Below are 57,671 nucleotides of genomic sequence, written 5' to 3'. Positions count from 1 at the left end.
GCTGTTATACCAGTCATCGGTAACGGCAATGCTTTTTTTGCTTCCGGTATTATACAGTTTGATCACATCAAACCGCCGGGCTTTCCCCGGTTCGGTATAAGCGATCCATTTGCTGTCGGGCGCCCAGGTATAATCTGTTATTTCCCTGTTATCGGAATGTGTAATAATTGTTTTCCTGGCAGTAGCTACGTCAATATAATACAGATCCTGTTCGCGGTCGGCAAGTAAGATCAGCTTGCTATCGGGGCTCCATACCGGGTAAAATTTATAGCTGCCGCCGCCATTGGTTAACTGGCGGGCACTATCCGTTCCATCCTGTTTTTGTATGTACAGTTCATCTTCTCCTGTTTTGTCGCTAATGAAGCTTATCCATTTACCATCGGGGCTCCAGTCAACATTCCGGTCGTTCGCTCCGCTGCTACGGGTAAGATTGCGGGTAACGCCATTTTTTCCCGGCACGGTAAATACATCGCCCCTGCCGCTGAATACGGCCCTTTTACCATCGGGCGATAAGCTGTAGCTGTTCATGAATTTTGAAGCGTCTACCTGTTTGTTGCGGCTCCACGACAGGTCTTCCGCAAGGATAATATCCAGCTTTTCCGTTTTGCCGTTGTTCAGATCGTAGAGATAAATATACCCGCCATTTTCAAATGCGATCGCGTCATTGCCTAACGAAGGAAACTTACAATCGTATTCGGTGAAGCTGGTTATCTTTTTAGTTTGCCTGGATTGCGTATCATATTCAAAGAGGTTCATGGTACGGTCGCGGTCGCTGAAAAAATAGATCCTGTTTTTGTAATACATCGGGAAAATGTCTTGGGCCGGATTGTTGGTTATATTTTCCGTTGCCGCTGTTTTGGTATCGTATATCCATATATCATCTGCCATGCCGCCCTTATAATATTTCCAGGTCCTGAATTCACGGAATACCCTGTTCATGGCAAGCTTACTGCCATCTTCATTGTACGAGCACCAGCCTGCCACGGAAAAAGGGAGCGCTTCGCTTAAATCGCCCGATAGGGGCGCTTTGTATAGTTTACCTTTAAACGGATTGAAAGAAGTACCGCGGCTGCGGTAAATAACAGATTTGTCATCCGGCGTCCAGCCCATTACAATATTGTTGGGACCCATCCGGTCGGCAATATCATCACGGTTAAGCGTAGCCGTATAAGTAATGCGCTTAGGCTCTCCGCCCGTGGCGGGAATAACAAACACTTCGGTATTGCCATCATATTGACCGGTAAAAGCAATTTGTTTACCGTCATGACTAAAACGGGGAAAGGTTTCATACCCCGGATGGCTGGTGATCTTTCTTGCCGTACCACCACTGCGGGCAACAGTATACAAATCACCTGCATAGGAAAATACTACCTGGTTTCCGTTTACGGAAGGGAAACGCAGAAGCCGGGCTTCCTGTGCATATAGAAAATTACAGGCAATAAACAGGCATGATGTGATCAGCAGGGCTCTTCTCATAATATACGATTGATATTATGAAATTAAGCAATAATGTTGTTCGGTAAGAAGTGTAACATTGTAATAACGAAAGCGGATATTAGTGTTTCGTGAAAAGTGAGAGGATAAAAGTGAAAGAGGTCTTCGACTCTCACGTCTCACCTTTCTCGACTCACTATTCACTTTTCACGTTTGACACAGCACTAATATAACTCGTTATTTTTTCCTGTCGCTCACCACAAGATTATACCTGATGTAGAACTGAAAGGCCTGGTTGCGCGCCTGCGTGGGAGGTAATATGTTATTAACGCGGAGGTCAACAAAATTGTTCAATGCCTGGTTGTAGCGGAAGCCGAACATAAAGCGATCATAATAGTAATTGGCGTCAAAGAGGTAACGCCATTCGGACCCATTGATTTTTGACGATAAAGAATCATCTTTTAGCTTGATGGTTTCTGAACGCAGAAGGGTATTATTGGACGAACGTTGTTCCCTGTCGGCCAGCCCGCTGTTGAATGACGAAAACTGTAATCCGCTGCCTAAATAAAAATTCTTAACCGGGCTGTAATAAAAGCTTACCGGCATATTAAAATAATACAATTTGCGCAGGTAAATATTTTCTGTATAGCCTGCATTACCCGAAGGAACAGCTAGTTCTTTATGCGATAATAAAAGGGAAGGAGTGGCTTGTGGTGTATTAAACTGGAACTCGCTCAGCAGGTATATCCTGTTGGTTACATGCAATTGCAGGTAAGGCGAAGGAATATAATCTGTTATGATATTTTTGCCCGTGGCAGAATTGTAATTATACGTTTGTTGAGAAGCAATAGCAATATTCTGGTAAGGCGCTATGCCTGCTGCAAACCAGCGGTCAGAAGTTTCACCCCAAAAGGAATGGTAGGTCCGGTACGATCTGGACAATTCCTTTTCTTCCTTTCTTTCCTGCCGTTTCATTTCACGCAGCAGGGCTTTTCTTTTGGCGCTCACATCGGGTAAGGTGGAAACGTAGGCAGGCACAATTAATATACCCGTTTTGTTACTGCCTGCAGATTCAGTAATATTTTTGCGGTTGCTGTAAGCTGAATTTTCTGTATGAACTGCATTATACCCGGCTATTACAAATAGTTTTTCAGCAATATTGCTTTTCTCATCAGTGATAAATACAGATGCGGGCAGTTCATTACCCGGTTCAACAGTGTGCTCCGTAATCAGGGGGGTGTTTTGCGGATTTTCTTTAGTTGCGGGAACTGTGTTAAGCTGCGCTACCCTGCCTGGTTCACTATTTTGTTTTGAACCGGCATCAATCCCTACTTTGTTTTTGAACGTATGTTTATGTGAAATTGAGGGAAACGGGTTGCCGCCGATTGATTTTGTGGGATTGTTATTATGAATGGTTGTATTGTTATTTACTACTGCTCCGGCTATTTCGTCAATGTTTTTTTTATCTGCCCTGTCTGGCGTTTGTTGTGAAGCAATGCTATGATCAATCGTATTTGCAGATGCTGATGGAAGAAGTTCAGTATTGCCCGGCGCTACAATTTCATTATCACCTGCCGTTGTATGAATAATCACCCATATGCCAACCGAAAGCATAACAATAAGGCCGCCCAGCCACCATTTACCGCTACCTCCTTTTCCATCTTTTTCAGACAAGGGCATTTCCCGGTCGAGTTTTGCCTTCATTTGCTGCCATGACATTTCCTCGCCGGGCAACGGCAAATGTTGCAGCTTTTCCGCAATTAGTTTTTCGTATGGTAGTTTCCGGTTCAATAGACTGCGTCTAAGGTTTTTAATAATTTCCGCATCAGCCGTCTTGCTTCGCTCAGGTGCCATTTGCTGGTACCTTCGCTAATGCCCATCATTATGCCTACCTCCTTATGTGTAAAACCTTCTATTATATATAAATTAAAAACGGTTTGGGTGGCAGGTGGCAGTTTTCTTACCAGGAAAAGCAATTCCTGCGCATTTAATTTATTAACCGCTTCGCTGTCAACGTAGGGCTCCGTAGCCTGGTCTATTTCCACCTGCCTGCTGTGTTTCACATTTTGCCTTATAAAATCTATCGCGCTATAAATCATAATGCTTCTTATCCAGGTGTATAAGCTGGCTTTTAGCGGATCGAAGCGGTGTATATTTTTATACACTTTCAAAAAACCATTATGCAATACTTCCATCGCATCGTTTTCATTATGCGTATAGCGCATGCAAAGCGACATCATAGCTACGTAGAACTGTTTATATAAACGTTCCTGTGCCCTACGGTCGTTATCAATGCATCCGTTAATAAGGTCAATATCTGCAGGGGTACTGCTCAATGCTATTGCTGATTTTATGGATTCCTGCCACAATGATGCCCTGCTTTCAGGCATATTTTGTTTCAATGGGTAAGATAAAAACATTATTCCTTATACCATTGCACATTGACCTGTTTTTAAACGATTATAACACTATTTAAACATGCGATAGCTGCAGTAATATATACGGTTAAAGCGGAGGAGAGGGTTGGGGGAGGGATGTGGGAGATTTGAAAATGAGGTAATTTGAAAATGGGAGCAGGGTTATGGGATGGTTACAAGTTCCAGGTTGCAGGGGCGGCGGTCGGTACGCGACGAAGGAGCGTCAGACCGCAAGCGGGAATTATTTTATCCCCGGAATTAAATTTGAGGAAAAGAACTGACCTGGGAAGGGGTTAAACAAAAAGCTAAGAATGAAAATAAATACATATTCATTGACGCCTATACTACCTGGTGTGGCCCCTGTAAATACATGCCTAAATATATTTTCCCGCAAAAGGAAGCAGGCGATTTTTTAATGAAAATTTCATAAGCATTGCATTACAAATTGATACTACGCAATACACAAAATGATCTGCTTTCAACTCAAAATATTTCTCTGATTGAAGGATTAACTATTTAGGAGATGTGGAAGAAATAGATGAGGTATATTCTTTTAGCTGAAGTGGAAGAACCTACCGTCTGGGTTTATGCTTAATGCCGTCCCTCTCCACAATGGGGAGAGGGAAAGAGGGTGAGGTCACTCCTCATAATACACCCTTAGCACTCTTTGCGAAATACCCGTCATTATTTCGTAAGGAATGGTTTGTGCCCACTGCGCTAACTGGGTAATAGAGAGCCCTTTCCCAAAAACAATAACATCATCCCCTTCACGTGCGCCCGGTATATCTGTTATATCAATCATCGTCATATCCATAGCGATATTGCCTGTAACCGGGGCCAGCTTACCATTTACCAGTACACTGCCGGCGCCGTTGCTTAAATTACGGCGGTACCCGTCGGCATAACCGATACGGATAGTGGCAATAATGCTGTCTCTTTGCAGTGTGCCCTTTCGGGTATATCCTACCGTTTCACCGGCTTTTATTTTTTTTATTTGAGCAATGGTTGTTTTTAATGTGGCGGCTTCCCTTAGCTCAAGGGTGTCGGACGCGCTGCTGTTTATGCCATATAAGCCGATGCCAAGCCGTACCATATCAAAGTGCAGTTGGGGATGCCGGATGATGGCCGCCGAATTGGCAATATGACGGATAAAAGGATAAGCTAATGCCTGCTGTAATATGGAGCAGGCTTGTATGTATTGCCCGGCCTGTTGCCGGGTAAAAGCGTCTAACGCGGAGTCTTCGCTGCCTGCAAGATGACTGAATACAGATTGTACGGCGAAGAGATTATGATCAGCAAGCGCTTTAGCCAGGGCAGTTATTTCGCTGGGTTCGAAACCAAGGCGGTGCATGCCCGTATCTATCTTTATATGCACAGGGTAGTTTTGTAATCCCTGCTCCTGCAGGAAATTACGGAAAGAAGATAATACGTTAAATGAAAAAATTTCCGGCTCAAGGTTGTTTTCTGTTATGGCGTGATAGCTGCTTTCTTCCGGGTTCATTACCATAATGGGCAGGCTGATGCCCGACTTTCGCAATTCCACCCCTTCATCGGCATAAGCAACCGCCAGGTAATCTACTTTATGAAACTGCAGCATATTAGCTATTTCATAGCTGCCGCTGCCATATGAAAAGGCTTTCACCATAGCCATTATTTTGGTGGATGGCTGCAGCAGTTGCTGGTATTGCTTAAGATTATGTACAATGGCGGTAAGGTTTACTTCTAATACAGTTTGATGCGCTTTTTGTTCCAGCAGGGCGCTGATGCGTTCCAGCGCAAATTTTCTTGCGCCTTTTATGAGTATGGTTTCATCATGAAACCGCGTGCCGTGAAGATGGGTTATAAAATCTTCAGTTGAATTATAAAAGGAGGTTTCGGCTACAGCCTGCTCAAACTTGTTTTTGTATTCTTGAAGATGCGCACCTATACCAATAAAGCGATTGATATTTTTATGTTGCAGGGCAAGCGCAATTTCACTGTATAATTTTGCGGGATCCTTTGTTTCCGCGAAATCGGAAAGGATCACCGTGCGTTTCCGGTGCTGGTGCTGCTGCTCCAAAAAATCAAGGGCGATACGTAAGGAGCTGGTGTCGGCAATATAGCTATCGTTGATAACAGAACAATTGTTAATGCCTTTTTTCATCTCAAGCCGCATCTCCACCGGTTTGAGCAGTCCGGTATGTTCCGTTATGGTTTCACGGCTATACCCCATGGTCAGCAACACGCTGCCGCAGGTAATAGCATTTTCTACAGCCGCGTTGTCTGTAAAGGGGATGCGGATAATAAGTGGTAAGTGGTAAGTGGTGAGTGGTAAGTTGAGAGAGGTGAGAGGTGAGCTGACTGCAGCTTCCCGGTTCACTTCAAGACGGATGGTTGTATGCGCCTCCTCTTTTTTTATATTAACTACCCTGATAGCACAATGCGCCTGCTTTCCCCAAAATAAACAGGGGATACCCGATGCTTCAACGGCTTCAACAATCAGCGGGTCGTCTCCATTAGCAATCATCCGGTTTACACCGGTAAACAATAAGAGCTTTTCCCTTATTTTTTGCTGCTGATCTTTAAAGTTTTCACTATGGGCATCACCCATATGTGTAAGCACGCCAATAGTGGGTTGAATGATTTTTTGCAATGCCTCCATTTCCCCGGGTTGGGAAATGCCGGCTTCAAATATGCCGAGCGTGTGCACCAGGTTCATTTGCCAAACGCTTAGTGGTACGCCTGTTTGCGAGTTATAGCTTTTAGGACTTCGAACAATCTGATAATCTTTTTCAAGCAACTGGTTCAGCCATTCTTTTACGATGGTTTTTCCATTGCTGCCGGTGATGCCCACCACAGGTATGCCGAACTGTGAGCGGTGAAATGCAACGAGTGTTTGTAAAGCGGCTAATACATTAACTACGCGGATGAAATTAGCATTGGGGTAATCCTTTGTTTCAAATGAAAGATCAGCAACAAAATTTTTAATTCCCCTTGCATATAATTCCGGAATGAAAAGATGCCCGTTCCGCCTTGGCCCGGGTAAAGCGAAAAATAAGGAACTGGCTGCATGCACTACTCTACGGCTGTCTGTAAGCAGGTAGTCAATAACAGTACCGCTGTCTCCACCCGACTGCAGTTGCGCGTGCACGATAGCCGAAATTTTTTCAATAGTATAATTGCCCATTATGAAGCAATGGTTTTACAGGTCTGTTGTTTGTTGCGGCATTTTCCGGTTATGATAAACAGAATATAAAATGGAAGCCGCCAGGCATATAACGATCACCGCCAGCGAAATGTATATGGAAATATGAATATCAAAAAATTCAATCAGCATTTTAATGCCAATGAATATCAATACCACGGCAATGCCCTGCTGCAGGAAGTCAAATTTGTTTACCGCGCCTTTCAGCAAAAAAAACAGGGCTCGTAAACCCAGAATCGCGAAGATATTGGAAGAATAGATCACCAGCACATCATCCGGTGAGAAAGGAATATCGGCCCGTTCACGTACAATGGAAACTACGGTAGGGATAGAATCTAATGCAAAAACAATATCAATGGCGGCCAACATAAATACAACAACGGAAAGTATGGTAAAATATACTTTCCCGTTACGGGTAATAACATATTTTCCACGGGGTTCCACAGTGGTGAGCCGCAGGTATTTTCTTAAGAGCCGGTATAGCTTTGATTCTCTTGGATTGAATTCTTCCTCGTTTTTTTTAAAGAATAGCTTGTAGCCGGTATACACCAGGAAAATACCAAAAATATAGAGTATCCAGTGAAACCGCTCTATCAGCCCGATACCAATGGCTATAAAAATGATCCTGAAAACGATAGCAAGCAGTATGCCGATCAGTAGGGCCCTGGCCGTGTCGGAGTCTGCTATTTTAAAGGAGCTGAAAATGAGGATGAATACAAAGATATTGTCAATGCTAAGTGATTTTTCCATCAGGTAAGCGGTTAAAAATTTGGTAGCCACTTTTGAACCGTCTTCAAAGAAAAGAAATACACAAAAAGCAAGAGAGATCGCCACCCAGAAAATGCTTTGATAAAAAGCGCTTCTCATGGTTATATGCGAATTTTTTTTACTGAACAAACCGAAATCAAAAATCAGCGCAATCAAAAGCACTATCCCGAAAGTGAGATAAGAAATTTCTGTGGGTGTCATTAACGTGTAATATTTTATTCAAAGATAAGGGGCTATTTCTGATGGGTGGTAAATTGTTGACGTTTCAGGGTGCAGGGTGCAGGGTGCAGGTTACAGGTTACAGGGTGCAGGGTGCAGGGTGCAGGGTGCAGGTTACAGGGTGTCTTTATTTTTCTTTACCTTCAAACCAAAAGATCGTTCATGCCAAAATACATTCTTGCTTTAGACCAGGGCACTACCAGTTCCCGTGCCATTATATTCGACCATAGCGGTTCGGTTATTTCAGTAGCGCAAAAAGAGTTCAAACAAATATTTCCCCGTCCGGGCTGGGTGGAGCATGACCCCAATGAAATATGGAGCACACAGTTAGGTGTAGCGGCAGAAGCCATCAGTAAAGCAGGACTAACAACGGAAAACATAGCGGCTATCGGTATAACCAATCAAAGGGAAACTACCGTGGTATGGGAAAGAGCCACCGGCAAACCCATATACAATGCCATCGTATGGCAGGACAGGCGTACCGCAGCTTTTTGCGATGAATTAAAAGCCAAAGGAACCGATAAATTGATCAAAGAAAAAACAGGACTGATCTTAGACGCGTATTTTTCGGCAACCAAAGTAAAGTGGATATTAGATAATGTGGAAGGCGCAAGAGAAAAAGGAGCGAAAGGAGAACTTTGCTTCGGTACCATGGATACCTGGCTGATATGGAATCTTACCAAAGGACAAATACATGCAACCGATGTATCCAATGCTTCGCGTACTATGCTCCTTAACATCCATACCCTTCAATGGGATGGGGAGTTGGAAAAGATATTTGACGTGCCCGGCAACATGCTTCCCCAGGTAAAAAGCAGCAGCGAAGTATACGGAGAAACGCAGAATATATTAACGGCGCATAAAATACCCATTGCAGGTATCGCCGGCGACCAGCAGTCGGCGCTGTTTGGACAAATGTGCACGCAGCCCGGCATGGTAAAAAACACGTATGGCACAGGATGCTTTATGCTCATGAACACAGGCGAAAAAGCAGTGCCTTCTCAAAATAATTTACTTACCACCGTAGCCTGGAAGGTAAACGGCATTACCCAGTATGCATTGGAAGGGAGCGTGTTTATTGCCGGCGCCGTGGTGCAGTGGCTGCGCGATGGACTGGAGATCATTAAGTCTTCCGGCGAGGTAGAGCCTCTCGCATTAAAAGTAGCCAACAGCGATGGCGTATATGTAGTTCCGGCTTTTGCAGGATTGGGCGCCCCACACTGGAACCAGCATGCCAGGGGTACGATAGTGGGCATGACAAGGGGAACTACCTCCGCGCATTTAGCCCGGGCGGCCATCGAAAGCATTGCCTATCAAACCATGGATGTGCTGAAAGCAATGGAAGCGGATTCGGGCATTGCCATTAAGGAGTTGCGGGTAGATGGCGGCGCAACAGCTAATAATTTACTCATGCAGTTCCAGAGCGATATGCTGAATACAAAAGTTATTCGCCCGCGCATTATTGAAACCACCGCGCTGGGCGCCGCTTACCTGGCCGGACTGGCAGTAGGGTACTGGAAGGATATGGAAGAAATTCAAAAGCAATGGCAGGTAGACAGGACTTTTGATCCAGGTATGAAAGAAGAGGAGAGAGACCAATTATCGAAAGGGTGGCAAAGAGCGGTGAGAGCCGCGAAGGTGTGGGCGGAAGAATGAGGTGAATGTGAAAATTTGAAAATGTGGGAAATGTGAATAGTGAATGGTGGGTATGTTCCCTGCATGGATTTTGTAATAACTTTGAAATCAACTTGTTTATTTTTCATCATAATCTTTGATTTTGCAAGCTTTTAAAACATTAACAGGATTGATTAACTGTAGTTCCTGATCGCTCACCATTGACCACTGACTATTGACCACTCACTACTCACAACTATGCAAAGAGGCGAATTGATTAACAGGCTGGATACGGAAACGGAATGGGACATTATTATCATAGGCGGCGGCGCTACAGGTTTAGGCGCTGCCGCGGATGCTTCCTCACGCGGATATAAAACCCTGTTGCTTGAACGTTTTGATTTTGCCAAAGGCACTTCCAGCAGGGCTACCAAATTAGTGCATGGCGGCGTTCGGTACCTGGCGCAGGGTAATATTAAGCTGGTAATGGAAGCGCTGCATGAAAGGGGACTGCTGTTAAAAAATGCGCCACATCTTACCCGCACTCAGCCTTTTATACTACCCGCTTATTCATGGTGGCAAAAATGGTATTATGGCATCGGGTTAAAAATATACGACTTCATGTCGGGAAAGTTAAGCATTGGCAAAACCCGCATCATATCTTCTAAAACGATCTTACAATATGCACCCGCAATAGTGCAAACCGGGCTAAGCGGGGGTATATTATATTATGATGGCCAGTTCGATGATGCCCGCCTGGCATTAAACCTGGCGCAAACGGTAGTGGAGCAGGGTGGTGTGGTATTGAATTATATGGAGGTGTTTGACGTGCGTAAAGAAAATGGAAAGAGTAAAGGCGTATATGCGGAGGATACTCTCACCGGGAGGGAATACGAAATAAAAAGCAAAACGGTGATCAATGCAACGGGGGTATTTACAGATGACGTTTTACAGATGGATGATGATATGCAGCACAATATCGTATCTCCCTCACAAGGGATACACTTGGTGGTAGATAAAAAATTTTTTCCCGGCAGCCATGCCATGATGATACCCAAAACGGATGATGGCAGGGTATTGTTTGCTGTGCCCTGGCATAATAAGGTAATTATTGGCACTACCGACACACCCGTAGCGGAAGCCTCATTTGAGCCCCGTCCACTGGAAGCCGAAATTGAGTTTATTTTCAGGAATGTAAACCGTTACCTGAGTTCAGGCATTACAAGAGCGGATGTAAAGGCGGTATTCGCAGGCTTACGTCCGCTGGTGAAAGCGCCCGGACAAAAAAACACAGCGCTCATGCCCCGCGATCATACCATAATTGTGTCGAAGAGTAACCTGGTTACCATTACCGGTGGCAAATGGACCACCTACCGTAAAATGGCCAAAGAAGCGGTGGATAATGCGCTGTTTGTGGGCAAGCTGGAACGTAAATCCTGTGTAACGGAATCATTGCACATACACGGCTGGTGTAAAACGGTAAACCCTGATGATCCGCTGCATTATTACGGTGCGGATGCTGAAGCTATAAAAAGGCTGGCGGAACAAAATACGGCATGGGGAGAGAGGCTACATGAAGCTTTTCCATATATCAAAGCGCAGGTAATATGGGCGGTACGCAACGAAATGGCTATAACGGTAGAAGATGTATTAGCCAGGAGAATAAGAATGCTTTTTTTAGATGCGCATGCCGCACTGCAGGCCGCCCCCGAAGTAGCAAGGCTCATGGCGGAAGAGCTGGGTAAAGATGAAGCCTGGCAGCAGGATCAGCTAAAAGATTTTACTGCATTGGCGGAGGGGTATTTGCTGGGAAGGTGAAAAATGTGAAAATGTGAGAAATGTGAAAATTTGAAAATGAGGGAGACTTTGGATTTCCGGCTTACCTTTTAGATTTGGAATTTGAAATTTATTTGGTTCTTGTTATTTGTTTTTTGGTGCTTTGTATTTGCTTCGGATTTGTCTTTTGCTGTTTGTTACTTTTTTTGCGGAAAAAAAGTAACCAAAAAAGCCGCCCGAAATCAATATACAGCACGATTTCGGGAAGGAGCTTCGATGAAGCTTTAATACTACTGTGAATTCAATTTCATTTCGCTGCTGCTTTCTCATTTTTCAGTAGCATGCGGAATAGCTATTTTACTTGAGAGCAGAGATTGGATCCGGCTATAGCACTCCCTCTTTCACCGCTCACCTTTCTTCCCTTTCGGATGTCGGACTTGCCTTTTGGATTTGGAATTTATTTGGTTCTTGTTATTTGTTTTTTGGTGCTTTGTATTTCCTTGGGATTTCGAATTCCCGGCTTCGGATTTTTTATTTAAGTTTTATCCGCCCGGGCGGACAGGTTTGTCTTTTGTGATTTGGTTCTTGATGCTTTCTCCTGCAGCATAACAAACCGGTTCATGCCTTACCGGGAAATTACAGGAGTTGGCAATAAAACATTTTTTGTGTGCTGCTGCATGCAATGCATTTATGTTTTCAGCATTACCATCATAATTTTTTACCCAAACCTTTGGATGCAGCACTACTGCTGTAAACCGGCCGCCGCCGTCCGCATCTTCCTGCATAAAACCCGTGGCCTGATCTTCATAAGCCGTTACCACAATACCCTGTGCAGAACAAATATGCAAAAACCACAGCATGTGGCAGGAAGACAGGGATGCTACCAATAATTCTTCGGGATTATATCTTGAACTGTCGCCGCGGAAATGCGGATCAGATGAGGCGGGGATAGCGGGTTTGTTTTCTACGGAAATTGTATGGCTGCGTTCATAGGAAGTATATGCACGGGTTCCTTCACCTGTGTTGCCAGTCCATACCAGTTGGGTATGATATTGGTGTGCTTTTAACATATAGCATTTGTTAAACGATGAATAAATGTATACCCAAAATTAAAAACCTGGTAAACGAAAGGCGCTTACCAGGTTAAGTATGATGAATGTACTAAAATCAAATGGCTACAGCGCCTTCCACCAGCACGGCTACTTTATTGTTCAGCACTTCGGCAAACCCGCCGTTGATATTATACAAAATGGTTGTGCCTGCTTTATCTTTCAGCACTTTTATTTTACCGCTTCCCAAAGCGCTTACTAACGGTGCATGTTTATCTAATATCTCAAATGAACCGGTAATGCCGGGCAGTTGTATACCATACACTTCTCCGCTAAATAATTTACGCTCAGGCGTTAATATTTCTAATTCCATCGTATAATATTTTGAGCTTACCCTTTAGCGGCGGCTATTAATTTTTTACCTTTTTCTATCGCATCTTCTATAGTACCTACGAGGTTAAAAGCCGCTTCGGGATATTCATCCACTTCACCATCCATGATCATGTTAAACCCGCGGATGGTATCTTCAATGCTAACAAATACGCCTTTTAACCCGGTAAACTGTTCTGCCACATGAAATGGCTGCGACAGGAAACGCTGTACTTTACGTGCACGGAATACCGTCATTTTATCTTCCTCGCTCAGCTCATCCATACCCAGGATATTAATGATATCCTGCAATTCTTTATAGCGCTGTAAAATGAGCTTTACCCTGTTGGCGCAGTCATAGTGTGCGTTGCCTACGATTTTAGCAGACAAAATCCTTGAGCTGGAGTCTAACGGATCCACAGCGGGGTAAATACCAAGGTCGGCTATTTTACGGCTTAGTACCGTGGTAGCGTCAAGATGCGCAAAGGTAGTAGCCGGAGCCGGATCGGTAAGGTCATCCGCAGGCACATATACCGCCTGTACGGAAGTGATGGAACCATTTTTGGTGGAGGTGATGCGTTCCTGCATGATACCCATTTCGGTAGCCAGCGTAGGCTGGTAACCGGCGGCAGAAGGCATACGTCCTAACAGGGCAGACACTTCAGAGCCAGCCTGTGTAAAACGGAAGATATTATCCACGAAGAAAAGAATATCCCTTCCCTGCCCTTTACCATCGCCATCGCGGTAGTATTCTGCTACGGTTAGCCCGCTTAAGGCCACACGTGCACGTGCTCCGGGAGGTTCATTCATTTGTCCGAATACGAAAGTAGCTTTGGATTCTTTCAATGCTTCCATATCCACTTTACTCAAATCCCAACCGCCATTTTCCATACTGTGCTTAAACTCCTCACCATAGTTCATGATGCCGGCTTCGATCATTTCGCGCAACAGGTCATTTCCTTCGCGCGTACGCTCACCCACACCGGCGAATACGGAAATACCGCCATATCCTTTAGCAATATTATTAATAAGTTCCTGGATCAATACGGTTTTACCCACACCGGCGCCACCAAACAAACCAATTTTACCTCCCTTGGCATAAGGCTCAATAAGGTCAATTACTTTGATACCCGTAAACAGTACTTCGGTAGCTACGCTCAGGTTTTCAAAGGCAGGCGGCTTGGCATGTATAGAACGGCCGTTGGTTTTATCTACCTGTGGAAGCCCGTCAATAGCATCGCCGGTTACATTAAACAGGCGGCCTTTAATATCTTCTCCAACAGGCATGGCAATGGCTCTTCCGGTATCTACTACTTCCATTCCGCGAACCAGCCCGTCTGTACCGTCCATGGCAATGGTACGCACACTGTCTTCTCCAAGGTGCTGCTGCACTTCTAATACCAGTGTTTCACCGTTTTCGCGTTTCAATTCCAGGGCATGATAAATTTCGGGCAGTTGACCGTTAAATTGCACGTCTATTACGGCGCCAATGATCTGTTTGATTTTACCCTTGATAGGCATATATTAAATTATTTTAAGGTATGTTAGGTCAAATGTGCGGCAAAGGTAAGGTGCCGGCTATTATTGTCCAATTAGAAAAGGGAGTATTTTAAAAAATGAGCGGAAAGAGGGATCTGTATGCTCAAAATAATTTTTCGCCACAAAGCCACGAGGGCACGAAGAAAACAAACTCCAAAACCCGGACTTTGTGTCTCGTAGCATAAAACTTCGCCACAAAGCCCCGCCTGAACGGGACGCCTGCCCATGCCGGTATGGACGGGGCAGGAACAAGGGCACGACTAAAATAAAACCTGAAGACCTGAAACTGTGTCTTAGTGGCATAGCATCTAAACGGAACTTGTTCCAAAATTTCACCACCGCCGGGTGTTGTCACCAGCGGGATAACCAATTCTGCTTTAAGGCAATCCCTGGATCTTTCTTTTCATATCATTACCAGATCAAATATCATCTCTTGTTGTTGGTGAAGCCGGCACGCATTGCCCATCTCACGAACACCCAACAACGGCGGAAACCTGAGGACCTGAAACTGTGTCTTCGTGGCAAACCATCACCGCCATATTGCAATTGATATGACTATATTTGTTCCGGAAGAAAACAATAATATCATGAACCAGTATGTAACCGATTTTATAAGCCTTCTTGATCATAGCAGCAATATCATTCTTAACATGACGCCTGAAGAGGCATCTGCCGCAATTGTATCAGGAGATCCCGCAGCCGTACGTAAAATTGACGGACAGTTTGCCATAGTGGAAAAAGTAGGGCAGCAGGTATTTATGGCACGTTCAATAGGCCGCCCCATGCGCTATTTCCTTGCCAAGCAAACTTCAGGGCCATTGCTTATTGTAGCCGAACGCATGGATGAGATTTATGAATACCTTAAGCAAAAAGGGCTGCATAAACAATTTCATCCTTCCTATACCAGGATGGTTCCTGCACATTTTGTAGTAAGGCTTGAAGTTATCGGTTGCCCGGATCCCAACCCTGTTTACACGCGGTTTTTTGAACCCAAAAGAAATACGCTTCCAACAGATGTTGATGCCATCGGCAAAAAATACATTGAAACCTTATCCAATGAATGTCAGAAATGGCTTTTGTCTGTTCCCAAAGAAGCGCCTGTGGGTGTTTTGTTCTCCGGGGGTATTGACAGCGGTTCCGTTTTTTTAGTGCTGTATCATTTAATGCTGAAGCTGGGGATGTCGCCGCAGCGGTTAAAAGCCTTTACGCTTTCCGTAAACGGCGGCGCCGATGCCGACCAGGCGCATACATTTATGGATCAACTGGGCTTATCTCTTTTTCTTGAGGTTATTGATGTGCCTTTATCGGCCGTTAACTATAGGGATGCCATCGAAGTTATTGAAGATTATAAAACGCTTGATCTTGAATCTGCAACGATGTCGCTGGCGCTTTGCAGGCAGATACGGCAATTGTATCCCAACTGGGAATACCTGGCAGATGGAGAGGGCGGTGACGAAAACCTGAAAGACTATCCCATAGAGGCGAACCCCGAACTTACCATACGCAGCGTGCTGAATAATACGATGCTTTACCAGGAGGGATGGGGCGTAGATAAAATAAAACATTCCCTTACCTATTCCGGTGGGCAGAGTCGCGGACATGTGCGCACCTACGCGCCCGCGAGGAAATATGGATTCAATGGATTTAGCCCTTATGCTTTACCTAATGTGATTGAGGTAGCGGAAGGTATTCCCTTTATAGCGCTCACCAACTGGAACGAGGAAACCTTATATGCATTAAAGGGCGAAGTGGTAAGCCGCGGTATAAAAGCGGTAACGGGTTTTGATATGCCTGTTTTTGAAAAGCGAAGATTCCAGGCCGGCGCGGTACCGCCGGATGCCTTTTCCGGGATTTTTGCCAATAATGAAAAAGAATACAGAACCTATTTCCATTCGCTGTATGCATGATGGTTACAACAGCCGCACTATAACTGAGCTTCGCCCTCCTAAAAACAGGTTAAACCCGTTTGTTCCCTATCATTTTTTGCATGAGCAGGAACCCGGTTTACCGGGTAGCATCGAAACCGTAAATACCATCTTTCTTACCAGCAAAGAATGTGCTTTTAAGTGCCTGATGTGTGATTTGTGGAAGCATACGATTGATGAACCCGTACCGGCAGGCGCCATTGTGCAGCAAATTGATCATGCTTTGGAAAGATTGCCAAAGGCCGATGTGATCAAACTGTACAACAACGGAAACTTTTTTGACACAAAAGCTGTTTCTCCTGAAGATTACCCGGCAATATCCGGCCGGCTTACGGATTATAAAAGAGTGATCGTAGAAAATCATCCCAAACTCTGTAATCATTCCTGTGTTGAATTTAACAACCTGCTTAACGGGAAGCTGGAAATAGCAATGGGGCTGGAAACGATCCATCCCGGATCGCTGCCGAAACTGAATAAACAAATTACACCGGAGGATTTTAAAAAAGCAACTGCATTTTTAAAGCAGCATGATATTGATGTAAGGGCCTTTGTACTTTTAAATCCTCCTTATATTACCGATGCCGGTGAAAATGTGGCATGGACACTTAAAACCATACAGTTTGCTTTCAACTGTGGAGCAATACGGTGTGCGGTTATTCCGGTACGGCCCGGGAACGGTGTAATGGAGCTATTGTGGAAAAACAATGATTACACACCGCCTTCTCTGGCTATGCTGGAAGCCGTTCTTGAAAAAGCGCTGCTGATGCAACGGGGACAGGTGTTTGCAGATACCTGGGATATCGGCTTTTTATCAGAATGCCCCCATTGTTTTGATGAAAGAAAAAGACGCTTAGAAACCATGAACCTCAGCCAGCAGGTTGAAGATAACATACCCTGTACCTGTAACATTAAATATGAGTAATCATTACGATATTGTAATTGCCGGCTCCGGCTTTACCGGTGCTATTACCGCTCTTGCTTTACACAACTGCGGATTGACCGTTTGTTTAATTGAAAAGGGAAAGCATCCGCGTTTTGCGATTGGTGAATCTTCAACTCCTGTGGCGGATATGATATTACGTTCTCTTTCCGCGCAATATGATCTGCCCTGGTTATATGATTTTTCGAGATATGGTAGCTGGCAACAATCGCATCCCGAAATTGTGTGTGGTATTAAAAGAGGCTTTAGTTATTTTAAGCATCATCCCGGGAAGCCGTTTTCAACAGACGCCGGGCACTCCAATGAGCTGCTTGTTGCAGCAAGTGAAAATGATATCATGTCTGACACCAACTGGTTGCGTGCAGATTTTGATGCTTTTTTAGTCAGCAAGGTTAAAGCATATCATATAGATTATCTCGATTGTACCGAGATCACTTCAGCAACAAGAAGCAACAGGCAATGGCTGTTTAATATAAACGGGCCGGGAAAAATACCATCCATTCGTTCTTCTTTTTTTATAGATGCAACGGGCAGCGGGCTGCTGGCAGATAAATTATTTTCGGTAAAATCATCTGCAGAAAATTTTCTTACCAATTCATTTGCCGTATTCTCTCATTTTGAGCATCTCCCCAGATGGACAACGCTTCTTCAGGAAAGCAATATTCCAATGCAGGATTATCCTTACGATCCCGATGATTCCGCATTGCACCATGTGCTGGATGAAGGATGGGTTTGGGCACTTCGTTTTAACAATAACCGCACGAGCTGGGGATTTGCATTGAATGGTAATGATGCTTCATTTCAAAAAATGAATACATTGGAGATATGGAACAGAATGAGGAATACGTATCCCGATATAGATCATATACTCAAAAGGGGGTCTTTATCGCCACAGCCGGGGCGCATTATACAAACGGGAAGGCTTCAGCGAAAGCTGGAAAAATGTTTTGGCGATGGCTGGCTGGCCATGCCGCATACCATTGGATTTGTAGATCCGCTTTTCAGCACAGGTATAGCCTATTCCCTGGCCGGCATTGAACGGATCGTACAGATGCTTAGTGAAAACAGGAACTTTGATGAACGCTTATATGATCAGTTGAAGGAATATGAGCATATTACTTTTGAAGAGCTTAAGCTCATTGATATGCTTGTGGCCGGATGCTACAAAACCATGAAACACTTCCCGCTTTTCACCGCCTGGTCTATGCTGTATTTCACTTTTACCATTTTGTATGAGCAACGCCGGTTGAAGCACCAGCCTGTTACCTATTTTCTTGAAGCCGGCAACCATGAAGTACAAAAGATAGTACAAACAACATATAAGGACCTGCTGAAGTTAACTGCACAAAGAACCATCTCAACCAAAGATGCAGATCAATTTACCAACACGGTAAGAGAAAGGATAGCGCCTTTTAATACAGCGGGACTGTTAGATCTGTTGTCGAAAAACATGTATTACCATACTGTAGCCGTATTGTGATATCACTTATGGGCTTTCTTTCCCTTTACCTCTCTTCGGCTTCAGCGCATTTTTAAAATCATCGGTGTTTATTAACCGGGTATTGTATTGCTGCCGGTACAGGTTATACTTCGCATCTGCAGGATATTTTACATTACCGCTGTAAGGATAGGCAGGCATATTATGAAAAGGCAGCGGTTCAACCGTTTGCCCGTGGGCGGTATTCAAATCACCATCCTTTACCCATCCTTCGCTGTAAATAAGGAAGTCGCGTTTCCATCCCTGCGGCAACACCGGCAAACGGGCTGCATCAAAATCAATCGTTATCTCATCGCCCGAGTTGGCAATAACATACGCGTCATCTGCCTCCTGCAACAGCGGCAGCACATCTCCGTAGCGGGTGTAATATCCTGTAAGGTCTCTCCATTGCTGTCCCCCGGTAGTATTATAATAATCAAACCAGTGCGGGCCAAAAGGTCCGCCTTTTCTATAGGAAGCGGAGAAGCCCCTGTAAGCAAGATGCGCGCCTGTCATGGCAAGATCATGCATATGTACCGGGGCTTTCGATAAACGGTTCGAAAAGAATACCTCATCCCAGTAAATCTGCATATTGGTGCGTATTCTTACTTTCCTGTTGCCCGGGGTAAGAAACCTGCCCGAAAGGTTAACGATCACCATTTTATCTTTCCCCATCGGGAAACCAATATTTGCTATAACGGTTTGCCATTCTCCATTTTTGTTCATTACCTCCAGCGCCGGAGGCTTGCTTTTGTACAATGCCGACTGGGTCATTGCCGTATTGATACTGGCATCTGCGGGGAAAGTCCATCCCCGCAAAAACAGGTAAAGACTGTTGCCCACCGCTTTATCGCCCAAATCGAGGATCAGATCATGATCATCGGCAAGCCCCTGGTATTTACCCATACCAAAGTTGGAGATGTATTCGAAATCGTATGATTTAATTTTGGGCAGCACATCATTGCCATTGCCATCGAATGCAGTAACCGGCAAATGTTTCTCTTCTACCCCATACAATTGCTTACCGGGAAAAGGTGGCGCAACAAAACGTTCATCTGCAAACACATCAACCGAATCGGGATGATCTACCGCCACCAGGGCAGCCTTATCAAAATAAACCGTTTCCCACAGCTCTTCGGTTATCTTGATAGAATATTTATTGTTCTTTGGCTTCAGCTTTTCACCCGGAATAAGCAAATATTCTTTCGAAGCATCGCTGAAGGCATAAGTTGTATCTTTTCCGTTTACCGCCAAAGGCATCCCCAGAGCGCTTCTCCACATCATATCCTTTAAAAATGTATACTTCTCTCCATCCCAGGTAAATAAAAACGGGCAGGATCCTTTTAGCTTCTCTTCTTCCAATGTTCTTTGCCAGCGTGACGGGTCGCTAATCAGTTGTGGTGTTCCATTGGGCCAAATGATACGAACAACATCAAGCGAATCCTGCATCCCCACACCAAAATTGATCAATGTGCGTTTAACCGTTTTGGTTTGATAAAGATCGCCAGCCTTTAGCTCTACCTGTGCCCCTATACCAAACCTGTTGTTTTTATTATTGCCATAGGAAAGTCCTGTTAACTGTACCTGCATATAATGATTGAGACTACCTCCGTCATTCCTCATTAAGCAGATCCCGGAAGGCCCCGATATAAAAACATCATCATCGCCATCTAAGTTAAAGTCGGCAATTTCTATCTTATGCCCCCCGGTAAATGTTTGCGGAAGCAGGTAGGAAACATTGCTAAACCCTTTTGTAAGATTATTATGGAATAGCTGCACCCCGCTTTTGGTTGTATCGTCATTTACTCCTGTTACCAGGATATCCTGGTAACCGTCATTGTCAAAATCAAGAAAAATGGCGGCATGAGCTGTTATGTCTTTTAATGAGGTAGTAAACTCACGCGATGCTGTGTCAACCTTAAACCCATGATCTCCCGTATTTTTTAGTAAAAATGAATTTTCATTTTTGCCCCCGGCAATAAACAGATCCGGCATACCATCGTTATTGTAATCGCCAAAAGCAATGGCGCTGCCTTTGTATGAAGGACTTTGAAGCTGTAAAGCACCGGTAATATCTTTAAATTTCGAATGCCGCTCATTATTAAACAACTGTATCCGCCCCTCTCCGGTTAAAGCCCCTATATCCAGGTCGCCATCAGCATCCCAGTCTCCATAATCCATATCAATAGTTCCTGATGCGCCGGCAGAGAGGTTCATCATCTTTGCGTTCTCGGTGAACGTTCCATCATTGTTATTGCGAAAGAATTTATTGGTGCCTTTACAGGCAATGTATAAATCAAGATCTCCATCCTGGTCAAAATCAGCTACCAGGATCTTATGGCCATTCGTAATATCGTTCAATCCCGTTTTTTGTTTTACCCTGGAAAATGTGCCATCGCCATTATTTTTATAAATAAAGACACCTTTATTAGTAGAAATAAAAAGGTCACGGTAGCCATCATTATCATAATCCGCGAACGTAGCGTCTAAATCAACGGCCTCGTAATTCAGATCAACAGAAGACGTAATATCTTTAAAGCTTGCCATTTCTCCTTCAAACAAATAGCGTTTGGAGAGCGAAGCGCCTTCAGGTAAAAAGCTTGCAAAAACATACGCGGTACCTTTCCCGTCATCATCTGCAAGCGCTAATGTTGAAGAGGTTGCATTTGATATACCAGGAATTGTTAACCCGGCAACCGAGGAAGCGTCTTCGAATTTTATATCGTTTAATGAAACGGTCCTGTTTTTGTCATAAACCCTGCTAAACCTGCTGTCGTTAAACTCCGCATAGCCGGTTAGTAGTTTCGGCTGATCAATTTCGTCAAGTCCGCTCGCGTAGGCTTCGGTAAACTGCATTAATTTTTGAAATTGCTGTATATAATGAATGGCATTTTCGGTTTGATTGCCACTGGTGATGAATGCGGCAGCCTTCCGGTAAATGGTATCTGTTGCCAGGTTAAATTCCGGCACTATTTTTTTTATGCTTTGCATAAAGAACAGCGAGGAGTCTGATTTCCCTTCCTGCGCAAGCAATTCGGATAGCTGAAGCCGGGGCACTATATTAGCCGGGGTAATAGCTATCAATTGTAATAAGCTGGATTTTTGATTCGCATAATTTTGATCCGCAGCAGCTAGCAGGGCCAGCTTGTACCAGGCAGGGGCGCTGCGGGGGTCGGCAGCTAATATGTTTTGCAGCTCTTTTACTGCGTTTTCTTTATTCCCTTCCCGTATATATACTTCAGCTAAGGTAAGCTGTAATCCGGCATGGCCGGGTTGAATTTCCAGGCCCGCCTGTACCTGCTTCTTTGCCTCATCGTAATCTTTTTTTGCCAGGTAAAGCAGGGCTAAATCGGCATAATTCAGGAAATTTCCGGGATCGGTTTTTATCGCTTTTTTAAACGCGGCTTCGGCTTCATCAAATTTATTCTTCTGAAGAAAAGAAATAGCCAGTATGCGGGGGTCATTATAGTAATTTTTTGCTTCCTCTTCTTTTGTTTTACATTGGGTAAGCAGGGTAATTATCAAAAACAAAATAAAGCTGTTCAATAAGCGTATCGTGAAGCGGGGAAATACATGTGTCATTACAGGTAAAACATTTAAATATACCGAAGATAATCATTATCATTATTACTATCTTAGCACGCACAAATGATAGCTGTTCAATGAGCCCTTCAAAAAAGTATACCAAAATAATTATTACTGTAATATTTATCTGCCTGCTTGCCATAACATTTTTAGCCTCCCTCGATAACGATTTTTTTTCGGGTAAGCGCAACATCAGGCAAAAAGCAACGGCAGAGGAAGCATTTGGATTTTATCTTGAGCCGGCAAATAAAGAAACTAAGATCTCATTCCGGCATATTGCTCCTGAGGTTGACCCCAAACTCAATCATATTAAAAGGCAAATCGCTTCTATGGGAGCCGCTGTTTCTGTTTGCGATTTTGACAATGATGGATGGAATGATATTTATTTTACCAACAGTGCCACCGGAAGCAAGAATGCCTTATACCGTAACTTACATAATGGAGAATTTGAAGACGTAGCCGACAAAATACAACTGGCAGACGTAAACAGAAAAGGTACCGGGGTTTCAATGGGCGCCATTTGGGGCGATTATGACAATGATGGTTTTAAAGACCTGCTGCTGTATAAATGGGGAAAACCCGAGCTATTTAAAAACATGCAGGGGGAAAAATTTGAACGGGTTACGGAAGGCAGCGGACTTCCCCCGTGGGTAAACGCTAATTCCGCCATTTGGTTTGACTTTAATAACGACGGGTTACTTGATATTTTTATAGGAGGCTATTATAAAGAAGCTTTTCACTTAGACAGTCTGAATACAACCAGGATAATGCCTGAAAGCTTCCGGTATGCCAACAATGGCGGCAGGAATTTTCTTTTAAAGAATACAGGTAGTGGCAAATTTGAAGATGTAACCAAGCAGTATGGATTAACTTCAACCAAATGGACACTTGCTGCAGCGGCAGCAGACTTTAACGGAGATGGCTACCCTGAATTATATATTGCCAACGATTATAATGTAGATGAATTTTATTTGAATAAAAACGGGGAAAGATTTGAAGAAAAGGGCAGGGAGGCAGGCGTTGGACATATTCCGAAAAGCGGTATGAATGCTTCTTTCGGCGATATTGCCAATGATGGAAATGTAGGTATTTATACTACGAATATTACGGAAAAAGGAATATTAATCCAGGGAAATAATTATTGGCAACCCAGGAGCGAGCGCGTTGCGGAACATCCTTCATTTGTAGATATTGCACAAATTTCGGGAATTGAAAACGCGGGCTGGAGCTATGGCGCGCAATTCGGTGATTTGAATAATGACGGTTTCATGGATTTATACGTGGCAAACGGCTTTATTTCTGCAAAAGAAAATACTTCATACTGGTACGACTATTCTAAAGTTACAGGCGGTAACAGCGCCATTATTGGTGATGCCAAAAACTGGCCCGACATGGAAGGCAAAAGCCAGTCGGGCTATGAGCAGGACAAAATATGGCTGAACAACAGCGATGGCTTATTTGAAGATGTATCCGACAGGGTTTGTCCCGCAGCAACTTACGACGGGCGCGCTGTTGCTATGGCCGATCTGTGGAACAGGGGGGTATTGGATGTTATTGTTGCCAATCAAAACAACATACCTTTAGTTTATAAAAACTATGCGGGAAATAATAATCACTGGATAGCTTTTGAGCTGCAGGGAACGGTTTCTAATGCCGATGCCATTGGTGCAAGAGCAGAGGTGGAATGGGATGGGAAAAAACAGGCGCAGATCGTTACCGGTGGCATGGGCTTTTCTGCTCAAAATCAGCACAGGCTCCATTTTGGAACAGGCAAAAGCGGTAATATTGACGGGGTAACGATCTATTGGCCATCGGGGCATACAGATAAAATTAAAAACCCGGAAATCAATAAACTGCATATTATAAAAGAAAGCAAACCCAATAACTAATGCAGCAGGAATATAAGCTTGAAAACATACCCGCAACAACTTCGTTCTCTCAGTGGCTAAAAAATAATTTTCAATATATCCCGCCGGCCTTTATCACACTTATCCTCCTGGTTGGGCAGTTTACCTTTGGCATCTTAGACAGTTATGTAACCCTTGTAGCTGCAATAGCCACCTCCATGATAGCCGAGATCATATTGGCCAGGGTGGTATTGGGTACGTGGAAGAACCTTGCCAGCGCGTATATAACCGGCATAAGCGTGGGCATACTCATCCGCTCCAATGTAATTTGGCCCTATGTTGTTACGGCTTTACTTTCCATTCTCTCCAAATATGTATTTCGCTATAAAGACAGGCATTTATGGAATCCTTCAAACTTTGGTATTTCGTGGATGCTTGCTTTGTATAGCGTTAATGTGGCAGGTCTTAGTATTCAGTGGGGAAGTAATCTGCTTGCCATGTCAGTAATATGGGTTTTGGGATTGATCATTGTGAACAGGGCAAAACGGTTGCACGTAACCGTTACTTATGTAATAAGCTTTATTATCCTTGCGTATGTTCGTTGCCTGATTACAGGCGATGCTTTTCTTGCAGAAGTGTCTCCCCTCACCGGGCCAATGTACCAGCTTTTTATCTTCTTTATGATCACAGATCCTCCCACTTCTGTATCCACCAGGAAGGGAAGAATGATTGTTGTTGTTTTGGTGGCCATAGTAGAATTTATTTTGCGTCTTAACAATCTTATATATGCGCCTTTCTTTGCGCTTTTCCTTGTAGGCCCGTTGGCTAAGTTTCTCGATTTAAGAAACAATGCGCTCAATAACAGGAAACATGAAAAACCAGGCCCGGGGCCTGGTTCAGTCATTTGAAATCTTGTCAGAGGTTAATGAGCAATGAATGGTTAGGTTTTTTGGAAGATACTGACCTGGTTTCATGATTTTTCAGGGGTTAAGGGTCTTTCAGGGGATAGGAGAACGGTTAGCGGTTTTTTACAGGTATCGGATAGGCTGGCTTTCAGGGAATTGGAATTTTCTTTCACAGGGTTGGGTTTTTCTAAAGGGTGGCTGGATTTTTCAGCGGATGATGGATAATTGGGTTTTCAAGGGGTTAGTATCGCTTTTGACAATACAAAGATGGTAAACACAATACGGTGGTGAAAGTTTATTCGTTAACCGGCTGTTTTGTTTCGATTTTTGGAACAATACGTTCGATGAAGTAGTAAGCAGCACGGAATGCCCCGGATATTTTAATGGTTCAGTTGTCATAAATTTTACGACAACCTCCTCCGGTGGAAAAGGTACTCGGTACCTGTATTTGTTTTCACGCAGATTTCACAGATAGACACAGATATGAAGTGCGTTCTATAAAGCATTTAACACATCTGTGTACATTCATGCTATCTGTGAGCAACGCTTTCACTTTTGCCTTTTCCTGGCTACCTCAGTACCAATTTAAAAACCAGTGCCGCCAGCACTCCGCCGGCAATAGGTCCAACAACCGGTACCCAGGCATAGCTCCAGTCGCTGTCGCGCTTATTCTTAATAGGGAGTAACGCATGTACGATACGTGGGCCAAGATCACGTGCGGGATTAATGGCATAACCGGTTGGTCCGCCTAAGCTCAACCCTATACCCAGTACCAGCAATGCAATGGGTAAGGCGTCCAAGGCGCCCAGCTTCATCTCCGGCTTTGCCAGCAACAAGGCGCCTAATACCAGCACAAAAGTGCCAACCAGTTCGGTAATGATGTTATGTATTGCGCTTCGTATGGCCGGCGCCGTGCAAAACACAGCCAGCTTGGCATTGGCATCCTGTGTATCATCAAAATGCTGGCGATACGACAGCCACACGATTACTGCCCCAAGCATAGCGCCTATGAATTGGGCCAATATATACGAAGGCACCAGCGCCCAGTCGAAACTGCCTTCCACTGCGAGGCCAATAGTAACGGCGGGATTCAAATGCCCCCCGCTGGCCGCCGCCGTGGCATATACCCCGGTAAACACTGCTACGGCCCATCCAAAGGTGATGGCGATCAACCCGCCGTTATTACCTTTTGTTTTATCTAATACCACGTTGGCTACCACGCCGCCGCCTAATGTAATCAGTAAAGCTGTTCCGGTAATTTCGGCCAGGAATGGAGACATGTGCAGGCAATTTTTTAAATAATAATTCAGGGAAAATACTTTAAAAATAAATAAAGTCCCAATGTTGAAGTATAAATTCTGAAAAAACAAGCGTTTGATAAAGCCCGAATCTCAAATTTCAAATCTTCCGGATGCAACGATAAGCCGTAAATTAAAAACTCCGAAGTATCCTCCATTTTCAAATTACCCACATTTCTACATTTCTCACATTTCCCTTACCTTGCAAACTTAATTCTGGCGTATGTCTGATAAAAAAACAAGTGGCTTAGCGTTCAACAGGCAAAATTATATATGGATGGCCATTGGCGCTGTGGTAATAATAATTGCTTTACTGCTGATGTCGGGCGGTAAAAACGCCGATCCCATGGTGTTTGACTATAAAGAAGTATACAGTACGCGCAGGATTACAGTGGCTCCCATATTGCTGGTGCTGGGATTGGTTATTGAGATGTACGCTATTATGCGTAAGCCCAAAACCACGGATAAATAGATGCCTGCACAACCCGGTAATGATATGATGGGGCTGTCTCAAAAATTATATTTTGCCACGAAGTCACGAACCTGCCTGCCGGCAGGCAGGAGCACGAAGAAAATAAAACGGGAAGATCAGAAATTTGTGTCCCTGCCTGCCGCCGGGCTTGTGTCTTAGTGGCATATCTTCTATACCTCCCCTTTGGATACCGCCTCTTTTTTTTAAGAAGACACGGAAGATATACACTTATTTAAAAACCAATCCGTTAATACTGCCATCACTGTTCAAATTACTTTAGCCGCATGAGCATCTTACAAGCCGTTATTATTGCAATTATTGAAGGGATTACGGAATTTCTTCCTGTTTCTTCCACCGGGCACATGATCATTGCCAGCTCACTGATGGGTATCTCGGGTAATGATTTTACCAAAATTTTTGAAATTGCCATCCAGTTGGGCGCTATTCTTTCGGTGGTGGTGCTGTACTGGAAAAAGTTCTTCGACTTCGCCAAATGGCAGTTTTACGTAAAACTGTTTGTTGCGGTTATACCTGCGCTGGTGTTGGGCAAGCTCTTTTCTGATAAAATAGACGATCTGCTCGAAAGCCCTACTACTGTTGCGGTTGCTTTATTGCTTGGCGGTATTGTATTATTGTACATAGACAGGTTGTTTAAAACCCATGTAATCAGCGAAGAAAAAGAGATCAGCTATGGCCAGGCATTTATTATCGGTATATGGCAATGTGTGGCAATGATACCCGGCGTAAGCCGGAGCGCTTCCAGCATTATTGGAGGAATGCAGCAAAAGCTTACCCGTACTTTAGCGGCTGAATTTTCCTTTTACCTGGCTGTTCCCACCATGCTTGCCGCAACGGTACATAAACTTTTTCTTAAAGATTACCCTGCCGCAAATGGCGATATAAAAGGGTATGAAATTGTATTTGGAAATTCGGCCAACACTACCGCATTTGTTATTGGAAACGCGGTAGCATTTATAGTAGCTATATTGGCCATTAAGTTTTTCATCGGTTATTTACAAAAGCACGGATTTAAATTGTTCGGCATTTACCGTATTATTGTAGGTGTAATACTGCTGGTAATGATTTATGCAGGTTACCTGAAATAACAGATCCGAAAATTCATTTCCATTTTCATGCAAACTGCGCCTAAAAAGGTAATTAACGGCTGGGCAATGTACGACTGGGCCAACAGCGTGTACAGCCTCGTAATTACTACCACTATTTTTCCGGCCTACTATGTAGGCATTACCAGCATGGGAAACAGTAATGGAAAACATTATGTAGATTTTTTTGGCAGGCAGTTTATCAATACTTCTTTGCTGGATTACGCGCTGGCGCTGGTATTTTTAATTGTAGCTGTATCTTCTCCCATATTATCTTCTATAGCCGATTACCGGCGCAATAAAAAAGTATACCTGCGCTGGTTTTGCTTTTTGGGATCTGCAGCCTGCTGCGGGCTGTTCTTTTTTACGCCGCAGCGTATTGAGCTGGGCGTAATCCTGTTTTCTTTGGCTGCGCTCGGTTATTGGGGAAGCCTTGTTTTCTACAATTCATATTTACCCGATATAGCTGCTCCTGAAGATCAGGACCGGATCAGCGCAAAGGGATATGCATTAGGGTATGCGGGAAGCGTGCTGTTGCAGATCATTTGTTTTGCCATTATTGTAAAGCCGGTATGGTTTGGATTAGATGCAGCCGATACCACATTGGGCGTACGTATATCATTCCTGTTAACGGGTTTATGGTGGTTTGGCTTTGCACAGCTTGCCCTCCGGGTGCTGCCGCTTCCCAGTCTTAAGGAGCGGCAGGCAAAAAAAAATGTATTTACGAATGGCTTTCATGAACTGTCCATTGTATTCAGACAGTTAAAGCAGTTGCCTGTACTGCGCCGTTTCTTATTGTCGTTTTTCTTATACAGCATGGGAGTGCAAACCGTAATGCTGGTAGCGGCGGGATTCAGCAAAAAAGAAATTTTCCCGGAACCGGAAGATGAACCTAAGCTGCTATTTACACTTATTCTTATACAACTGGTGGCTATTACCGGCGCTATTGTAATGAGCAGGGTTTCAAAGCGCATAGGTAACCTGAAAGTGCTGATCGTTGCTGTAATAATATGGATCGCTATTTGCATCTGGGCTTATTTTATACAAACGCAGCTGCAGTTTTATGCCCTGGCGGCATCGGTAGGTCTGGTAATGGGAGGCATACAATCCATGAGCCGGAGTACGTATTCTAAATTCCTGCCCGAAACAAAAGATACCACTTCTTTTTTTAGCTTTTATGATGTTACTGAAAAGATAGCGCTGGTTATAGGGCTGTTTTCGTTTGGACTATTAGAAGATATAACAGGGAGCATACGCAACTCCATTGTTGCTTTAATTGTATTTTTTATACTGGGCTTACTCGCCTTGTTATATACCAAAAGAGCGGTGAGCAGGAAGGAGCCGTTACCCGGAAGCCGGGCCTGCTAAAAAGGTTCCCCGTGTGTTTGCTTTATCAGCCGGTCCACAATAGAAGGAAAAGGCTGCATGAGCTGTATGAAATAATCGGTAACCCATCCCCTGCCAAACCATCCCTGTATCCGGCGGCCGGTTTTTAATCTTTTTTGGAATGTAGTATTCCAGTGGGCCTGATATGTTGTTTCCATTTCGTAGCGGCTTATCTTTCCCTGCAAAAAAAGATTAATCTGCTGAAATGCGATCTTGCTGCCGTGCATCGCCATGCTCATGCCGTTGCCGCAAAGCGGGGCTATCATTCCTGCGGCATCGCCTGTCATAAGCATGTGATGCTCTATTTGCGTTTTTTTATCAAAGCTGATCTGTGCAATGGTTACCGGAGACGGATACAAAAAAGCGGCTTCCCCGAACAGCTTATCCAAGTAAGGGTTACGGCGCAATATATTTTGTTCTAACTGCGTGATCACATTATTGCATTGCTGCAGGTTTTGTGCGGTGGTAAGATAACAAAGACAATATTTTTCATCTTCTACCTGAGACAGGCCGCAATACCCGTTTTCAAAATTGTGAAGGGCTATATGATCAGGAGGAAAGTTTGTTTTAATATGATACTTGACAGCGATATAGTTATTGAATTTGCCGGGCTTTTTTTGAATAAAATCTCTTTTCAGCTTAATATCTACATTACTGCGTTTGCCAAATGTGCCGCAGGCCTGCCTGGCCCTGCACATGCTTGTTCCATACTGCACATGAAAATGCGCGTCGCTGAACCATACATTATCCACTTTTGTTTCTTCCCTTATTTCGGCTCCCGCGTTGCGGGCCAGCGCTGCCAGGAAAGCATCTAATTTATAGCGGCTGATACCGAAGCCGCCCAGCGTAAGGCGGCGCTTAATGGTTTTTCCCGATGGCGATGATACCAGCAGATTGTTAATGTGGGGCAGATGCCAGTCGCTTAACGGAACGCCCATTTCTTCGAGGAAGTTCCAGCATTCAAAGCTGATGTATTCGCCGCATACTTTGTGGAAAGGATATTTTTCTTTTTCAAATAAAACTACATGGTGCCCTTTCCTTGCCAGTTGAATAGCAAGGCAGAGCCCTGCCAGTCCGCCGCCAACAATGGCTGCATCGTATGTATGGGTTGTTGTCATGAATTTGCCGTTATCAGCCAGCGAAAGGCCCATTTCCACTTAATGGAGTAGTTTTGAATATTGGCCCGTTGCATGATCGTTTCCCATTCCCGCTTTTTAAACCCGCGCTGAACAGAAAGCGGGGCATCATTTTTTACAAGATAGCTGTTTGAAAACAACCGGGTGAGCGCTTTGATCGAATAATAAGCCAGCATATTGCGGTGCAGGTCATTAATGAAAAACCCTACCCTGCTGTTGTCCTGCATCCACCGCATCATGAGCACCAGGGCATCATCATTGAAATGATGGCAGAAGAGGGAAGCGAAAATGATGTCGGGCTTTTGATGAGCGAAGTTTACCAGGTTGTAATCTGAAAGGATCCAGGTATATTTTGTATCTGCTGTTTTTTCTTTTGCGTAATCAATACATTCCTTTTTTTTATCAATACCCGTTAAATGAACGGCGATGTTATTTTTCAGGCACCACTGTTCAATCGCCAGTAAATTATCGCCACCGCCACAACCTGCTTCACATATGCGGAGGGATTTGAACTGCGCTTTTGATGCAGACAATATATTTTTTATGCCTGCAATAGTAATGGCATGACCGCCCAGCCAGGTATTGATAAAGTTCAGTTCTTTCATATTCTGTTTGATGTCTTCAAACGGAATATCATCAGCGTCTAATAATTCTGCTTGGGTTGATCGTGGCATAAAAGTATGGATCAATTTACGGAAATTTTAGAAAACGATTTGTTGTGTCAGGAAAGAAATGCTGCTATGTTTTTCAGCTTTATACCATCTCTCCCACAAATGTTTCCATTGTAAGCCCCGGGCCAAAGGCGGCGCCTAATATTTTTTTATTCTTCCCCTGCCTTTTTTGCATCATTTGCTGTAATACAAATAAAATAGTGGGAGAGGACATATTACCAAACTCCTCCAAAATACGCGAGCTGTCGGCTAAGGCCTCCTCATCCAGGTGCAGGCACTTTTTCACAGCTTCCAGTATGCGTTTTCCACCGGGATGTATACACCAGCCATTGATCTGTTCTCTGGTGATGCCCGCCGATTGCAAAGCCCTTGCGATCAGTGGTTCAAAATCTTCTTTTATCAATTCGGGTATATACCCGCTTAACGTCATTAAAAAGCCGGAAGAAGATAATTCCCATGCCATATCTTTTTTCCCCCTGGGTATGATCTCCGCGTAAAAATGTTGTAATGCTAACCCGGGTAGGGGATATTGGTCATGAGCGATCAGCGCCGCCGCGGACCCGTCTGCGAACAACATGCTGGAAGTGATATTGTCTGTTGTGGCTTCTTTTTGAAAATGCAGGGTGCATAGCTCTGTGCATACGATCATTACCCTGGCCGCCGTATCGTTTTTGCAGATGGCATCTGCTATTTTGAGCGCGTGAATAGCGGCATAGCATCCCATAAAATTTATGGAAGTCCGGTAAAGCGTATTCGGCAAATCCATCAGGTCTGTGATCTGCAGGTCCAGGCCCGGGGCGCTCATGCCGGTGCAGCTTACGGTAATCAAATGGGTGATCTCTTTTGCCGGTAATATCCGTTCTGTGCAATTTCTTATAGCATCTACCGATAACGGGGCGGCGTGCGCATGGTAAAGCGTCATACGTTGTTCCAGCGATGGAAACGGCTCCAGGCTTTCACTGCGCGGGTAAAACTTCCAGTCCTTTACGGAACGGCTATAGTCTCCAACAACGGAATACCTGTTTTGTATGCCGCTCTGGTGATACAGGAACTTCATTTTACGTTGCTCCACCGTATCAGTCGCGTATACCTGCTGCATAAAATGCAGGATATCTTCCTGCCGGTGTTTATAATGCGGTAAGGCGGTTCCTATGTTAATGATTTTACTCAAGGTTATTAATGATAAAAATAATGATAAAAGCCGTGTTGGTGCAGGCGGAGGCGATTATATTCATACACATCGTATGCGGGTAATCTGCCTGCGCATCATTTTGCCACACTTTTTGTGCCCATAATAAAAAATACAGCACCACCGGCAGCATACAAAGGCTGAACAGGTAGAACGCGCTGTTTTGCAATGTATAAAAAAAATGAAATCCCAGCACAAGAAAGGCTATTGTATAAATAATTCCACAGTATATAAAAGTTCCGCGATAGCCCAGGCGGTAGCTGATGGTTTTAACGCCGTCTCTCAGGTCTGCGCTGTGCTGGTATATTTGGGTCAGCGGGTAAAATCCTCCAATAAGCAAACTGGCTGCCAGCATGGCCGGAACCGGAACCTGTGTTGTTTTATCCATGCTGCATCCATAATAAACCAACGCAAATGTAAATGCGCCCTGGAACAGGATAACGGTGAGGTACCCGGCAACCGGATATTTTTTTAAACGGATGCCCCTGTAGCTGTATGCTTTGGAAACCAGTATATACAGCAATATGCCCAAAGCAAAGTACAGGCTTACAAAACAACTTATCATTATGGCAATGCAGTCCATCAGGGCGGTTACGTATAATAGCTGACGCGAAGGTTGCAATGGCTGTTTAATACCGCCAATGCTTTCGGTGTCCCTGTCCATATAGCTGTTGTACCCATTGCTGGCGGGGTACACCAACCCATGCAGTATAAAAAAAACAAGTACTGCAGAAGATAGATTTACATCAGGCACCTGGCTCAGTGCGAACCAGTATACCGGCATCAGGAAAAATGAAAAATGAAAACGCAGCAATTGGATGGTAGAGGGTAATAAAAATCGTGTTTTCGTTAATGGCATAAATAAAGCTATAACACTAACCTAAGTAGAAGGCCGTAAGCCCGTCTGTATACCCAGCATTTATTCCGGTAATAAGGAACGCTATCTTAATTGGCCTGGTTATGTAAGGTAAGTCTTTTTGCGTATTTATTCCGGCAAACTTGCCTTAACAATATAGATCGCTGCATAGATCACATTTTATTTTTCCCGGGTTCTATACCTGCCCGGCTTTGAGCATCCTCACTGTTACCAAAAGTTGTCCGTTGTGGCGTTGTGTATGCTCTGCTGCATGCATTAATAATCCCAGCACAGTAGAAGGTAATTGAGCACGGCCTACGCCGCGGAATGCGGTTAGAGTAGATTCATCCGTAGCGCTCAATTGAGCCAATGCCTTATCTACCTGCAGGTTTAATAGTGCCAACAATTCACTGGTTTTACAGGAAGGGGAAGGGGGATGCTCTTCCTGTTTCAGGTAGCTCAGTTGTTCTGCATTAAGCATTTCGCCCCTGGCATAGGTAAGCAGCCTGTCAATTACGCCTTTGATGTGCTGCAGGTGAAAGCCCGGTGAAGCTACACCCGCCGGTTTTTCCCATAGCAGGGTTTCGGGAAAGTTATCCATTAATGCATTTATTTCTTCCCTTGCCTGTAAAAGTGCATGTGCTACGGGTTGCAGCAGTGCGGGAATGCCATCCACAGGCCCGCGCAGCCATACTTCATGTTTTTTGTCTGTCATGATGATGTAATATTATTTTAAGGGTATTGGTAATTCATCCGGGTATATTTTTTTTATTGCTTCTCACCGGCTTTTTTCCTGCAGCAAGATACAACCATACATATCCGGCAATCATTGCCATTACGGAGGCAATGAGTACGCCCGATTTGGCGATATCCTGCGTTGCTGTATCTTCAAAAGCCAGCATGGTTATAAAAACAGACATCGTAAAGCCAATGCCGGCCAGTATACCAATGCCGGCAAGCTGCGTCCAGCTTACGCCGCGGGGCAATTCGCCCCATTTGAGCTTTACCAGTACCCAGCAGGCGGTTATAATGCCCAATGGCTTTCCGATAAATAAACCGCCAATGATGCCATAGTTGAGTGAACTGTTAAGGGCTGCTATAAATTCCGGGGGAATAACAATGGCGGTATTGGCCAATGCAAAAATCGGGAGCATGACAAAATAAACGGGTACATGAAGCAGGTGCTCCAGTTTTTCTAAGTGTTGTAATGGAATGGTTAGCGCAAACAATACACCTGCTATGGTAGCATGAATGCCCGAGTTGAAAAAGCAATACCACAGCAATATACCCAGCGCGAAATTCCACCAGCCGAATTTAATTTTCAGCCGGGGAAGTAAAAACAATACAACTGCAATGCCAATGCCCGATAACAGGTAGAGCCATTGGACGGCGCCACCATAAAACAAAGCAATTACAAGAATAGCGCCCAGGTCGTCTATAATAGCCAGCGCCATTAAAAAAGTTTTTAAAGCAGCCGGCACTTTTTTGCCCAGCATGGATGCAATGCCTAAGGAAAACGCGATGTCTGTGGCCATGGGTATGCCCCATCCGTGCTGGAAAGCGGTATGCCTGTTGAACAATAAATAGATCGCTGCCGGGGCCAGCATACCTCCTATGGCGGCAAACAAAGGAAGCAATGATTTTTTGAGCGATGACAGCTCGCCAATAAGTAATTCTCTTTTGATTTCCATTCCCACTAAAAAAAAGAAAGCGGCCATTAAGCCATCATTGATCCAGTGCAGTAGCGAATGGGGCAGGTGAATGCCGGAAGGAGCAGGAACTGCTATATTCCAGAAAGCGATATAATTCTCACCGGCCGGAGTATTGGCAATAATAATGGACAGCACACTACAGGCAAAAAGTAGAATGCCCACCGAGCGGCTGTCTTTTACCATACGCTGTAATGGAGTAACAATGATCTTTCGCAGGAATGTTTTTGCCATACTTCAAATATATGGCCATCTGAATAACCTGCCGAATCGGGTGGGCGCATTTCAATTTTTCGCTCCATGTACAACTTTCCGGTCGGTGAGACACCGACCGGTAGCGGGTTCTACAGGTGGGTGTCACCACCCACCTGCGAAAATTTGAAATGCACCCATCGGGAGTACATTTACCTTCAGCAGGAAAAGTTGTCTTCTTTCTATTGTGCTTATATGTTATCTTGTAACACAGAGGCATACCTCGGCTTTTTTTATTATGGTGCTCTTCGCTCCTTCTCCTGTTTACCGGCATAATAGTAGTATTAAAGAATTACCTTACAGGAGGAACTGCCCTGAATTAACGGCGGTTCTATTGTGCTGAATATATAAAATATGAAAGGACTTCGCAACGGTATAAAAAAAACTACGGCTACACCAAAGGGTAAGGTGATTGCCGCCGTTATTTTTCTTCTTGTGGTTGTGGCTGCAACCCTGGCTATCGTATACTGGAATGCAATAAAGGAGCAGCTGATCCGCAACCAGGTAAGGTTAAAGGTGAGGGAAAAAACAGACCGCCTGTATCACATTCATTACAACAATATGGAATTAGATGAAGTAGGCGGGAATTTATCCGTATCCGGTCTTTCATTGCAGTATGACAGTGCAAGATATTTGAAGATGAAAGAAACCAGGAGCGCGCCTGCTGTGCTTTTTAAGATTGAAATACCCTCCATATCCGTTACGGGCATACAAACCCCCAGGGCTTTGCTCACCCGTGAAATAACAGGCAGCAAAATACAGATCAGTTACCCGGTTATTGAAATGTTGTATACACATGAAGGGAAGGACTCTGCCAGGGCCGTTCCACAGGAGGAGGTGTACAAACAAATACTGGGCGGACTGGAAAAAATTAAGATAGATACGTTGCTTATTATTGGCGCACAGATCATTACTAAAAATATACGAACCGGCAAACAGGAGCTTCAACTGATGGATACACGTGTGGAATTGCGTGATGTGATGGTAGACAGCGCTTCCGGCCGCGACCGTTCCCGCATATTTTTTTCGAAACAATTATCCGCTTCCTGTTCTACATTGCTTTGGTCATCTTCTGATCAGTTGTATACCTATAAAGTTGAAAACATTACGATGCATTCAGCTAACCGGCAAATTAATGTTGAACGTTTTCGCATTATACCTTCCCTGGGTGAAACGGATTTTGCCGCAAAAAAGAACATCCAGTCCGACCGGTTTGATACAGACATCAAACAACTTGCGTTTCACCAGATCAGCTTCCAGCAACTGGTGCAGGAGCAACTGATGGCCGACAGCATAGTGATGCAATCTGCCTCGTTCAAAATATACAGGGATATGACCATGCCCCCGGATACCCGCAGCAAAATAGGTACCTACCCGCATCAAAAAGTGGCCCTAATCCCTTTCCCTGTAGACATAAAAAAAATAATCCTTAAAAATACGGAGGTGGAGTATAAGGAGAAAGGACGGCTATTGCAAAAAACAGGGAAAGTTACTTTTGGAAATATCAATGCGGTGATCAGTAATGTTACCAATAATAAATCGTCGCCGGATAAAATAATAACAGCAGATATCCGGGCAATGTTCCTAAAGCGGTTCCCGGTTCAAACACACTGGACTTTTTATTTGTTTAATCCTAAAGGGAGGTTCGATATCAGGGGGCATTTGGGCGCGCTCAATGCCACAGCCATTAACGGAATAACCGAATCACTTGGGGGCGCCCGTATAAGAAAAGGTTATATCCGCGATCTTAGCTTTAACTTTAAAGGCGATGATTACGGAATGGATGGTACGGTAAAGCTGTTGTATGATGATTTACGCATAGCCCTTTTGAAAAAGGATAAGGAGACCAAAACCCTGGAAGAAAAAAAATTAGTAAGCTGGGGCGCCAATATGTTCATCAAAGACGCCAATCCCTCTAAAGGGGAAGCGCCGAGAGTTGCCCATGTGCATTTCGACAGGGAAATTAACCGTTCTATTTTTCATTTATCATGGAAAACGCTTTCGGAAGGCATAAAAGTAACTGCGCTCCCTTCTAAAAATAAAAAATGAAGGCAGTTGCCGGGGATTGGGAACATGGGTGAAGAGTTGGGACCGGGCGGGGTGTAACAGGAATTTAATATATTTATAACCTTGTGGTGAAATAAAAAAAGTGTATACTTGTTAAGCATTAGTAAACATTACAATACGCTTCTTACCATATTTCAAGTAGTATAAACGATGCAGGGTGCTATAGCCGATATCAATATTTTATTTAACCGGATTGCTGCTTCCGGCGATGAATCGGCTTTGTGGGCCCTGCATAAGGCATATTTTCACCGGCTCTATCGCTTTGTATATGCGCTTACCGGCGTAAAGGAACCGGCAGAAGAGATTGTGAATGATGTGTTTTTGGCCCTCTGGCAAAAAAGGCATTTATTGTATACTGTAGCTAAACCGGAGCTGTATTTGTTTGTTTGCGCCAGGAACAAGACGCTGAGGCAACTGAAAAAGCAAAAGGTATTCACGGAGCCGCTGAATGAGCTGCATGATTTTGATTGTATCCTTTACAGAACGCCTCATGATATTATGATCACCACAGAGCTGCACCGGCGTATTAATGAAGCTATCGGCGCATTGCCGCCCAGGTGTAAGCTTATCTTCAGCCTGGTAAAAGAAAATAACCTGAAATACCGGGAAGTGGCTGAATTGCTCGGGCTTTCCGAAAAAACAATTGAAAACCAAATGGGGATCGCCTTAAAAAAGCTGAGCCAGTCTATTCCGCTCTCTTTTTCTTCCTGAAAATATATTTATTTTTCTTTGGGGGTGAACGGCCGTCAATGGTCTCTTTCAGTATATAACAGCACCCGGATAATATGTCGGATTCGAGGATATGGGAATTACTGGCCCGAAAATATAATAACGAAATTTCAGCAAAAGAGCTTGCTGAGCTGGCCACGCTATTGCAGCAGCAGGGCGAGGCAATTCATTTAAATGAATTGCTGGCAGATCTGCAGGCTATACCCCTTCAAAGCATGAGTTCAGAAGCCGACGAAGTAAAAAGCCTTGATGCACTGCAGCTTTTGATAAAGATGGATAATACGGATGCCATATTCAAGAGCACCATGGAACTGTCGAAGCAGGCAAAGCGGAAAAAGGGATTTTATGCGCTGGGGATAACAACTGCCCTTGCTATCATGGTATCTGCCTGGTTTATTACAAATACTGATAAGCCGGCAGCATCTTTAAGTGTTCCCCTTAATGAAGTGGTAACAAGCGGTGGATCAAAAAGCACAGTTCATCTTCCCGATGGTTCGTCTGTTATACTTAATACAGGAAGCAAGCTTTCCTATAATAAGGATTTTGGCGTGGGTACGCGTGAGATATATTTAAGCGGGGAAGCTTTTTTTGATATAGCCAGGAACGAAAAAGTGCCTTTAACAGTGCACGCCGGCGATGTGGATATAAGCGTGAAAGGAACCATTTTTAATGTAAAAGCATATGCGGAAGATTCAACAGTGGAAGCGTCACTTATAAAAGGCGCTATTGAAGTGTTTTCAAAAAATGACAGGGAAAGAAAAATACTGCTTCGGCCTAACGAAAAAATTGTTATCGGAAAGGCTGCCAATGTAAAATCGTCTGAAAAAAATGTACCGCTTCCTTCACCAAAGGAAGATGTTTTTGTTTTGGGGAAGATCAAAACCAACCCTTCCGACAGCACCATCAGTGAAATTGCGTGGATACAAAACAAGCTGGCTTTTTATAAGGAACCTTTTTCGAGCTTAGCGCAGAAAATGGAAAGCTGGTACAATGTATCTGTACAATTTAATGATGAAAAGCTTGAAAAAATTACTTTTACCGGTTCCTTCGAAAAGGAAGATATCATAGAGGCCTTAGATGCATTACGGCAAATTACGCCTTTTGAATACCGGGTTGAAAACAGGAATGTAATCATCGGTAAGGCAGACAGGAATTAAGCGGGCTGTATTATGCTTTGGTTAAATACAGCCGGAAAACACCTGAAAATTTTGTATTGACAACAGGATCGGGCAGCTTGCATTGTTTTTATAATGACTAAATAATATTTATGATTATTAAACAAATAAGTATGTAAAATCAAAAAAGGGAGATGCGCCAACACCTCCCTGTTAAGCAAACGGGAACACTGACTATGTTCCCCTATTATTCAACTCAACAATTAAAGGTATGCATTTTTCCAAAACTAATTGGGACAGGCAAGGCTTGCTTTATTCCCTGAAATGGAAGTTCATTATGAAAGTTTCTTTCATTATTACTACATTATTAAGTTTACAAATTTCTCTTTTGGCCAACGCGCAAAAGGAAATTTCCCTCTCTGTAAAGAAAGAACCCTTAAGAAACGTGCTAACGCTTATTGAAAAACATTCAGGATACCGGTTTTTGTATACCGATGATCCGGTTTTTGAAAACAGCCGGGTTACCCTGAAAGTACAAAAAGCCGCTTTTGAGGAAGTGATGAGCCGGATACTGGCCGGCACCGGATTAGGTTACACGGTTAATAACAACGAGTTGGTAGTACTGAGCTTTACGCCTGCTGCCAGTTTGGCAATCATTACAGGAAGGGTAACGGATGAAGAAGGCAACCCGCTATCGGGCGTTACCGTGCAGGTAAAAGGCGCCAATACTTCCACTGTTACCAATGCGGATGGTGAATTTAGCATAGATGCGGGGAGCAATGCCATTCTTATTTTTTCGTCTGTTGGGTTTATAACGCAGGAAATTGCCGCCGGCAGTAACGCAGTAGCTAATGTTCGGCTCGAAACCGACAAAAAAGGTCTCTCGGAAGTGGTGGTAACGGCCCTGGGTATTTCCCGTGAAAAGAAATCGCTGGGGTATTCTACGCAAAAGGTTGACGGCGCCCAGCTTACTGAATCGCCTGCGTCTAATTTTGTAAATGGTATAGCCGGTAAAGTAGCCGGTGTTCAGATTTCAAGCTCAGGCGCGGTAGGCTCTTCTTCGAAGATGGTCATCAGGGGCGAATCGTCTTTAAGCATGCAAAATAATCAGCCCCTTTTTGTAATAGATGGCGTTCCTGTTGGTAACGACGGGGTGAGTAATACCAATGCCAATGCAGATTATGGTAACAGCTCTGCTGAAATCAACCCTGCCGATATTGAATCCATGAACGTACTGAAAGGGCCTGCCGCGGCGGCTTTATATGGCTCGCGTGCGGCAAATGGCGCTATTGTTATTACTACTAAAAAGGGAAGTGCCCGCAAAGGCATGGATGTAAACTTCAATACCTATTATTTTGCGCAGGAAGTGGCCTGGCTGCCTAAATTTCAAAACCAGTTTGGACAGGGACTGAACGGGATATATGAAGGATCCAACTTTGGCGCTTCATGGTCAATTTACCCGGATGGCGACAGAGATTCCTATGACGAAAGCTGGGGACCCCGCTTAGATAACAATACCCTGGAGAAGCAATTTGACTCTCCCACCAGCAATGGCTTTCGGGGTGGCGATGTGTCTATTAACAACCGGGGCGATGTAACTGCAACACCCTGGGTATCACATCCAAATAATATCAAAGACTTCTTTAACACAGGCAGCAAATTCTATAACAACCTGGCCTTATCGGGCGGTAACGATAAAGGCACTTACCGGCTTTCGCTTACATCGCTCACCGATAAAGGCGTAATACCCAACAATAATCTCGACCGATACCAGGTAAGCTTAAACAGCAGCTATAAGCTTACCAGCAAGCTTACCTCTTCCATTAATTTCAACTACATGAAGCAAAAAAGCGACAACCGCCCCGATAACGGGTATGGCCGCAATACCTTTATGTACATTTTTACATGGATGACAAGGCAGGTAGACATAAACAGCCTGCGCAATTACTGGCAGGCAGGTTATGAAGGTTTGCGGCAGTTCCAGTTCAATTACGGCGAAAATCACAACAACCCTTACTTCCTGATGTATGAAAATACCAAGGCGCAGGATAAAGACAGGCTGTATGGCAATATTGCCCTGGAATATGCTTTTACCGACAAACTGAAATTAAAAGTTCGTACGGCGGAAGATCTGTATTACGATTTCCGCCCCATGAAATGGGCGGTAAGCACTGTGGATAATCCATTGGGCGGCTACCAGGAAACACGTATAAAGTACGAAGAAAGGAATACAGACCTGCTGTTAACTTATAACGGTTCAGCCGCGGCGGATGACATAGGCTATACGGTATCTGCCGGCGCCAATCGCTTCGATTTAAACGGGAACAATATTACAGCAACAAATAACGGGCTGCTGGTACCGGGTATATATAACCTCGGCAATACTTCTCAGTTATTAACCGCAGGCAACAGCAGTTACAAAAAAAGGATCAATAGTGTGTATGGCATGGTCAATCTTAATTATAAGGGACTTGTATATTTGGACCTGACCGCGCGTAACGACTGGTCGAGCACCCTGCCATCCAATAATAATTCTTATTTCTATCCTTCCATTGGCTTAAACGGCAATTTGAAAGATATCCTTGGCCTGCCGGCTGCTATTAGCCAGGCGCAACTGCGCTTTAGCTGGGCGCAGATGGGCAACGATGCTCCCGTGTATTCTATTATAAATACTTATAACTACGGCTCCCCATGGGGAAATAACTATTCATTGATCGGCAACAGCACATTAATGAATGCTAATTTAAAGCCGGAGATATCCTCAACTTATGAAATTGGAGGAGCGCTCGGTTTCTTCAATAACCGCATAGGCGTTGATGTTACTTACTATGACATCCGCACTGTAAACCAGGTGCTTTACCTGCCTATGGTACAAAGTTCCGGGCAGGGATCACGTATAATTAACGCAGGTGAAATTAAGAATACCGGTGTTGAAGTAATGCTTTCCGCTACGCCGGTTAGCACGGCAGGAGGCTTTAAATGGAACTTTAATATCAACTGGTCGCACAACGTAGGAAAAGTTGTTTCGCTGGATCCTGAAGTAGATAAAATTGTACAGGCTGCCCCCGGTGAAGACGCCTCTATACAGGCGCGGGTAGGCGAAAAAATGGGTGCTATCTGGGGACCGGGTTACAGGAGAGTTCCTGACGGTCCGTTAAAAGGCCAGATCGTTATCGGCACTAACGGAAGAGCGATGGTGGCTCCGGAAGAAATGTACCTGGGGAACGTTAATCCCGACTGGATCGGTGGTTTTTACAACCAGGTTACCTATAAGAATTTCCATCTTAATTTTTTATTTGCCGGACAGGTTGGCGGTAAATTCATTTCCCGTTTTTACAATAAAGCGGCAGGCTCCGGCCAGTTAATAGAAAGCGCAAAGGGCCGCGGAGAAAGAGCGCCCGGCGCGGAATACGATGCCCCTTACTATGTACAGGGCGCAGCGCTGATGCCTGACGGCTCTTACCAGCCCAACTCAACCGGCGACGGAGGCAAATTAGATGCAGGTGTATACGGCACAGACATCAGGAGCATGATTAAAGGACAATTAGATCATATTTCGGAAGCACAATTGTTCAGCGCCACTTATTTTAAACTGCGTGAGCTGTCTGTTGGTTATAGTTTGCCGCATAAATTGATTGGCAACACTTTTATTAAGAACGCGAAGGTTTCCTTAACCGGCAGAAACCTGTTATTGTTCAGACCAGACAGTAATCACCATTTCGACCCTGAAGTTGCCATAGCCACCACAGGCAACGGGCTGATACCAGGTTTTGAGAACATGAGTGTTCCTTCTATGAGGGAAGTGGGCGTTAGCCTTAACCTGAATTTTTAAAAACTTCCAAATTCAAAAATCATGACAAAGTTTAAACCGATCATATTTTTAGCCGTTCTTTTCCTGTCGGCCTGCACGAAAGATTTTGAGGAAATCAATACCAATCCCAATTCGCCGGATAAGGTAGATAATCCCGGCGTGCTGTTTACCAATGCTATCCGAACTGCTGTTAACAGGAATTTTGAGCATTCTTTTAACCGCGGCTCTATAGCGGGCGACCTGCTTTTTAACGATTTTGCCGGCAATTATAACAATTGGGTAAGAGCCGATGCAAGTGGTTATTTTTTATGGAGTTATTATGATTATATCCGAGACTTAAATGAGGTTATTGTTTTATCTGAGGCAAACGGATCAAACAACTATAAAGGTGTGGCATTGGTATTACGGTCGTGGATGTTTCAGAATTTAACAGACATGTATGGCCCTATTCCCTTCAGGGAAGCGGGCAATGCTAAGTTAGAAGGAATTAACAGCCCCAAATACGAACAGCAGCAGGCGGTATATGCCGGGCTGCTGGCCGACCTGGATGAAGCCAGTTCCTTACTGGGTTCAACCAGCGAAAATGTAGTGGGGGATATTTTATTTGACAGTGATATCAGCCGCTGGAAGAAGTTCTCTACAGGACTGATGATCCGTTTACTGATGCGGCAGTCTAAAAAGGTGGATCCTTCTGCCGCACTGACCAATATCCTGAACAACCCTTCCAAATATCCTTTATTTACATCCAATGCCGACCAGGCGGCGCTGCAATATATAGCCGACCGCAGTAATCCTATGCCGCTCTTTACAAAAAGCAACAGCGATTACGCTACAAGTACCCGTGTTTCCAAGAATCTTGTTGATTATCTGAAATCACTTAATGATCCAAGGTTGCCTGTTTACGCGCTTCCTGCACAGTCGAGTGTTGCAGATGCGGATCCTGACCCTGCTGACTTTGAGTATACAGGAGCCGTAAATGGCAATGGACCGCTTTCTGATCCTAAAGATTATTCGGCCCCCGGTATGCTTTGGGCGCCGGAACAATACAATCCCACACTGGCTTCCATGAATGCCGCGCAAGGGGTTATCCTAAGCTATTCGGAAGTACAGTTTAACCTGGCTGAAGCTGCCGAAAAAGGATATATAGCCGGTGGTTCCGATGTTGCTGAAGATTATTATCTGAATGGTATTAAAGATCAGTTTGCCTATTTTGCCGAAAGAATAGGTACAAGGTACGCCGCTTCCTACCTGAAGCTGAAGGGAGAAGATGTTATTCCTGATAACAGCTATTATGCACAGCCTGAAGTGGCGTACGGCGGTACGGCAGCGGAGAAGTTAGAAAAGATAGCGATGCAAAAATGGTTGTCGCTTTATATGGTAGGGTACGAAGCATGGTTCGAATGGAGAAGGAATGGTTTCCCTGAAATTGTTGTTGGCACGCAGGGACCAGGTTATATTGCCAGAAGAGCCCTGTATCCTGCCGATGAAACACGAATTAACATAGATAATTATAACCAGGCGGTACAGTGGTTAGGTACAGATGAACTGAAAACGCGTGTGTGGTGGGATGAATAAAAAACAGAAAACAACAGCATAGAGCTTACCTTATTGACCCTGACTCCACTAACCTGTTGGCACTATCAATGATAGCGGAACGTAAAAGCGTTCCGCTTTTTTTAGCCCTTTTTTAGCCGGATGCAAAGCAGTATAAAAGAAAGCATATCAATATTGTATAAATAGTAATGATTAGTTTTTGCGAACCAAAGCGCCGGGTTGAACGGCGCTTTGGTTTTAATAACCTGTAATTTTAACGGTTGGTTATTTTATACCGCACAGATATAAGTATTCCTGCAGGGTAATTTTTCCATTCATGAGATAAACGTATAATATATCCAGGTCTACTTTCTTTTTTTCCAAAGTGCTCACCATCTCTTTGTCAAAATACAAGTCTTTGATCATTGTTTCCATGTTGTAATTGTTTTAACATGAAGTACGTTGCTGACACGTACCGGAATAGGTGTTTACATTTTCAGCAAAATGTAATATTCACATGGGAGGCAAATCGTAGCGGTTAATTGAATATCGTGGGCAAGTGAATATCGTGGGCAAGAATCGTGAGTTATAAAGCAAAGGCCATTGCAATATGGCTCGTTGAAATTTATTGTGTATGCTAAACGCAAAGGTATCCGGTTTTATTGCTAAAACAGCGCAGGGTACGTTAAAAGCTAAATAAATTTTTATGATTATTCTCTATATATTTTGTTTTAAATATATTATGGATATGTTTATATTATATTTGAATTTCTTAAATGCCTTACGCTACCCAAAACCAATAGAAATTGCGCTGAGCAATAGGTTATCATTACTACAACCGGGAGTATTTCAAACGGATAAACAAACTTGTTTACCGCCAGAACGGAATCAGAAAGTACAAACTGGCCGGCTCCTGAAAAGAATAAAGTAGCTGTTTTTGTATCTGTTTTCCCAAACAGGTTAAGCGTAAGCATCCAAAAAAAGCAGATTACCGTGGCGTAAATAACTACGGGAATTTTTAGTGTATCCAGATAGGGCAATAGCAGGGCCGAAAATAATAGCCAGTATGCCATAACAGGTATGCCCAATAAGGGCTGAAACTGTAAAGCGCCTTTTACGCCGGCGCCGATCCGGAACAGGTAGATGATATAAAAAATATGCGCTGACAGGAAGGCCAATAAGCCAGCGATGAAAAATCCGTTGAATAGTAAAAGCACATCTCCGCACCAGGAAAATAACAATGCGGATAATAATATTTTTGAAAAGGATGACCTGATCCCTGTTTCTGCAGCATAGAGCAGCATCAGTACGATCATTAATAACGGCTTGCTGAAAAGCCTTCCCTGTTCATATCCATTGAAAGTGAAAAGAATATCGGTTATTGCAACCAGCCCGTATATACAGCCTAATGCAAATGATATCCGCTTCATGCATTTATTTTAATTCGATCCGGGCTTTCCTGCCAAAGAAACGGGTAATGGAATCCCTGCTACGGCCGGTATCCGATAACGGCCCGGTAATTAGCGTGTATAGCTTAAAAGAAACAGAGTCTTCCGTGCTGAGCTTTACATCGTAGCCCATTTTCAGCAGTTCCTCGTGCCTGCTTAAAGCCCGCATACGCCGGGAGGTTTCAATGATTACTTTATAGGAAGTATTGCCATTATTGGCGGGGAGGGAAATAACCGTGCTGTCTGCTCCCGTTGCCGCAAAATCCTGTGCTGCAGGTGGTGAAGGAAGTACAGGCTGAATGTTTTCCAATGTATTACCCTGCCTGGTTTTACCCGCCTGCCATTGTTGAAAAAAATAATACACAATCCATCCTATTATTGCCAGTCCCAGCACCATGGCAAATAATACCAGTAATTTGCGAAGTGTATTTTCGGATGTTTTGCCTGGTTGGGGATAGCCATTGCCGAATGACATATCATCAGAACGCTCTTCTCTTTTTGCAGCACGCTTTTTTGAATTGTACTCTTCCGGAACAGTAGCCACTATCACTTCATTTCCCTGGATAAAATCATAGTCATTGCTGTCGTTTAAAATTAAGGTACCCAGTCCTTCAATATAAAACTGCTTACTTACATTTAATAGTTGCTTGCCGATATTTAAAAAATCTTCCAGGTCCGATGAAGCCAGTGGTCGTATCTTTCCGGTGTGCTGCGCAATAAAATCAATAAGTCCCCCGTCTTCCGGGGTTTTTTTATCGGGAGAAAATTGTATTGTATTTCCGGGAAGCCGGATCTTCCCTTTTTCATTTTCAAATGGATTTTCATAAAAATTATCCAATACAAATTCACCAATGCCCTGTAACTGCATTTTTTTATTTTGGAGCAGGTATTGTCCAAGTAAATGTGCTATCTTCAAAATCCTGGCTGTTTTTAGTAAAGAATGATACCCGGAATCAGAGGCACAAGTTACAAAAATATCAAAAGGAACTGGGCACAAGTTTTAGTCCCTTTTAGCTCTATGCCGGGAAGCTGGAAATGTAATACCGCTCTTTTCCCGGGCAGACTTATATTTGTAAATCCAACCATTTATTATTATGCTAAGTGAGGAAGAAAAGGCGTTTATTGTATATTGGGAGCAAAACAGGGCCCGGCAAAAAAGAGTATTCTACCAGTTACTTGTTGGTCTTCCGTTAGGGCTGCTGCTTGCGTTGCCCATACTTATCAATTATCTGTCGGGATGGGATAAAAGAGCCACTATGGTAGGTAATACACAGTCTAACCCCCTCGTATTAATTATAGCGGTATTGGCTATAGCAGTTTTTTTTTCCATATTTAACAGACGCCATAAATGGGAAATGAACGAGCAGCGCTATCTTGAATTAAAGCAGGAGGAGGAAACAGATGTTAAAACAAAGTAAGGATGCAACGTTTTGATAAGTGATTATATCATTGGGTATAAAGAAAAAAATATATGAGAAAGATCGCCTTTTATGGTTTTGTAGTGTTTGCAGTTTTATTATTTGCGTCATGTTTGAAGAAAGATTCGGGTTGTCCTTACAATGAGCTGACTGTTAAGGCGCCGGATAGCGAAGTACAACAGGTTGAACAGTACCTTGCTGGCAAGGGAATAACCGCTCTTAAAGATTCATCGGGTGTATATTATGTTGTTGAAGCTGCCGGCGCCGGCAAAGTGCCTGAAGTATGTTCCATAATCAGCGTAAATTATACCGGCACGTTAACCAACGACCAGGTTTTTGATAAAAGCAATGGAACGCCGGTAACATTCCGGCTTGGTGAACTGATTCCCGGCTGGCAAAAAGGACTGAAGTATATTCAATCCGGAGGTAAGATCAGGCTCTTTATTCCTCCCAGTTTGGGCTATGGCGATAAAGATGCCAAAGATGCAAACGGCAATGTGATAATACCCGCAAATTCCATTATTGTATTTTCCTTGGAACTTACCGGAGTGCAGTAGGTAAACAAACACTTTACGAAAAAGGCTTTGAGGTGTTCATATACTTCAAAGCCTTTACCTTTATATAAACGTATACCATTGCCTCACGAAGCCATTTCTGTATTTGATATGTTTAAAATAGGGGTTGGTCCGTCCAGTTCCCATACGCTGGGTCCGTGGCGGGCCGCGCAACTGTTTACCGCTAAGCTGTCCGGGCAGCGGCTGTTAGATAAGGTGGCATCATTACAGGTATTATTATATGGGTCTTTGGCTAAAACGGGCAAAGGGCATGGTACGGATATTGCCGTTCAACTGGGGTTGTGTGGTGAGGATCCCGAAACCTTTGCAGTGGAAAATATCAATGCGTATATCAGTGATATCGCTATTCATAACCGCCTACTGTTACAGGGAAAGCAAAATGTTGTGTTCCATCCTTATGAGGATATTGTTTTCCTGGTCAGGGAATCGCTTCCCTTTCATCCTAATGCCCTCACATTTTTAGCAACGCTTGAAAACGGGAACAAAATGGCAGAAACCTATTACTCTGTTGGCGGGGGCTTTGTGCAACAGGAAGGAAAAGAAACGGGAAAAACCGATATGGTGCAATTGCCTTTTCCCATCAATACCGCTTCTGATCTGTTGCATTGGTGTATGAAGGGGTTAAGCATATACGAGGTGGTGATGGAAAATGAAAACGCCTGGCGGCCGGAAGACGATACAAGAAAAGGAATTTTGCAGATATACCAGGTAATGCAGGACTGTGTATATAAAGGTTGTCATGCAGGAGGCATGCTGCCCGGCGGACTAAATGTAAAACGTCGTGCCGCCGCGTTGAATAAAAAATTATTGGAGGGGAGAGCCTACAGGGATTACACCGCATGGATAAAGTGTATACAGGAAGGAGGAAGCGGTTTTAGCTACATCATAGACTGGGTAAGCTGCTTCGCGCTTGCCGTTAATGAGCAAAACGCCTCATTCGGACGGGTGGTAACTGCGCCTACTAACGGTGCTGCGGGTGTTGTTCCGGCTGTATTGCTCTACTATGTTATTTTCTGCGGGGGCGATACGGAAGAAAATGTTATCCGGTTTATTTTAACCGCCTCGGAAATAGGGAGCATTTTTAAAAAAGGAGCAACCATCTCCGCGGCAATGGGTGGCTGCCAGGCCGAGATCGGCGTTTCATCGGCTATGGCTGCGGGGGCGTTAACAGAAGCAATGGGCGGCACACAAAAGCAGGCTTTGATGGCTGCTGAAATAGCTATGGAACATCACCTGGGCTTAACCTGCGACCCTATTGCCGGGCTGGTGCAGGTGCCTTGTATAGAAAGAAATACCATGGGCGCCATAAAAGCCATCACCGCATCGCAACTGGCTTTGCAAAGTACCCCCGATTTTGCAAAAGTTTCTTTGGATGCCGTGGTAAAAACCATGTGGGATACGGCGGTTGATATGAACCACAAATACAAGGAAACCGCCGAAGGCGGACTGGCGGTTAATATACCTTTGGGTTTGAAGGAATGCTGATGGGCCAACCTGTAAGGTCTGCCGGGCTGCTTTGCTAGTTCAGCAGACCTTGCAGGTTTGAAGTCTGCCGGGCTGCTTTGCTGGTGCAGCAGACCTTGCAGGTTTGGGGTCTGCCGGGCTGCTTTGCTGGTGCAGCAGACCTTGCAGGTTTGAAGTCTGCCGGGCTGCTTTGCTGGTTGAGAAGACCTTGCAGGTTTATCACGGCAGAAAAAACCGTTCAAATTCACTATCAATCTGGAAATGGTTCAATCCGGTAGCTTTTAGGCGCTGTGCATCTTTTTCCGCTTCAGCCGCCGGGTTAGCAAACCGCCGGTAACGCCAGGCATTTACTACGCCTACCGGGAGTATGTTATTACGCCTGGCCCATTCCACATCATCACGGGAGAGCTCGTTGCCAAACAGGTAATAATGGGAAGGGCTGTAGCCTGGCTTCAGCATATTTTCCTCTAATTGTTTCCTGGTGCAGCTTAATTTTATTTTACCGGTAAAGAAATCCGTTGATTCGCTGGTGCCGATCATCAATGCCGCTTTATCCAGCTTGTATTTTTTAAGCAAAGCAACTACTTTGGAAAACAAAAGCGTGTCGTTACCACTGATCTTATTGTCAATCATTACGTCAATCTTCCCGCTGCAATATTGTAATGCTTCTTCGAATTGCAGTACTTTGCTGCCTCCTGTATTGCTTTTTAATTTACTGATCTCTTTCCATGTTATATCCGATACCGGCTTATCCAATCCGAAGTATCGTTTAAAATTCATATCATGATGAATGATCAGTACGCTGTCTTTCGTGAGCCGCAGGTCAACTTCCACCATTTTATAGCCGCGTTCAATAGCGGCTTTAAGCGCAGGCAGGCTGTTTTCAGCACGATTGCTGTCTACCACGCCGCCGCGATGAGCTATTAAATAATAGTTATTATCTGATGATTGAGAAAAAGACGGCAGCCCTGTTCCGATGAAAGCAAGCAGCAATGCAATATAGCAGATAAATGATTTTTTCAAAACATGCAAGATTTGAGATAAAGTTAAATGGTTTGTTATTACAAGAAATATTTTTACATACATTTACTGCAAATACAACCTCATCATCAACGAAACACCCTCCATTTGATCTCTGAATGGTTAACGCCAGCCTAAAATTGTGTTTCTGTATGCGCGTCTCCCTTACTTTACTCTGCATGCTGTTATACTTTACAGCCTGTAAGCAACATACCCTGGATGATCATCTTCTTGAGCTGATGCCGGTTGAAATAACGGGTATAGATTTTCGCAATGAGATACAGGAAGATGAGCAATTCAATATTCTTACGTTCGAATATTTTTATAACGGTGCGGGGGTAGGTGTTGGTGACTTTAATAAAGACGGGCTACAGGATATTTTCTTTACCTCTAACATGGGCAGGAGCAGGCTGTATATGAACGAAGGTGCATTCCGGTTTAAAGATATTACTGAAGCTTCGGGCATTAACACAGCCGGCAAATGGGCCTCAGGTGTATCGGTGGTGGATATTAACCAGGATGGTTTACCGGATATATATGTTTGCTTTGGCGGTCCCCACGAAGCAGCTCAAAGGGCTAATGAGCTGTATATTAATAACGGGGATAATACTTTTACAGATAAAGCCTCCGCATATGGACTGGCAGATACGGGGCATAGTGTGCAGTCTGTTTTTTTTGATTACGACCGCGATGGGGATCTGGATATGTACCTGCTCACCAATATTACGGATGAAATGGGCCCTAATGTGATCCGTAAGAAAAGAATACATGGCGAAATGCCGAATACAGACAGGCTATACCGTAATAATGGCAACGGAACCTTTACCAATCTGTCTCAGCAGGCCGGCATTACCATAGAAGGATATGGACTGGGTGTTTCTGCATGTGATATTAATGAAGATGGTTGGCCGGATATTTATGTATCCAATGATTATTTATCCGACGATCTTTTGTATATCAATAACCGCGACGGCACATTTACCGACAGGGCCGCTGTTGTATTTAAGCATACCAGCTATTCGGCAATGGGAAATGACATAGCCGATTATAATAACGACGGCAAACCGGATATTTATACAGTGGATATGCTGCCACCGGATAATTATCGTAAAAAAATGATGATCGGCGCTACGCCTCATGACAGGCACCGGTCGGAAATTCAATATGGTTATGCGCCGCAGTTCATGCGCAATACGCTGCAACTGAACCGCGGGACAGGTAAAGACAGCCTCCCTTCTTTTAGCGAAACAGGTCAACTGGCGGGAGTAGACGCAACAGACTGGAGCTGGAGCGCTTTATGGGCCGATCTGGATAATGACGGCTGGCGCGACCTGGTCGTTACCAATGGCTATCCGCGGGATATTACCAACCGTGACTTTATTAATTATAACGCGCAATCCTTGATGAAAGGACATATTAACGATAGCGTGAGTAAACGAACAATGAAGGCGCTTAAGGCGCTTGACGGCGCTTTCCTGCATAACTTTGTTTTTCAGAACAGGGGCGACCTTACCTTCGAAGATCAGTCGGTTAACTGGGGTTTTACCCATAAAGCCTATTCAACGGGAGCGGCATACGCCGATCTGGACAATGACGGCGACCTGGATGTTATTATCAGCAACACCTGGTCACCTGCATCCATATACCGGAACAATACCGACCGGAAAGCACAAAATCACTATCTTAAAATTGAGCTATCCGGCCCGCCGGGCAATATGCAGGGATTCGGAACAAAAATACAATTGTTTGCCGGCAGCCTCAGTTCATATCATGAACATTTCCCGGTAAGGGGCTTTCAGTCAACGGTAGACGAAACCATTCATTTTGGATTGGGTAAGCAAACCAGGATAGACTCATTGAAAGTAGTATGGCCCGACAGTAAAGCACAAACGCTGTATGCTGTTCAGGCAGACCAGGTATTGCAACTGGACTATGCCGGCAGCAACCTTCCCTCACCGGTTGCTGTACATTCGGATACCACGGTAATATTTCAACCGGCTAACGCTGCTTATAATATTCATTACCGGCATCACGAAACATCTTATACGGATTTTAATATTCAGCCGCTTCTTCCGCATAAATTTTCCCAAAGCGGGCCCGGTATAGCCGTTGGCGACATCAATGGCGATGGAAGAGATGATTTTTTTGTGGGAGGCGCGTATAATCAGTCAGGGCAGCTTTTCTTTCAGCAGGCTAACGGAAGTTTTATTACGAAGCCATTGGTAGCTGAAAAGAAATATGAAGAAGATATGGGGGTGCTCTTTTTTGATGCAGACAATGACGGCGACCTGGATTTGTATATCGTGAGTGGAGGAAATGAATTTTCCGCCGGCTCTCCCTATTACCAGGACAGGTTATATATAAATGATGGCAGAGGGCTTTTCGCCCTGAAACGGGACGCCCTGCCCGAAATGCGTACAAGCGGCTCATGTGTAATTGCCGCTGATTTTGATAAAGATGGCGACCTTGATCTTTTTGTTGGAGGCCGGCTCACACCACAGCATTATCCCGCAGCCGGTATCAGCCAGTTGCTTGAAAACAGGAACGGGGTTTTTGTTGATGTAACCGATGAGAAGGCGCCGGGGTTAAGGAATATTGGTATGGTAACTGCTGCATTGTGGACCGATGTGGATAATGACAGCCATATGGACCTGGTTATTGTAGGAGAATGGATGCCTGTAACCCTGTTCATTAATAATAACGGAGCTTTCTCAAATGCCACGGAGCAGGCGGGGTTATTGCATACTGTTGGCTGGTGGAACAGCATACAGGCAGCCGATTTTGACCAGGATGGCAAAACAGATTATATACTTGGAAATCTGGGGTTGAACAGCCGGTTCAGAACTTCTGAAAAAGATCCTTTGAAAATGTATGCATACGATTATGCTAAGCCCGGCGCTATGGACGCCATCATCTCTTACAGCCAGGATGGCATCAGCTATCCTATCCATCCCCGCGATGATGTGATGCAACGTATGCCTTTCCTAAAAAAGCAATTCCCCCTGTATAAGGATTACGCTAATGCGAAGATGGAAGACCTGTTTCCGCCGGAAGTGCTTTCAAAAGCAATATCCATAACGGCCAACACTTTTCAAACCGCTTATTTGCATAACAACGGCAAACAGCCCTGGAAGCTAAAGCCGCTTGGCATGGAAGCACAGTTTGCGCCGGTGTTTGGCATGCTTGCCGGCGATTATGACGCTGATGGTTTTGCCGATATATTGCTTACAGGTAACTGGTACGCAACGGAGGTTATTTCAGGGCAGTATGATGCATTTAAGGGACTGTTTTTAAAAGGCGACGGACAAGGCGGGTTTTCAGTAAAGGAAAATGGATTCCGCATGGAAGGAGATGCAAAAGGATTAGCTGAGATCAGAACAAAGAAAAATACATTGTTGCTGTTGGCAGCAATGAATAATGACAGTCTTGTTGCGCTGGAAAATAAATCACGCAGGGGGCCACAGTCTTTTGTTGTTATCCGGCCCAATGATGCTTATGCCATTATTAGGCTGGATAATGGGAAACAGATCAGGCAGGAGTTCTATTATGGCTCGGGCTATTTTTCGCAACCGGGCAGGTACCTGCGCATACCCGTTGGTGCCGTATCTGCCACAGTGTATAATTTTAAAGGAGAGCAGCGCGAATTGGAGGATCTGCATACGCCTTCGAAGTGACAGGCAGGGCTATAACGGGCTTATCTTGCCGTTGTACTGTCCGTTTTCGAAAAATACCTTATCTCATATTTTTCCTGATTCTTACCCGGAAACAGTGGTGATTTGTTTTTACGCAGTACCATACGGTTTTTATCAATGTGCAGTATGATGTATTCGGATACGGGATTACCGTTCATGTCATTAAAGAAGAGCGTTGAATCATTACTATAGTATTGAAATAAAAGTTGTTCTCCCATGCCTTCATGAGATACGATGCTATCCGTTCTGTAACGGAATATTTCAACAGGATGCGGGTGTTTGTTCATGAAATCAAAGCCATTGTAATAATCGTATATGGAATCTACCCGCCACGCGCCAATGATTTTTTGCTGAACCGGGGCAGATGAACAGGCATATAAACCAAAGATTACAGCAGCCGGCAGAAAATTAAAAAAAGTTTTTTTCATTATTCATGAAAGCTTGGATACACAAACATACAACCAGCCTGGTTTAAAAGCATCCCCGGGATTTCAGGAATCAACACCGGGGATGCTTTACCAATTATTTAAACCTCAATCAAAATCAGGATTCTGAACAAGCGTTCCATTGCTCAGGTCAATTTGTCTTTGTGGTAAAGGGAAAAGATAATTTTTAGGAACAACGAAAGTTCTGCCCGGCTTCCATGGGCCCCTGTCAATGGCATAATGTGCCGGCAGGTTAATAATGCCAGCCCTGTTCCAGCGCATTAAATCCAGGTGGCGTTCATTTTCACCGGCAAGCTCAACACGTCTTTCATGCATCAGTTCCGTCATGGTTGCGTTTTCCACATCGGGCAAATCATTCCTGTCTCTCACCGCGTTAATTTCAGCATCTCCGTTTTGCGATGATCTTATTTTTGCTTCTGCAACCAGCAGGTATACATCGGCGGCACGCAATAAAGGGATATTCATGTTATTGTCTAAACCGCCATCGGGTCTCCATGATACATATTTCCTGAAGAAATAGCCGGTGTTGGTAAGTCCGGCGTATACTTCGGTAGGCCCGCTTGAACCACCGATGTCAATAATGTCTCCGATTTTAGCCATAGTATAGGTAAGGCGCGGGTCATCGGTTTCAAATTCATCTTCCAGGTCTTTGATCGGTTCATTAAAGCCCCATCCGCCCCATGGACGCGGAGCAGAATAAATGGAAGTAACATTCTCTGTCCATCCTTCTGTACATTGTATAGAAAACAACATTTCGGGGTTGTTCTTTGTGGCGGGCGTAAAGTTATCTCCGAAGCTTGGCGCTAATGCATAAGGGCCGGTAATAACTTTATTGCCATATTCAATGGCTTTCTCCCAGTTTTCGCGGTATACATAAAACTTGGCAAGATAGCCCCAGGCAGCCCCCTTGGTGGCCCTGCCTGTATTAGCTGCGTCATTTTGCAATAGCAGCAGGTCTGCGGCTTTCACAAAGTCTTCTTCAATCCGCTGATGCATGGAATCAAGAGAAGCTTTTGGCTTATTGAAATCATTATTGATAACATCCGCTTCGGTAATAACAGGCACCTGCCCGTATATTTTATAAAACTGCCAGTAAATCAAACCTCTTATAAAATAGGCTTCCCCTAAAATGCGGTTCTTCAGCGTTTGATCCATATCAATTCCGGGAACATTGATAAGCACCGCATTCGCTCTCGATATCACTTCATATTTTCTTGACCAGCTGTCGTTTAATTGTACATTACTGGGTTCGTAGGTAAACTCCTCAATGGCCTGGTCTTCGGGGTGATCGCCCGCTCTCCATTGGTCATCGGAGCAAATGTCCCAGGTTTGTTCCGTATGTGCAAACAGGTATTCATCACCCAGAAAAGAATACAGCGCGTTGGATGCGGCGATGGCATCATCGGCATTGCGCCAGAAATCTGCCGAGGTAGATTGCCCGTATGGCGGGGAATTCAGAAAGCCTTTTTTGCAGCTATTGAATGAAATGATGAGTAATGCAAATAAGCCCGTGATAATAATTTTATTTTTCATTGTACTGCGTTTAATCTTTTAAAATGTAACGTTTACACCAAATGTCCAACTGCGCGATTGCGGGTACTGGGCAATATCTACATTGATTTGCTTATTACCGTCCGAGTAACCTAATTCCGGGTCAAGACCGGAGTATTTGGTGAAAGTGAAAACATTCTGTCCTGTAACATACACTCTCAGTTTGCTTATGCCTGCCCTTTCCGTAAGATTGAGCGGAAGCGTATAACCCAGTACGATATTTTTTAAACGAAGAAAGTCTCCTTTTTCAATAAACATATCGGATGTGCGGTAGTTGCGGTTATCTCTCCGGGTAGTCATTCTTGGTATGGTATTGCTGGTATTGGGTCCTGTCCAGCGATCAGCCACTTCAGCATACATATTAAAAGAATAGGTGGGGTCCAGTCCCTGCATCCTGTCGGCATTAAAAATGCTCAGTCCTGCATTACCTAAAAGAAAAAGCGAGAGGTCTATACCCTTGTATTCAAAATCGGCATTGAAGCCATACACTACTTTGGGATGAGGGCTTCCTAATATGGTACGGTCTTGTTCATTAATCATGCCATCGTTATTCAGGTCAAGGAAACGTACGTCTCCGGGTGCAATTAACCCTGCCGTTTTGCGGGAATCGTTTGTAATGTTCGCGTCTTTGTCAATATCATCCTGCGTCTGGTATAAGCCATCTGTTTTCCAGCCATAAAATACAGCGATCGGTGAACCCTCATACGTTCTTGAAATTTCTTCTAAAGGGCGACCGTACAGCACCGATCCTATATAATTGCCGTCATACAGTTTGACCACCTTGTTTTTGATGAATGAAGCGTTACCGCTGAAGCTGTAATTAAAATTCCCCGCGCTGTTGCGGTAAGTAAGGTCAATTTCAAGTCCCTGGTTGCGGAGTATACCCACGTTCTGATCCGGGATGCCTAACGTACCCACCGTTCCGATGGTAGGCGGAGACAGGAGCATGTCTCTTGTTGTTTTAATGAAATAGTTGAAGTTGGCCTGCAGGGTACGTTTCAGCATTTCAATACTCAATCCTATATTGGTCATCTCTGCTGTTTCCCATGATATATTATAGTTGGGCAGGCGCGATTGCGTAGCGCCCACAACCGTATTGTCATCGAAAGAATATCTTCCGCCGCCGCTGATCAATGCGAGGTATTGCAGTCCGCCTATATTCTGATTACCCAATTGTCCCCATCCGCCGGTTAGCTTTAGCTCATCAATAAAGCCAACGTTGTCAAAAAATTTTTCTTCCGAAATTCTCCATCCGGCAGAAAATGCCGGGAAGTAGCCCCATTTATTTCCTTCGGCGAATTTAGAAGAACCGTCTGCCCGGAAAGTGGCGGTAAGCAAATATTTCCTGTCAAAATCGTAATTCACTCTTCCAAACCACGAGGATAAGGCATCATAGCTGCGGTTGCCGCCGATGTTGCCGAGCGTTTGCCCAACATCTAAGAACCGTTGATTCATTGCTTCGTTAATAAAATCTCTTTTTGCTGCGCTGAACCAATCGCCGTTAAATGTTTGAGCAGTATATCCTCCTACAAAATCTACACGGTGCAGGTCTGCGAATGTTTTATTGTAGGAAAGAAAATATTCTCCTAATAACGAATAGGACTCACTGAAATTCCTGCCCAAAGAATTATTGTTGGTGGTGCGGGTTTGATCAGTAACAATAGTGCTGAAATTCCTGCCGG

The 57,671-nt window shown here is 44.2% G+C and carries 44 protein-coding genes (2 of these 44 running past the window's edge); 21 read left to right on the top strand and 23 right to left on the bottom strand.

From position 1 onward, the window contains the following. The 3 genes from PLE34_RS00685 to PLE34_RS00675 form a co-directional block, all read right to left on the bottom strand. Positions 1-1,476, bottom strand: partial view of a S41 family peptidase gene (locus PLE34_RS00685; protein WP_324553051.1) — the 5' portion only. It extends 1,815 nt beyond the left edge of the window; only the first 1,476 of its 3,291 coding nucleotides appear in the window; it begins with the start codon at positions 1,474-1,476; its stop codon lies off the left edge, out of view. A gap of 195 nt (positions 1,477-1,671) precedes the next feature. Continuing rightward, complete coding sequence (locus tag PLE34_RS00680; protein ID WP_324553049.1) at positions 1,672-3,225, bottom strand: porin family protein; 1,554 nt, start codon at positions 3,223-3,225, stop codon at positions 1,672-1,674. Continuing rightward, positions 3,222-3,824 carry an RNA polymerase sigma factor gene (locus PLE34_RS00675; RefSeq protein WP_324553047.1) on the bottom strand — a complete coding sequence of 201 codons (603 nt, stop codon included), beginning with the start codon at positions 3,822-3,824 and terminating at the stop codon, positions 3,222-3,224. Before PLE34_RS00675 ends, PLE34_RS00680 begins: the two co-directional genes overlap by 4 nt. Before the next feature lie 304 nt (positions 3,825-4,128). On the opposite strand from PLE34_RS00675, the gene PLE34_RS21815 reads away from it, so the two are divergent. Next, on the top strand, positions 4,129-4,281 hold the full coding sequence (locus PLE34_RS21815; RefSeq protein ID WP_502875855.1) for a thioredoxin domain-containing protein: 153 nt from the start codon (positions 4,129-4,131) through the stop codon (positions 4,279-4,281). Between the two features lie 207 nt (positions 4,282-4,488). On the opposite strand, the gene PLE34_RS00670 is transcribed toward PLE34_RS21815, so the two are convergent. Further along, positions 4,489-7,017, bottom strand: a complete 2,529-nt coding sequence (locus PLE34_RS00670) for a bifunctional UDP-N-acetylmuramoyl-tripeptide:D-alanyl-D-alanine ligase/alanine racemase (protein WP_324553045.1) — start codon at positions 7,015-7,017, stop codon at positions 4,489-4,491. 15 nt (positions 7,018-7,032) lie between these two features. Further along, positions 7,033-8,004, bottom strand: a complete 972-nt coding sequence (locus tag PLE34_RS00665) for a TerC/Alx family metal homeostasis membrane protein (RefSeq protein WP_324553043.1) — start codon at positions 8,002-8,004, stop codon at positions 7,033-7,035. Positions 8,005-8,184: 180 nt separating this feature from the next. Here PLE34_RS00665 and glpK point away from each other — a divergent pair, with 180 nt between their 5' ends. Both glpK and PLE34_RS00655 read left to right on the top strand, forming a co-directional pair. Beyond that, entirely contained in the window at positions 8,185-9,678 is a 1,494-nt protein-coding gene (gene glpK, locus PLE34_RS00660; RefSeq protein WP_324553041.1) for a glycerol kinase GlpK, read from the top strand. A gap of 216 nt (positions 9,679-9,894) precedes the next feature. Continuing rightward, a complete protein-coding gene (locus PLE34_RS00655) occupies positions 9,895-11,454 on the top strand; it encodes a glycerol-3-phosphate dehydrogenase/oxidase (RefSeq protein ID WP_324553039.1) in 1,560 nt (519 codons plus the stop codon). Between the two features lie 500 nt (positions 11,455-11,954). Here PLE34_RS00655 and PLE34_RS00650 read toward each other — a convergent pair whose 3' ends face one another. The 3 genes from PLE34_RS00650 to atpD form a co-directional block, all read right to left on the bottom strand. After that, a complete protein-coding gene (locus tag PLE34_RS00650) occupies positions 11,955-12,482 on the bottom strand; it encodes an OsmC family protein (RefSeq protein WP_324553036.1) in 528 nt (175 codons plus the stop codon). A 97-nt stretch (positions 12,483-12,579) separates the two neighbouring features. Next, positions 12,580-12,834: an ATP synthase F1 subunit epsilon gene (atpC, locus tag PLE34_RS00645; protein WP_324553035.1), complete on the bottom strand. Its 255-nt coding sequence runs from the start codon at positions 12,832-12,834 to the stop codon at positions 12,580-12,582. 17 nt (positions 12,835-12,851) lie between these two features. Continuing rightward, positions 12,852-14,351 carry a F0F1 ATP synthase subunit beta gene (gene atpD, locus PLE34_RS00640; RefSeq protein ID WP_324553033.1) on the bottom strand — a complete coding sequence of 500 codons (1,500 nt, stop codon included), beginning with the start codon at positions 14,349-14,351 and terminating at the stop codon, positions 12,852-12,854. A 569-nt stretch (positions 14,352-14,920) separates the two neighbouring features. Between atpD and PLE34_RS00635 the strand changes: the two genes are divergently transcribed. From PLE34_RS00635 to PLE34_RS00625, 3 genes are read left to right on the top strand one after another with little or no spacing between them, the layout of a single operon-like run. Further along, the gene (locus PLE34_RS00635; RefSeq protein WP_324553031.1) at positions 14,921-16,276 is read left to right on the top strand and encodes an asparagine synthase-related protein; all 1,356 of its coding nucleotides are present in this window, start codon (positions 14,921-14,923) and stop codon (positions 16,274-16,276) included. Then, a complete protein-coding gene (locus tag PLE34_RS00630) occupies positions 16,233-17,216 on the top strand; it encodes an archaeosine biosynthesis radical SAM protein RaSEA (RefSeq protein ID WP_324553029.1) in 984 nt (327 codons plus the stop codon). Before PLE34_RS00635 ends, PLE34_RS00630 begins: the two co-directional genes overlap by 44 nt. Next, entirely contained in the window at positions 17,209-18,714 is a 1,506-nt protein-coding gene (locus PLE34_RS00625; protein WP_324553028.1) for an NAD(P)/FAD-dependent oxidoreductase, read from the top strand. The genes PLE34_RS00630 and PLE34_RS00625 overlap by 8 nt, the downstream gene beginning before the upstream one ends. Positions 18,715-18,720: 6 nt before the next feature. On the opposite strand, the gene PLE34_RS00620 is transcribed toward PLE34_RS00625, so the two are convergent. Continuing rightward, a complete protein-coding gene (locus tag PLE34_RS00620; RefSeq protein ID WP_324553026.1) occupies positions 18,721-22,293 on the bottom strand; it encodes a CRTAC1 family protein in 3,573 nt (1,190 codons plus the stop codon). Positions 22,294-22,373: 80 nt separating this feature from the next. Between PLE34_RS00620 and PLE34_RS00615 the strand changes: the two genes are divergently transcribed. Both PLE34_RS00615 and PLE34_RS00610 read left to right on the top strand, forming a co-directional pair. Further along, a complete protein-coding gene (locus PLE34_RS00615; RefSeq protein ID WP_324553024.1) occupies positions 22,374-24,185 on the top strand; it encodes a CRTAC1 family protein in 1,812 nt (603 codons plus the stop codon). Beyond that, complete coding sequence (locus PLE34_RS00610; protein WP_324553022.1) at positions 24,185-25,051, top strand: hypothetical protein; 867 nt, start codon at positions 24,185-24,187, stop codon at positions 25,049-25,051. The genes PLE34_RS00615 and PLE34_RS00610 overlap by 1 nt, the downstream gene beginning before the upstream one ends. 566 nt (positions 25,052-25,617) lie before the next feature. Here PLE34_RS00610 and PLE34_RS00605 read toward each other — a convergent pair. Continuing rightward, entirely contained in the window at positions 25,618-26,328 is a 711-nt protein-coding gene (locus tag PLE34_RS00605; protein WP_324553020.1) for an MIP/aquaporin family protein, read from the bottom strand. 241 nt (positions 26,329-26,569) lie between these two features. Here PLE34_RS00605 and PLE34_RS00600 point away from each other — a divergent pair, with 241 nt between their 5' ends. From PLE34_RS00600 to PLE34_RS00585, 4 genes are all read left to right on the top strand, one after another. Continuing rightward, positions 26,570-26,818, top strand: coding sequence for a DUF3098 domain-containing protein (locus PLE34_RS00600; protein WP_324553018.1), 249 nt, complete (start codon positions 26,570-26,572; stop codon positions 26,816-26,818). Then, complete coding sequence (locus PLE34_RS00595) at positions 26,819-26,977, top strand: hypothetical protein (protein WP_324553016.1); 159 nt, start codon at positions 26,819-26,821, stop codon at positions 26,975-26,977. A gap of 125 nt (positions 26,978-27,102) precedes the next feature. After that, a complete protein-coding gene (locus tag PLE34_RS00590; protein WP_324553013.1) occupies positions 27,103-27,924 on the top strand; it encodes an undecaprenyl-diphosphate phosphatase in 822 nt (273 codons plus the stop codon). Positions 27,925-27,951: 27 nt separating this feature from the next. Next, positions 27,952-29,289, top strand: coding sequence for an MFS transporter (locus tag PLE34_RS00585; RefSeq protein WP_324553010.1), 1,338 nt, complete (start codon positions 27,952-27,954; stop codon positions 29,287-29,289). On the opposite strand, the gene PLE34_RS00580 is transcribed toward PLE34_RS00585, so the two are convergent. The 6 genes from PLE34_RS00580 to nhaA form a co-directional block, all read right to left on the bottom strand. Then, complete coding sequence (locus PLE34_RS00580) at positions 29,286-30,425, bottom strand: NAD(P)/FAD-dependent oxidoreductase (RefSeq protein WP_324553007.1); 1,140 nt, start codon at positions 30,423-30,425, stop codon at positions 29,286-29,288. The two genes, PLE34_RS00585 and PLE34_RS00580, sit on opposite strands and share 4 nt — an antisense overlap. Beyond that, entirely contained in the window at positions 30,422-31,117 is a 696-nt protein-coding gene (locus PLE34_RS00575) for a methyltransferase domain-containing protein (RefSeq protein ID WP_324553004.1), read from the bottom strand. Before PLE34_RS00575 ends, PLE34_RS00580 begins: the two co-directional genes overlap by 4 nt. Positions 31,118-31,196: 79 nt before the next feature. After that, the gene (locus PLE34_RS00570; protein ID WP_324553001.1) at positions 31,197-32,285 is read right to left on the bottom strand and encodes a type III polyketide synthase; all 1,089 of its coding nucleotides are present in this window, start codon (positions 32,283-32,285) and stop codon (positions 31,197-31,199) included. Continuing rightward, a complete protein-coding gene (locus tag PLE34_RS00565; RefSeq protein ID WP_324552998.1) occupies positions 32,278-33,162 on the bottom strand; it encodes a UbiA family prenyltransferase in 885 nt (294 codons plus the stop codon). Before PLE34_RS00565 ends, PLE34_RS00570 begins: the two co-directional genes overlap by 8 nt. A 193-nt stretch (positions 33,163-33,355) precedes the next feature. Next, complete coding sequence (locus PLE34_RS00560) at positions 33,356-33,874, bottom strand: DinB family protein (protein WP_324552995.1); 519 nt, start codon at positions 33,872-33,874, stop codon at positions 33,356-33,358. Positions 33,875-33,908: 34 nt separating this feature from the next. Then, positions 33,909-35,102, bottom strand: a complete 1,194-nt coding sequence (nhaA, locus tag PLE34_RS00555; RefSeq protein WP_324552992.1) for a Na+/H+ antiporter NhaA — start codon at positions 35,100-35,102, stop codon at positions 33,909-33,911. 372 nt (positions 35,103-35,474) lie between these two features. On the opposite strand from nhaA, the gene PLE34_RS00550 reads away from it, so the two are divergent. The 5 genes from PLE34_RS00550 (at position 35,475) to PLE34_RS00530 (ending at position 44,417) form a co-directional block, all read left to right on the top strand. After that, positions 35,475-37,169, top strand: coding sequence for a hypothetical protein (locus PLE34_RS00550; protein WP_324552989.1), 1,695 nt, complete (start codon positions 35,475-35,477; stop codon positions 37,167-37,169). A 168-nt stretch (positions 37,170-37,337) separates the two neighbouring features. After that, positions 37,338-37,898 (top strand): RNA polymerase sigma-70 factor, encoded by a 561-nt coding sequence (locus tag PLE34_RS00545; RefSeq protein WP_324552987.1) that lies wholly within the window; start codon positions 37,338-37,340, stop codon positions 37,896-37,898. A gap of 74 nt (positions 37,899-37,972) precedes the next feature. Beyond that, positions 37,973-39,073 (top strand): FecR family protein, encoded by a 1,101-nt coding sequence (locus tag PLE34_RS00540; RefSeq protein ID WP_324552985.1) that lies wholly within the window; start codon positions 37,973-37,975, stop codon positions 39,071-39,073. Between the two features lie 295 nt (positions 39,074-39,368). Next, positions 39,369-42,863 carry a SusC/RagA family TonB-linked outer membrane protein gene (locus tag PLE34_RS00535; RefSeq protein ID WP_324552982.1) on the top strand — a complete coding sequence of 1,165 codons (3,495 nt, stop codon included), beginning with the start codon at positions 39,369-39,371 and terminating at the stop codon, positions 42,861-42,863. A gap of 21 nt (positions 42,864-42,884) precedes the next feature. Further along, positions 42,885-44,417, top strand: coding sequence for a SusD/RagB family nutrient-binding outer membrane lipoprotein (locus PLE34_RS00530; RefSeq protein WP_324552979.1), 1,533 nt, complete (start codon positions 42,885-42,887; stop codon positions 44,415-44,417). A gap of 243 nt (positions 44,418-44,660) precedes the next feature. On the opposite strand, the gene PLE34_RS00525 is transcribed toward PLE34_RS00530, so the two are convergent. From PLE34_RS00525 to PLE34_RS00515, 3 genes are all read right to left on the bottom strand, one after another. Then, positions 44,661-44,810, bottom strand: a complete 150-nt coding sequence (locus PLE34_RS00525) for a hypothetical protein (RefSeq protein ID WP_324552977.1) — start codon at positions 44,808-44,810, stop codon at positions 44,661-44,663. Positions 44,811-45,127: 317 nt separating this feature from the next. After that, positions 45,128-45,805, bottom strand: coding sequence for a lysoplasmalogenase (locus PLE34_RS00520; RefSeq protein WP_324552975.1), 678 nt, complete (start codon positions 45,803-45,805; stop codon positions 45,128-45,130). 4 nt (positions 45,806-45,809) lie between these two features. Then, complete coding sequence (locus PLE34_RS00515) at positions 45,810-46,739, bottom strand: hypothetical protein (protein ID WP_324552972.1); 930 nt, start codon at positions 46,737-46,739, stop codon at positions 45,810-45,812. Positions 46,740-46,917: 178 nt separating this feature from the next. Between PLE34_RS00515 and PLE34_RS00510 the strand changes: the two genes are divergently transcribed. From PLE34_RS00510 to PLE34_RS00500, 3 genes are all read left to right on the top strand, one after another. Then, positions 46,918-47,241 (top strand): hypothetical protein, encoded by a 324-nt coding sequence (locus PLE34_RS00510; protein ID WP_324552969.1) that lies wholly within the window; start codon positions 46,918-46,920, stop codon positions 47,239-47,241. Positions 47,242-47,294: 53 nt separating this feature from the next. After that, on the top strand, positions 47,295-47,798 hold the full coding sequence (locus PLE34_RS00505) for an FKBP-type peptidyl-prolyl cis-trans isomerase (RefSeq protein ID WP_324552966.1): 504 nt from the start codon (positions 47,295-47,297) through the stop codon (positions 47,796-47,798). A gap of 78 nt (positions 47,799-47,876) precedes the next feature. Beyond that, the gene (locus PLE34_RS00500; protein WP_324552963.1) at positions 47,877-49,301 is read left to right on the top strand and encodes an L-serine ammonia-lyase; all 1,425 of its coding nucleotides are present in this window, start codon (positions 47,877-47,879) and stop codon (positions 49,299-49,301) included. A 198-nt stretch (positions 49,302-49,499) separates the two neighbouring features. Here PLE34_RS00500 and PLE34_RS00495 read toward each other — a convergent pair whose 3' ends face one another. Next, positions 49,500-50,303, bottom strand: a complete 804-nt coding sequence (locus PLE34_RS00495) for a glycerophosphodiester phosphodiesterase (protein WP_324552960.1) — start codon at positions 50,301-50,303, stop codon at positions 49,500-49,502. Positions 50,304-50,452: 149 nt separating this feature from the next. On the opposite strand from PLE34_RS00495, the gene PLE34_RS00490 reads away from it, so the two are divergent. After that, a complete protein-coding gene (locus tag PLE34_RS00490; protein WP_324552957.1) occupies positions 50,453-53,974 on the top strand; it encodes a VCBS repeat-containing protein in 3,522 nt (1,173 codons plus the stop codon). A 20-nt stretch (positions 53,975-53,994) separates the two neighbouring features. On the opposite strand, the gene PLE34_RS00485 is transcribed toward PLE34_RS00490, so the two are convergent. From PLE34_RS00485 to PLE34_RS00475, 3 genes are all read right to left on the bottom strand, one after another. Beyond that, a complete protein-coding gene (locus PLE34_RS00485; protein ID WP_324552954.1) occupies positions 53,995-54,420 on the bottom strand; it encodes a hypothetical protein in 426 nt (141 codons plus the stop codon). 105 nt (positions 54,421-54,525) lie between these two features. Next, a complete protein-coding gene (locus tag PLE34_RS00480; RefSeq protein ID WP_324552952.1) occupies positions 54,526-55,971 on the bottom strand; it encodes a RagB/SusD family nutrient uptake outer membrane protein in 1,446 nt (481 codons plus the stop codon). Between the two features lie 18 nt (positions 55,972-55,989). Next, positions 55,990-57,671, bottom strand: partial view of a SusC/RagA family TonB-linked outer membrane protein gene (locus tag PLE34_RS00475; protein WP_324552949.1) — the 3' portion only. Its footprint extends 1,375 nt past the window's final position; 1,682 of the gene's 3,057 nt are visible here — the last part of the coding sequence; its start codon lies off the right edge, out of view — the gene reads right to left on this strand; the stop codon is at positions 55,990-55,992.

Origin of the sequence: Agriterribacter sp. (assembly GCF_035445465.1) — a bacterium.
Taxonomy (GTDB): domain Bacteria; phylum Bacteroidota; class Bacteroidia; order Chitinophagales; family Chitinophagaceae; genus Agriterribacter.
This window is presented reverse-complemented; position numbering and strand designations above follow the sequence as displayed.

Excerpts from the sequence above, each read along its gene's own strand:
- PLE34_RS00575 (WP_324553004.1), bottom strand. The coding sequence starts at position 31,117 with ATGCCACGATCAACCCAAGCAGAATTATTAGACGCTGATGATATTCCG.
- PLE34_RS00580 (WP_324553007.1), bottom strand. The coding sequence starts at position 30,425 with ATGACAACAACCCATACATACGATGCAGCCATTGTTGGCGGCGGACTG.
- PLE34_RS00490 (WP_324552957.1), top strand. The coding sequence starts at position 50,453 with ATGCGCGTCTCCCTTACTTTACTCTGCATGCTGTTATACTTTACAGCC.
- PLE34_RS00545 (WP_324552987.1), top strand. The coding sequence starts at position 37,338 with ATGCAGGGTGCTATAGCCGATATCAATATTTTATTTAACCGGATTGCT.
- PLE34_RS00630 (WP_324553029.1), top strand. The coding sequence starts at position 16,233 with ATGAAAAAGAATACAGAACCTATTTCCATTCGCTGTATGCATGATGGT.
- PLE34_RS00625 (WP_324553028.1), top strand. The coding sequence starts at position 17,209 with ATGAGTAATCATTACGATATTGTAATTGCCGGCTCCGGCTTTACCGGT.
- PLE34_RS00650 (WP_324553036.1), bottom strand. The coding sequence starts at position 12,482 with ATGTTAAAAGCACACCAATATCATACCCAACTGGTATGGACTGGCAAC.
- PLE34_RS00540 (WP_324552985.1), top strand. The coding sequence starts at position 37,973 with ATGTCGGATTCGAGGATATGGGAATTACTGGCCCGAAAATATAATAAC.
- PLE34_RS00525 (WP_324552977.1), bottom strand. The coding sequence starts at position 44,810 with ATGGAAACAATGATCAAAGACTTGTATTTTGACAAAGAGATGGTGAGC.
- PLE34_RS00655 (WP_324553039.1), top strand. The coding sequence starts at position 9,895 with ATGCAAAGAGGCGAATTGATTAACAGGCTGGATACGGAAACGGAATGG.
- nhaA (WP_324552992.1), bottom strand. The coding sequence starts at position 35,102 with ATGGCAAAAACATTCCTGCGAAAGATCATTGTTACTCCATTACAGCGT.
- PLE34_RS00585 (WP_324553010.1), top strand. The coding sequence starts at position 27,952 with ATGCAAACTGCGCCTAAAAAGGTAATTAACGGCTGGGCAATGTACGAC.
- PLE34_RS00615 (WP_324553024.1), top strand. The coding sequence starts at position 22,374 with ATGAGCCCTTCAAAAAAGTATACCAAAATAATTATTACTGTAATATTT.
- PLE34_RS00480 (WP_324552952.1), bottom strand. The coding sequence starts at position 55,971 with ATGAAAAATAAAATTATTATCACGGGCTTATTTGCATTACTCATCATT.
- atpD (WP_324553033.1), bottom strand. The coding sequence starts at position 14,351 with ATGCCTATCAAGGGTAAAATCAAACAGATCATTGGCGCCGTAATAGAC.
- PLE34_RS00535 (WP_324552982.1), top strand. The coding sequence starts at position 39,369 with ATGAAAGTTTCTTTCATTATTACTACATTATTAAGTTTACAAATTTCT.
- PLE34_RS00670 (WP_324553045.1), bottom strand. The coding sequence starts at position 7,017 with ATGGGCAATTATACTATTGAAAAAATTTCGGCTATCGTGCACGCGCAA.
- PLE34_RS00605 (WP_324553020.1), bottom strand. The coding sequence starts at position 26,328 with ATGTCTCCATTCCTGGCCGAAATTACCGGAACAGCTTTACTGATTACA.
- PLE34_RS00610 (WP_324553022.1), top strand. The coding sequence starts at position 24,185 with ATGCAGCAGGAATATAAGCTTGAAAACATACCCGCAACAACTTCGTTC.
- PLE34_RS00600 (WP_324553018.1), top strand. The coding sequence starts at position 26,570 with ATGTCTGATAAAAAAACAAGTGGCTTAGCGTTCAACAGGCAAAATTAT.
- PLE34_RS00590 (WP_324553013.1), top strand. The coding sequence starts at position 27,103 with ATGAGCATCTTACAAGCCGTTATTATTGCAATTATTGAAGGGATTACG.
- glpK (WP_324553041.1), top strand. The coding sequence starts at position 8,185 with ATGCCAAAATACATTCTTGCTTTAGACCAGGGCACTACCAGTTCCCGT.
- PLE34_RS00595 (WP_324553016.1), top strand. The coding sequence starts at position 26,819 with ATGCCTGCACAACCCGGTAATGATATGATGGGGCTGTCTCAAAAATTA.
- PLE34_RS00510 (WP_324552969.1), top strand. The coding sequence starts at position 46,918 with ATGCTAAGTGAGGAAGAAAAGGCGTTTATTGTATATTGGGAGCAAAAC.
- PLE34_RS00675 (WP_324553047.1), bottom strand. The coding sequence starts at position 3,824 with ATGCCTGAAAGCAGGGCATCATTGTGGCAGGAATCCATAAAATCAGCA.
- PLE34_RS00505 (WP_324552966.1), top strand. The coding sequence starts at position 47,295 with ATGAGAAAGATCGCCTTTTATGGTTTTGTAGTGTTTGCAGTTTTATTA.
- PLE34_RS00520 (WP_324552975.1), bottom strand. The coding sequence starts at position 45,805 with ATGAAGCGGATATCATTTGCATTAGGCTGTATATACGGGCTGGTTGCA.
- PLE34_RS00665 (WP_324553043.1), bottom strand. The coding sequence starts at position 8,004 with ATGACACCCACAGAAATTTCTTATCTCACTTTCGGGATAGTGCTTTTG.
- PLE34_RS00620 (WP_324553026.1), bottom strand. The coding sequence starts at position 22,293 with ATGACACATGTATTTCCCCGCTTCACGATACGCTTATTGAACAGCTTT.
- atpC (WP_324553035.1), bottom strand. The coding sequence starts at position 12,834 with ATGGAATTAGAAATATTAACGCCTGAGCGTAAATTATTTAGCGGAGAA.
- PLE34_RS00565 (WP_324552998.1), bottom strand. The coding sequence starts at position 33,162 with ATGCCATTAACGAAAACACGATTTTTATTACCCTCTACCATCCAATTG.
- PLE34_RS00550 (WP_324552989.1), top strand. The coding sequence starts at position 35,475 with ATGAAAGGACTTCGCAACGGTATAAAAAAAACTACGGCTACACCAAAG.
- PLE34_RS00530 (WP_324552979.1), top strand. The coding sequence starts at position 42,885 with ATGACAAAGTTTAAACCGATCATATTTTTAGCCGTTCTTTTCCTGTCG.
- PLE34_RS00485 (WP_324552954.1), bottom strand. The coding sequence starts at position 54,420 with ATGAAAAAAACTTTTTTTAATTTTCTGCCGGCTGCTGTAATCTTTGGT.
- PLE34_RS00560 (WP_324552995.1), bottom strand. The coding sequence starts at position 33,874 with ATGACAGACAAAAAACATGAAGTATGGCTGCGCGGGCCTGTGGATGGC.
- PLE34_RS00635 (WP_324553031.1), top strand. The coding sequence starts at position 14,921 with ATGACTATATTTGTTCCGGAAGAAAACAATAATATCATGAACCAGTAT.